This is a genomic window from Streptomyces physcomitrii, from assembly GCF_012273655.1.
GTDB classification, from domain to species: domain Bacteria; phylum Actinomycetota; class Actinomycetes; order Streptomycetales; family Streptomycetaceae; genus Streptomyces; species Streptomyces physcomitrii.
The window spans coordinates 1-57,175 of the sequence record NZ_JAAWWP010000010.1; the positions used below are offsets into that span (position 1 = coordinate 1).

The 57,175-nt window shown below is 73.8% G+C and carries 45 protein-coding genes and 1 pseudogene; 30 read left to right on the top strand and 16 right to left on the bottom strand.

Features of this window, described 5'->3' with window-relative positions:
• The first annotated feature begins 154 nt into the window (after positions 1–154).
• The 3 genes from HFV08_RS17085 to HFV08_RS17095 all read left to right on the top strand — a co-directional run bounded on the left by HFV08_RS17085 (position 155) and on the right by HFV08_RS17095 (position 4,116).
• Positions 155–1,426, top strand: a complete 1,272-nt coding sequence (locus HFV08_RS17085; protein WP_168540444.1) for a sensor histidine kinase — start codon at positions 155–157, stop codon at positions 1,424–1,426.
• Entirely contained in the window at positions 1,411–2,061 is a 651-nt protein-coding gene (locus HFV08_RS17090) for a LuxR C-terminal-related transcriptional regulator (RefSeq protein ID WP_040254197.1), read from the top strand. Before HFV08_RS17085 ends, HFV08_RS17090 begins: the two co-directional genes overlap by 16 nt.
• Before the next feature lie 105 nt (positions 2,062–2,166).
• Positions 2,167–4,116, top strand: coding sequence for a hypothetical protein (locus HFV08_RS17095; RefSeq protein ID WP_168540447.1), 1,950 nt, complete (start codon positions 2,167–2,169; stop codon positions 4,114–4,116).
• A 32-nt stretch (positions 4,117–4,148) separates the two neighbouring features.
• On the opposite strand, the gene HFV08_RS17100 is transcribed toward HFV08_RS17095, so the two are convergent.
• Positions 4,149–5,828: a glycoside hydrolase family 13 protein gene (locus HFV08_RS17100; protein ID WP_168540449.1), complete on the bottom strand. Its 1,680-nt coding sequence runs from the start codon at positions 5,826–5,828 to the stop codon at positions 4,149–4,151.
• Positions 5,829–6,120: 292 nt separating this feature from the next.
• Here HFV08_RS17100 and HFV08_RS17105 point away from each other — a divergent pair.
• Positions 6,121–6,981, top strand: a pseudogene (locus tag HFV08_RS17105) (phosphatase PAP2 family protein); the annotation flags it as partial.
• A 233-nt stretch (positions 6,982–7,214) separates the two neighbouring features.
• On the opposite strand, the gene HFV08_RS17110 reads toward HFV08_RS17105, so the two are convergent.
• Positions 7,215–10,205 (bottom strand): bifunctional [glutamine synthetase] adenylyltransferase/[glutamine synthetase]-adenylyl-L-tyrosine phosphorylase, encoded by a 2,991-nt coding sequence (locus tag HFV08_RS17110; RefSeq protein WP_168540451.1) that lies wholly within the window; start codon positions 10,203–10,205, stop codon positions 7,215–7,217.
• Positions 10,206–10,409: 204 nt separating this feature from the next.
• Here HFV08_RS17110 and HFV08_RS17115 point away from each other — a divergent pair, with 204 nt between their 5' ends.
• From HFV08_RS17115 to HFV08_RS17165, 11 genes are all read left to right on the top strand, one after another.
• Positions 10,410–10,931: a pyridoxamine 5'-phosphate oxidase family protein gene (locus HFV08_RS17115; protein ID WP_168540804.1), complete on the top strand. Its 522-nt coding sequence runs from the start codon at positions 10,410–10,412 to the stop codon at positions 10,929–10,931.
• 622 nt (positions 10,932–11,553) lie between these two features.
• Positions 11,554–12,735, top strand: coding sequence for an acyl-CoA dehydrogenase family protein (locus HFV08_RS17120; protein WP_168540453.1), 1,182 nt, complete (start codon positions 11,554–11,556; stop codon positions 12,733–12,735).
• 28 nt (positions 12,736–12,763) lie between these two features.
• Positions 12,764–13,669: a multinuclear nonheme iron-dependent oxidase gene (locus HFV08_RS17125; protein ID WP_168540455.1), complete on the top strand. Its 906-nt coding sequence runs from the start codon at positions 12,764–12,766 to the stop codon at positions 13,667–13,669.
• Positions 13,669–14,517 (top strand): hypothetical protein, encoded by an 849-nt coding sequence (locus tag HFV08_RS17130; RefSeq protein ID WP_168540457.1) that lies wholly within the window; start codon positions 13,669–13,671, stop codon positions 14,515–14,517. The genes HFV08_RS17125 and HFV08_RS17130 overlap by 1 nt, the downstream gene beginning before the upstream one ends.
• A gap of 98 nt (positions 14,518–14,615) precedes the next feature.
• Positions 14,616–14,777, top strand: coding sequence for a hypothetical protein (locus tag HFV08_RS17135; RefSeq protein ID WP_159393030.1), 162 nt, complete (start codon positions 14,616–14,618; stop codon positions 14,775–14,777).
• Positions 14,778–15,018: 241 nt separating this feature from the next.
• Positions 15,019–15,753, top strand: a complete 735-nt coding sequence (locus HFV08_RS17140) for a nitroreductase family protein (RefSeq protein WP_168540459.1) — start codon at positions 15,019–15,021, stop codon at positions 15,751–15,753.
• Positions 15,754–15,785: 32 nt separating this feature from the next.
• Positions 15,786–17,705: an asparagine synthase (glutamine-hydrolyzing) gene (gene asnB / locus HFV08_RS17145; RefSeq protein WP_210430435.1), complete on the top strand. Its 1,920-nt coding sequence runs from the start codon at positions 15,786–15,788 to the stop codon at positions 17,703–17,705.
• The gene (locus HFV08_RS17150) at positions 17,702–18,715 is read left to right on the top strand and encodes a PrpF domain-containing protein (RefSeq protein ID WP_168540461.1); all 1,014 of its coding nucleotides are present in this window, start codon (positions 17,702–17,704) and stop codon (positions 18,713–18,715) included. Before asnB ends, HFV08_RS17150 begins: the two co-directional genes overlap by 4 nt.
• A 71-nt stretch (positions 18,716–18,786) precedes the next feature.
• Positions 18,787–20,340: a dihydroorotase gene (locus tag HFV08_RS17155; RefSeq protein WP_168540463.1), complete on the top strand. Its 1,554-nt coding sequence runs from the start codon at positions 18,787–18,789 to the stop codon at positions 20,338–20,340.
• Positions 20,341–20,383: 43 nt separating this feature from the next.
• The gene (locus tag HFV08_RS17160) at positions 20,384–21,787 is read left to right on the top strand and encodes an MFS transporter (RefSeq protein WP_168540465.1); all 1,404 of its coding nucleotides are present in this window, start codon (positions 20,384–20,386) and stop codon (positions 21,785–21,787) included.
• 94 nt (positions 21,788–21,881) lie between these two features.
• Positions 21,882–22,235, top strand: a complete 354-nt coding sequence (locus tag HFV08_RS17165; protein WP_168540467.1) for a VOC family protein — start codon at positions 21,882–21,884, stop codon at positions 22,233–22,235.
• A 30-nt stretch (positions 22,236–22,265) separates the two neighbouring features.
• On the opposite strand, the gene glnA2 is transcribed toward HFV08_RS17165, so the two are convergent.
• Positions 22,266–23,627, bottom strand: coding sequence for a gamma-glutamylpolyamine synthetase GlnA2 (glnA2, locus tag HFV08_RS17170; RefSeq protein ID WP_040254181.1), 1,362 nt, complete (start codon positions 23,625–23,627; stop codon positions 22,266–22,268).
• A gap of 362 nt (positions 23,628–23,989) precedes the next feature.
• Here glnA2 and HFV08_RS31690 point away from each other — a divergent pair, with 362 nt between their 5' ends.
• Positions 23,990–24,655, top strand: a complete 666-nt coding sequence (locus tag HFV08_RS31690; RefSeq protein ID WP_168540469.1) for a thioredoxin-like domain-containing protein — start codon at positions 23,990–23,992, stop codon at positions 24,653–24,655.
• Positions 24,652–25,281 (top strand): DUF305 domain-containing protein, encoded by a 630-nt coding sequence (locus HFV08_RS17180; RefSeq protein ID WP_168540471.1) that lies wholly within the window; start codon positions 24,652–24,654, stop codon positions 25,279–25,281. Before HFV08_RS31690 ends, HFV08_RS17180 begins: the two co-directional genes overlap by 4 nt.
• Positions 25,282–25,289: 8 nt before the next feature.
• On the opposite strand, the gene HFV08_RS17185 is transcribed toward HFV08_RS17180, so the two are convergent.
• Positions 25,290–26,252: a hydroxyacid dehydrogenase gene (locus tag HFV08_RS17185; RefSeq protein ID WP_168540806.1), complete on the bottom strand. Its 963-nt coding sequence runs from the start codon at positions 26,250–26,252 to the stop codon at positions 25,290–25,292.
• A 317-nt stretch (positions 26,253–26,569) separates the two neighbouring features.
• On the opposite strand from HFV08_RS17185, the gene HFV08_RS17190 reads away from it, so the two are divergent.
• Positions 26,570–28,324 (top strand): NAD+ synthase, encoded by a 1,755-nt coding sequence (locus HFV08_RS17190; protein ID WP_168540473.1) that lies wholly within the window; start codon positions 26,570–26,572, stop codon positions 28,322–28,324.
• A 132-nt stretch (positions 28,325–28,456) separates the two neighbouring features.
• Here the strand turns inward: HFV08_RS17190 and HFV08_RS17195 are convergent, their stop codons facing one another.
• The 3 genes from HFV08_RS17195 to HFV08_RS17205 form a co-directional block, all read right to left on the bottom strand.
• Positions 28,457–29,680: an MFS transporter gene (locus HFV08_RS17195; RefSeq protein ID WP_168540475.1), complete on the bottom strand. Its 1,224-nt coding sequence runs from the start codon at positions 29,678–29,680 to the stop codon at positions 28,457–28,459.
• Between the two features lie 501 nt (positions 29,681–30,181).
• Complete coding sequence (locus HFV08_RS17200) at positions 30,182–31,396, bottom strand: S8 family peptidase (protein ID WP_168540477.1); 1,215 nt, start codon at positions 31,394–31,396, stop codon at positions 30,182–30,184.
• Between the two features lie 249 nt (positions 31,397–31,645).
• Positions 31,646–32,671, bottom strand: a complete 1,026-nt coding sequence (locus tag HFV08_RS17205) for an endonuclease/exonuclease/phosphatase family protein (RefSeq protein ID WP_168540479.1) — start codon at positions 32,669–32,671, stop codon at positions 31,646–31,648.
• 450 nt (positions 32,672–33,121) lie between these two features.
• Here HFV08_RS17205 and panB point away from each other — a divergent pair, with 450 nt between their 5' ends.
• From panB to HFV08_RS17220, 3 genes are all read left to right on the top strand, one after another.
• Entirely contained in the window at positions 33,122–33,991 is an 870-nt protein-coding gene (gene panB / locus HFV08_RS17210) for a 3-methyl-2-oxobutanoate hydroxymethyltransferase (RefSeq protein ID WP_168540481.1), read from the top strand.
• A gap of 559 nt (positions 33,992–34,550) precedes the next feature.
• Positions 34,551–35,582, top strand: a complete 1,032-nt coding sequence (locus HFV08_RS17215; RefSeq protein WP_168540483.1) for an ATP-binding cassette domain-containing protein — start codon at positions 34,551–34,553, stop codon at positions 35,580–35,582.
• Positions 35,579–36,451, top strand: coding sequence for an ABC transporter permease (locus tag HFV08_RS17220; protein WP_168540485.1), 873 nt, complete (start codon positions 35,579–35,581; stop codon positions 36,449–36,451). The genes HFV08_RS17215 and HFV08_RS17220 overlap by 4 nt, the downstream gene beginning before the upstream one ends.
• A gap of 99 nt (positions 36,452–36,550) precedes the next feature.
• Here the strand turns inward: HFV08_RS17220 and HFV08_RS17225 are convergent, their stop codons facing one another.
• Complete coding sequence (locus HFV08_RS17225) at positions 36,551–39,826, bottom strand: ATP-binding protein (protein WP_312885664.1); 3,276 nt, start codon at positions 39,824–39,826, stop codon at positions 36,551–36,553.
• 322 nt (positions 39,827–40,148) lie between these two features.
• Here HFV08_RS17225 and HFV08_RS17230 point away from each other — a divergent pair, with 322 nt between their 5' ends.
• Positions 40,149–40,949 carry a site-2 protease family protein gene (locus tag HFV08_RS17230; RefSeq protein ID WP_168540489.1) on the top strand — a complete coding sequence of 267 codons (801 nt, stop codon included), beginning with the start codon at positions 40,149–40,151 and terminating at the stop codon, positions 40,947–40,949.
• Between the two features lie 33 nt (positions 40,950–40,982).
• Here HFV08_RS17230 and HFV08_RS17235 read toward each other — a convergent pair whose 3' ends face one another.
• From HFV08_RS17235 to HFV08_RS17245, 3 genes are all read right to left on the bottom strand, one after another.
• On the bottom strand, positions 40,983–41,201 hold the full coding sequence (locus tag HFV08_RS17235; RefSeq protein ID WP_040254157.1) for a hypothetical protein: 219 nt from the start codon (positions 41,199–41,201) through the stop codon (positions 40,983–40,985).
• A gap of 253 nt (positions 41,202–41,454) precedes the next feature.
• A complete protein-coding gene (gene npdG, locus HFV08_RS17240) occupies positions 41,455–42,180 on the bottom strand; it encodes an NADPH-dependent F420 reductase (RefSeq protein WP_168540491.1) in 726 nt (241 codons plus the stop codon).
• 55 nt (positions 42,181–42,235) lie between these two features.
• On the bottom strand, positions 42,236–43,339 hold the full coding sequence (locus HFV08_RS17245; RefSeq protein ID WP_168540493.1) for a sialidase family protein: 1,104 nt from the start codon (positions 43,337–43,339) through the stop codon (positions 42,236–42,238).
• A gap of 326 nt (positions 43,340–43,665) precedes the next feature.
• Between HFV08_RS17245 and HFV08_RS17250 the strand changes: the two genes are divergently transcribed.
• Together HFV08_RS17250 and HFV08_RS17255 are read left to right on the top strand one after the other, a co-directional pair.
• A complete protein-coding gene (locus HFV08_RS17250; RefSeq protein ID WP_168540495.1) occupies positions 43,666–44,274 on the top strand; it encodes a hypothetical protein in 609 nt (202 codons plus the stop codon).
• 66 nt (positions 44,275–44,340) lie between these two features.
• Complete coding sequence (locus HFV08_RS17255; RefSeq protein ID WP_312885665.1) at positions 44,341–45,681, top strand: MFS transporter; 1,341 nt, start codon at positions 44,341–44,343, stop codon at positions 45,679–45,681.
• Between the two features lies 1 nt (position 45,682).
• Here HFV08_RS17255 and HFV08_RS17260 read toward each other — a convergent pair whose 3' ends face one another.
• Positions 45,683–45,910, bottom strand: coding sequence for a hypothetical protein (locus HFV08_RS17260; RefSeq protein ID WP_168540497.1), 228 nt, complete (start codon positions 45,908–45,910; stop codon positions 45,683–45,685).
• A gap of 140 nt (positions 45,911–46,050) precedes the next feature.
• Here HFV08_RS17260 and map point away from each other — a divergent pair, with 140 nt between their 5' ends.
• Positions 46,051–46,908, top strand: a complete 858-nt coding sequence (gene map, locus HFV08_RS17265) for a type I methionyl aminopeptidase (protein ID WP_168540499.1) — start codon at positions 46,051–46,053, stop codon at positions 46,906–46,908.
• Positions 46,909–47,041: 133 nt separating this feature from the next.
• On the opposite strand, the gene HFV08_RS17270 is transcribed toward map, so the two are convergent.
• Positions 47,042–47,518, bottom strand: coding sequence for a VOC family protein (locus HFV08_RS17270; protein ID WP_168540501.1), 477 nt, complete (start codon positions 47,516–47,518; stop codon positions 47,042–47,044).
• 323 nt (positions 47,519–47,841) lie between these two features.
• On the opposite strand from HFV08_RS17270, the gene HFV08_RS17275 reads away from it, so the two are divergent.
• Entirely contained in the window at positions 47,842–48,492 is a 651-nt protein-coding gene (locus HFV08_RS17275; RefSeq protein ID WP_168540503.1) for a biliverdin-producing heme oxygenase, read from the top strand.
• A 30-nt stretch (positions 48,493–48,522) separates the two neighbouring features.
• On the opposite strand, the gene HFV08_RS17280 is transcribed toward HFV08_RS17275, so the two are convergent.
• The 3 genes from HFV08_RS17280 to HFV08_RS17290 form a co-directional block, all read right to left on the bottom strand.
• Positions 48,523–49,236: a PhzF family phenazine biosynthesis protein gene (locus HFV08_RS17280; RefSeq protein WP_168540505.1), complete on the bottom strand. Its 714-nt coding sequence runs from the start codon at positions 49,234–49,236 to the stop codon at positions 48,523–48,525.
• Positions 49,237–49,418: 182 nt separating this feature from the next.
• Complete coding sequence (locus tag HFV08_RS17285; protein ID WP_168540507.1) at positions 49,419–50,921, bottom strand: HtaA domain-containing protein; 1,503 nt, start codon at positions 50,919–50,921, stop codon at positions 49,419–49,421.
• Between the two features lie 104 nt (positions 50,922–51,025).
• The gene (locus HFV08_RS17290) at positions 51,026–52,492 is read right to left on the bottom strand and encodes an HtaA domain-containing protein (protein ID WP_168540509.1); all 1,467 of its coding nucleotides are present in this window, start codon (positions 52,490–52,492) and stop codon (positions 51,026–51,028) included.
• 127 nt (positions 52,493–52,619) lie between these two features.
• On the opposite strand from HFV08_RS17290, the gene HFV08_RS17295 reads away from it, so the two are divergent.
• The 4 genes from HFV08_RS17295 (at position 52,620) to efeO (ending at position 57,056) form a co-directional block, all read left to right on the top strand.
• The gene (locus HFV08_RS17295) at positions 52,620–53,654 is read left to right on the top strand and encodes a heme/hemin ABC transporter substrate-binding protein (protein WP_168540511.1); all 1,035 of its coding nucleotides are present in this window, start codon (positions 52,620–52,622) and stop codon (positions 53,652–53,654) included.
• Between the two features lie 50 nt (positions 53,655–53,704).
• The gene (locus HFV08_RS17300; RefSeq protein ID WP_376770659.1) at positions 53,705–54,850 is read left to right on the top strand and encodes a FecCD family ABC transporter permease; all 1,146 of its coding nucleotides are present in this window, start codon (positions 53,705–53,707) and stop codon (positions 54,848–54,850) included.
• Entirely contained in the window at positions 54,850–55,749 is a 900-nt protein-coding gene (locus tag HFV08_RS17305; protein ID WP_168540513.1) for a heme ABC transporter ATP-binding protein, read from the top strand. The genes HFV08_RS17300 and HFV08_RS17305 overlap by 1 nt, the downstream gene beginning before the upstream one ends.
• Positions 55,750–55,898: 149 nt before the next feature.
• Positions 55,899–57,056, top strand: a complete 1,158-nt coding sequence (efeO, locus tag HFV08_RS17310; RefSeq protein ID WP_168540515.1) for an iron uptake system protein EfeO — start codon at positions 55,899–55,901, stop codon at positions 57,054–57,056.
• The last annotated feature ends 119 nt before the right edge of the window (positions 57,057–57,175 follow it).

Consider the following 57,175-nt stretch of genomic DNA (forward strand, 5'->3'; position numbering starts at 1 on the left):
AGCACCACCCCCGAGGCGGTGGCCACGGCCCGTGCGCACCCGCTCCTGGCCAGCGAGACTGTTCCTGTCCCGGTGACGGGATGCGGCGGGCAGCGGCCCGGCGCGGGTACGGGACGGACCGCCGCGGTGCGGGGCGAGTGGACGGAGCAGCGGGATGAAACTGGCGTACCGGCTGAGGGAGACGGGGGTCGCCGCGCTGCGGGGTCTGGTCCTCTCGGTGGTCTCCCTCGGCGGCTCGATCGTGCTCCTCGTGGCCTGCGTGCTCTCGCTCGCCTTGATCCCGCTGGGGATCGGCGCCTTCACCACGCCCTGGGCGGTACAGGGCCTGCGCCACTTCGCGAACTGGCGGCGGCTGTGGGCCGCCCAGTGGTGCGGGGTGCGCATCCCGCCGGGCCACCGGCCCTTCCCCGAGGATCTGCGGCCGGGCGTGATCGGGCAGCTGGAGCGCTGCCGCCTGGTGCTGCGGGACCCCGCCACCTGGCGTGAACTGTGCTGGCTGCCCTTCGACATGACGGTCGGCTTCCTCACCGCCGTCCTCACGGTGGGCCTCGCCGTCTACCCCCTTGAGGGCTTCGCCCTCGGTGCGGGTCTGTGGCGGGCCTTCACCGACGGCACCCGCACCGGCTACTGGTACGGCTTCGTGCCCATCGACGGGCAGGTAGCGGGGATCGAGGCCGCGCTGCTCGGCCTCGCCCTGCTGACCGCCGCGCTCTTCCTCTCCCCGCGGCTGCTCCTGCTGCACTTCCGGCTGACCGGCGCGGTACTCGCCCCCGGCAAGGGCGAGTTGAGCGAGCGGGTACGGGTGCTCACCGAGACCCGGCGGGACGCGGTGGACACCTCCGCCGCCGAACTGCGCCGTATCGAGCGGGACTTGCACGACGGGGCACAGGCCAGGCTGGTCGCCGTCGGCATGGACCTCGGCACCATCACGGCGCTGATGGACCACGACCCGGCGAAGGCCAAGCAACTCCTCCTGCAGGCCCGGCAGTCCTCCGCCGAGGCCCTCACCGAACTGCGCGACCTGGTACGCGGCATCCACCCCCCGGTGCTCGCCGAACGCGGACTCGGCGACGCGGTCCGCGCCCTGGCGCTGCGCCTCCCGGTGCCGAGCGAGGTGCACGTGCAGCTGCCGGGCCGCGCCCCCGAACCGGTCGAGTCCGCCGCCTACTTCGCGCTCAGCGAGGTCCTCACCAACGCGGTCAAGCACGCCGGGGCCGAGCGGATCTGGGTCGACCTCCACCACGAGGGGGGCGCCCTGCGGATGTCGGTCACCGACAACGGCGGCGGCGGGGCGGTCGTCGGCGCGGGCAGCGGGCTCAGCGGAGTGGAGCGGCGGCTCGGTACATTCGACGGCGTACTCGCCGTCAGCTCCCCCGCGGGCGGTCCGACCATGGTGACGATGGAGATCCCGTGCGCGTTGTCCTAGCCGAAGACCTCTTCCTGCTGCGGGACGGTCTGGTGCGGATGCTGGAGGCCTTCGGCTTCGAGGTGGCGGCGGCCGTCGAGTCCGGACCCGAACTGACGCGGGCGCTCGCCGAGTTGAAGCCGGACGTGGCCGTGGTCGACGTACGGCTGCCGCCCTCGCACACCGACGAGGGCCTGCAGTGCGCCCTCGCCGCCCGCCGCGCCCGGCCCGGGCTGCCGGTGCTCGTCCTGTCCCAGCACGTGGAGCAGCTCTACGCGCGCGAACTGCTCGCGGACGGCAACGGCGGCGTGGGCTACCTGCTCAAGGACCGGGTCTTCGACGCCGAGCAGTTCATCGACGCGGTACGCCGGGTCGCGGACGGCGGCACCGCGATGGACCCGCAGGTCATCTCGCAGCTCCTCTCCCGGAGTTCGGCCCAGCGGCCGCTGGAGGCGCTCACCCCCCGCGAGCGCGAGGTCCTCGAACTCATGGCGGAGGGCCGCTCCAACGCGGCGATCGCACAGAAGCTGGTGGTCACCGAGCGCGCCATCGCCAAGCACACCTCCAACATCTTCCAGAAGCTGGACCTGCCGGTCTCCGACGACGACAACCGCCGGGTGCTCGCCGTCCTCGCCTTCCTGGACCAGGAGCGCTGAGCGGCTCGTCAACTGGCCTGCCCGGCAATGGAGTTGACTTGCTGTCACCTTTCGTGACGGAAAGCGACAAGGTGACCCGCGCGGTATTCGCTCGTTCTGCTGAACGTGCAGTCACAGGATGTCGCCCCCCGCCAGGAAGCAGCCGCGGTCGGCCAGCCGGTCGACGTCGAGCAGGCGCAGGCCGCCCTCGTCGAGCACTATCCGCGGCTGGTGCGGCTGGCCTATCTGGTGCTGCCGCCGGGCCTCGGCCGGGGCCGCCGGGTGCTGCTCGCGCACGGGCTCGCCCAGCGGGCGCTGCCGCGTGGCCGGGGGCGCGAGGGTGCCGCCCGGCAGGACCGGGTGCCGGACCAGCGCGGCCCCAAGGGCGCCGACCCCGGCTACGCCTTCGTCCGGCTCCGGGTGCTGCGCACCGCGCTGCGGGCCGCCGCCCCGCGCCGCCGCCTGGCCCCGCCCCGGCAGCTCAGGACCCTGCCTCTGGTGTGGGGGCTGCGGCTCTTCCCGCGCTCCGGCGGGCCCGAGGAGATCGCCCTCGACCAGCAGCTCGCCCAGCTCTCCGGGCCCGCCCGGGCCGCCTTCGCGCTGCGCGGCCTGGAGGAGCTGAGCGAGGCCGAGGCCGCCGGGCTGCTCGCCGCCGCGGGGGCCGAGGAGCCGGGCCGGGCCCTCGCCGAGGCCGCCCGGGTGACCGTGCCGGGCGTCCGGGGCGCCGCCGCCGTGCTCGGCTCCCCCGGCTTCGACCCCTGCTCGCTCCAGGCCAGGCCCACCGACGTACTGCGGCGCAGGCAGCACCTCAAGGCGGTGCTCGCGGGGGCGGCGGCCCTGCTCGCCTGCGGGGCGCTGCTCGGCCTGCCCGGCGAGGGCTGGGGCCCGGACGGGCCCGCCGCGCCCCCGTACGCGAAGAACCCGGCGGCCGAGGCCGCGCTCGACCCGGCGCGGCTGCTGCGGGCCGCCCCCGGGGCCTGGCGCACCTCCTCCCGCGAGGACTTCTCGGTGTGGCCGGCGCGCGGTGGACTCCGCGCGGACCAGGGGCTGTTGCGCCGGGCGCTGGCCGTCTGGGCGCGGCCCGGCGATTCCGTGCGGGTCTCCGCGACCCCGGGCACGCCCTCGGGGGCGCCGCCCGGACCGCCCCGGCTCCTGTTCGCCGCCGAGGTGGACGGCGCCCGGGTGGTCCTCTTCCACGACGGGCTGCGCATCGTGCGGTACGCGGAACCGGCGGACGGCAGCGGCGGCGCGGCGCTCGACTTCGCGGCCGTGGGCGGGGCCGAGGGCGGGACGGCACTGGCCGTGGTGGCGGGCAGGTCCGACGGCAACGTCCGCTATCTGACGGCGCCTTGGGCGGACCGGGTACGGGTACGCGACCTGCGCACCCCGCAGGCCGCGCCCACCGCCCTGCCCCGCTCGGGCCAGGGAGTCACCGATCCGGTGCCGCAGGGCGCGGCCACCCGCGACTGCGGCTCCTGGAACGCCCTCCAGGTGCGCGACCGGGCGGCCGGTGCGGACCGCCTCCTCACCGACCTCGGCGAACTGACCCCCGCCCGGCTGACCTACGGCCCGCCCGGCGGCCCGGCGACGGCCGACGACGACCCGGAGGCGCTCGACTCCTGGGCGGCCGGGGCCTGTTCCCTCACCGAGGCGCGCTCGCACGGGGTGCGGACGGTCAACTCCTGGCGGTACGCGGCCCAGGAGCTGCCCGAGGCCGGGGGCACCGCGCGCTGGCTGTGCGCCCGGGCCGAGACCTGGCGCGGGACGGGCAGCCGGACCTTCGCGCAGTTCTGGGCGCCGGGCCGGGAGTCGGTGGCGGTGACCGCGAAGGCCGAGGACACGGCGGCCTGCGGTCCGCGCCGGCCGCGGGTGCTCGCCGGGGTGCTCTGGAAGTCCGAGGCGGGCAACTGGTACCTGCTCGCCGCGGGCAGCGCGGACGTCACCTCGGTGCGCGCGGCGGGCGGGGTCACGGGCCGCGGCGCCGGCAACCTCCTCGCGCTGCCCGCGAGCCAGGGGGCGCGTGCGAAGATCACCGGCCGGCTCGCCGACGGCAGCAGCCTCGCTCCCCTCAAGTGAGCTGATTCCGGCGGGAGTTCAGCCGGGAAACCTCAGCGCTGGGTCCACCACACCGTGACGTCGGCGGGGATCTCGGCGAGGCCGTCCGCGACGTCGATCCCGCTGCCGTCACTGGTCAGCAGCACCTCGCCCTCGGCGGGCACCCGTACCGGCGCGCCGGTGGTGTTGGCCGTGCAGACGAAGGCCTCCCGCGGTCCGGCGAGACGGCGGAAGGCCAGCACGCCCGCGGGCGACTCCAGCCACTGCACGGAGTCGCCCGCGCCGAGCGCCGGGTGCTCCTTGCGGATCCTGAGGGCCGTCCGGTACAGCTCCAGGGTCGAGCCGGGCGCGCCGAGCTGCGCCTGGACGCTGAACTTCCCCCAGTCCGAGGGCTGCGGCAGCCAGCCCGCCCCGGCCCCGAATCCGTACGAGGGCCCGTCCACCGTCCAGGGCAGCGGGACCCGGCAGCCGTCGCGGAAGCCCTCCTGCCCGTCCGCCCGGAAGAAGGAGGGGTCCTGGCGGGCCTCGTCGGGCAGGTCCACCACATCGGGAAGCCCCAGCTCCTCGCCCTGGTAGACGTACGCCGAGCCGGGCAGCGCCAGCATCAGGAGCGAGGCGGCGCGGGCCCGCCGGAAACCCAGCTCCACCTCGCCGGCGGTCCTCAACTGCACGCCGAGGCCCGGGGGGTTGGCGTAGCGGGTGGTGTGCCGGGTGACGTCGTGGTTGGAGAGCACCCAGGTGGTGGTGGCCCCGACCGGGCGCATCGAGCCGAGCGAGAGGTCGATGATCTCGCGCAGTTCGGCGGCGTCCCAATAGGTCGTCAGATACTGGAAGTTGAAGGCCTGGTGCATCTCGTCGGGCCGCACGTACAGGGCGGTCCTCTCCAGGGAGGGCGTCCAGGCCTCGGCGACCAGGACGCGGTCCCCCGAGTACTCCTCCAGGATCCGGCGCCAGCCCCGGTAGATCTCGTGCACGCCCTCCTGGTCGAAGAAGGGCATCGGCTTGTTGCCGAGCATCGACACCTGGTCCGTGCTGCCCACGTCGGGCAGTCCGTGCGCCTTGACGAGCCCGTGCGCGACATCGACCCGGAAGCCGTCCACGCCGATGTCCAGCCAGAACCGCAGCACGGTGCGGAACTCGTCGGCCACGGCGGGGTGTTCCCAGTTGAAGTCGGGCTGCTCGGCGGCGAAGAGGTGCAGATACCACTGCCCGTCGGGCACCCGGCTCCAGGCGGAGCCGCCGAAGACGGACTCCCAGTCGTTGGGCGGGAGTTCACCGTCGCGGCCGCGGCCGTCGCGGAACCAGTAGCGCTCCCGCATCGGGGATCCGGGCCCCTCCTCCAGGGCGCGGCGGAACCAGTCGTGCTTGTCGGAGGAGTGGTTGGGCACCAGGTCGACGATGACCCGCAGGCCCAGTTCGTGGGAGCGGCGCACCAGGGCGTCGGCGTCCCGCAGGCTGCCGAACATCGGGTCGACGGTGCGGTAGTCGGCGACGTCGTATCCGGCGTCGGCCTGCGGGGAGGCGTAGAAGGGGCTCAGCCACACGGCGTCCACCCCGAGATCGCGCAGATAGCCGAGGCGGGCGCGGATGCCTTCGAGGTCGCCCATGCCGTCGGCGTTGCTGTCGGCGAAACTGCGCGGATAGATCTGGTAGATCACCGCGTCCCGCCACCAGCCGTGGCGGAGCGTGCTGTTCGTGGCGGACTGCGACCGGTCGGCTGAATGCTTGCTCATGACGTCCTTGAGTACGTAAGGGCGGGCAACAAGGCGATGCGGGCGCCGGGCCGGACTCTTCTCAGCCGCCGCGCCGGGGCGGGGCGGACCGGCTCTCAGGCCCCAGCATGCCGCGCCCGCCACGTCGGCACCACCGGACGCCCGCCCGGCGCCCGGCACCCCGGCGGCGGGCGCGGGGCGCGGCCGTGCCCGGGCGGCGGGATCCGGCTCGTCCCCGGGGTGCAGCGGATGCCCCGCAAACCCGACCAAGGGATGATCGTCCCCTGCTGGGGTTTCTGGCAGACTTTGTCCCGTGGGTGTGAGGAGTGTGGACACACTGGAAGGCCGCCGCGGCGCCTCTGCTTCACCCCCCGCGGAGCCCTCGGGCCGCGCCGGGAGAGGCCGCGCCGAGCTGCCCGGCCTGCTGCGCCGGGCCCGTGCCCCGCGCACCCCCCGGCTCTGGTTCGAGGTCCTGCTGATCGGCGTCAGTTACTGGACGTATTCCTTCATCCGCAACGCGGTACCCGAGCGGCGGGGCCGGGCGCTGGCCAACGCCGACTGGCTGTGGCGCCTGGAACAGGGCCTCGGCACCGGCTTCGAGCACGCCGCGAACCGGGCCGCGGACTCGGTGACCTGGCTGGTCGTGGGCATGAACTACTACTACGCGACCTTGCATTTCGTGGTCACGCTCGGTGTCCTCGTCTGGCTCTACCGGCGCCATCCGGGCCGCTACGCCGCCACCCGCCTGGTCCTGTTCTTCACCACCGCCGTGGCCCTGGTCGGTTACTACGTGTATCCGCTCGCCCCGCCCCGGCTGCTCCCCGGCGAGGGCTTCGTCGACACCGTCCTCGTGCACGACACCTGGGGTTCGATGGCCTCCGGCGATCTGAAGACGGTCTCCAACCAGTACGCGGCGATGCCCTCCATGCACATCGGCTGGTCGCTCTGGTGCGGGCTGACGATCTTCGCGCTGGCCAGGGCGCCGTGGGCGAGGATCCTCGGGCTGCTCTACCCGGTGGCCACCCTGATCGTCATCGTGGCCACCGCCAACCACTTCTGGCTGGACGCGGTCGGCGGCGTCCTCTGCCTCGCCTTCGGCTTCGCCGTGGCCCGCCTCTGGTACGGGTCGCTGCCCTACGCCCTGCCGCGGCAGGTGGAGCGGGGCCGGGCGAGAACGCGGGCCGCACCGGTCCCGGGAGCCGTGGCGGCGTCGGCCTCCACCCCGCAGCAGGGCGCCTCCGCCCGGCACCCCCGGGGAGCCTCCACCCGGCGGACGAGCGGCACGGTGGAGCCCGTCCGGCGCCATGTGCCCGAGGACTGGACCGGGCGCCCGGCACCGCCCGAGGGGCCGGCCCCGCCGCCTGCGCCGGAGCGCTCGGCCGCGCCGCCGCCGACCGGCGGGCCGCCTCAGGCCCCGTAGAACCGCTCCTCCACCACCGCGCGGGCCCGGCGGGTGATCCGGCGGTAGTCCTCCAGGAGGTCGCCGACATGCCCGGGGCCGTAGCCGAAGTAGCGGCCGACCGCGGCCAGCTCCCGGCTGTCGGAGGGGAAGGTGTCGCCGGCCCGGCCGCGGACCAGCATCACGGCGTTGCGCACCCGGGCGGCGAGCACCCAGGCCTCGTCGAGGATCTGCGCCTCCTCGGTCGCGAGGAGCCCGGCGGCGTGCGCGGCGGCCAGCGCCTCGCGGGTACGGGTGGTGCGCAGCCCCGGTTCCTCCCAGGCGTGCTGGAGCTGGAGCAGCTGCACGGTCCACTCGACGTCGGAGAGCCCGCCCCGGCCGAGCTTGGTGTGCAGGGTCGGATCGGAGCCGCGCGGCATCCGCTCGGACTCCATCCGGGCCTTGAGCCGCCGGATCTCGCGTACCGCGTCGTCGCCGAGCCCCTCGACCGGGTACCGCAGCGGGTCGATCAGCTCGACGAACCCGGCGGCCAGCTCCGGGTCGCCCGCGACCGGCTCGGCGCGCAGCAGTGCCTGCGCCTCCCAGACGAGGGACCAGCGCCGGTAGTAGGCCGCGTAGGAGGCGAGGGTGCGCACCAGGGGACCGGAGCGGCCCTCCGGGCGCAGGTCGGCGTCGATCAGGAGCGGCGGGTCGGAGCTGGGCAGCTGGAGCAGCCTGCGCATCTCGGCGACGACCTGGTTCGCGGCCTGCGCGGCCTCGTGATCGTCCACGCCCTCGCGGGGCTCGTGCACGAAGAGCACGTCCGCGTCGGAGCCGTAGCCCAGCTCGTGGCCGCCGAAGCGGCCCATGCCGATGACGGCGAAACGGGTGGGCAGGGTGTCGCCCCAGCCCTCGCGGACCACGGCGCGCAGGGTCCCGGCGAGGGTGGCGGCGGTGATGTCGCTGACCGCGCCGCCGGTCCGGTCCATCAGGGCGCCGGGGTCGAGCTCGGCGGGGCTCTCCTCGGTGCGGTAGGAGGCGACGATGTCGGCGGCGGTGGTGCGGAAGAGTTCGCGGCGGCGCACGGCCCGGGCGGCGGCGACCGCCTGCTCGCCGTTCGCGGCGCGGGAGACGGCGGCGAGGACCTCCTGTTCGAGGGCGCCGTGCTCGCGGGGGTCGAGGGCCTCGGTACCGAGCAGGTTGACCGCCTCGGGGGCGCGCATCAGCAGGTCGGGGGCGAGCCGCCCGGCGGAGAGCACCCGGGCGAGGTTCTCGGCCACGGTGCCCTCGTCGCGCAGCAGCCGCAGGTACCAGGGGGTCTGGCCGAGGGCGTCGGAGACCTTGCGGAAGCCGAGGAGGCCCGCGTCCGGGTCGGCGGAGTCGGCGAACCAGCCGAGCAGCACCGGCAGCAGGGTGCGCTGGATGGCGGCCTTGCGGCTGACGCCGGAGGCGAGCGCCTCCAGGTGGCGCAGGGCGGAGGCGGGGTCGGCGTAGCCGAGGGCGACCAGGCGTTCGCGGGCCGCCTCCGCGCTCAACCGGGCCTCGGTGGGCGCGAGTTGGGCGACGGCGTCGAGCAGCGGCTGGTAGAAGAGCTTCTCGTGCAGTCGGCGCACCACGGAGTTGTGGCGGCGCCAGGCGCGGTTCAGCTCGGTGATCGGCTCCCGGCGCAGGCCGAGGGAGCGCCCGATGCGGCGCAGGTCGGCGTCGTCCTCGGGCAGCAGGTGGGTGCGCCGCAACTTGTAGAGCTGGATGCGGTGTTCGAGGGTGCGCAGGAAGCGGTAGGCGTCGTCGAGCTGGGTGGCGTCGACCCGGCCCACGTACCCCCCGGCGGCGAGTGCCCGCAGCGCGTCGAGGGTGGTGCCGCTGCGCAGCGAGCGGTCCGAGCGGCCGTGCACCAACTGCAGGAGCTGGACGGCGAATTCGACGTCCCGCAGCCCGCCGGGGCCGAGCTTGAGTTCGCGGTCGAGTTCGGCGGCGGGGATGTTGTCGACGACCCGGCGGCGCATCTTCTGCACGTCGGGGACGAAGTTCTCGCGCTCGGCGGCCCCCCAGACCAGCGGGGCGAGGGTCTCGACGTACTCCGCGCCCAGCTCCGCGTCCCCGGCGACCGGGCGGGCCTTCAACAGGGCCTGGAACTCCCAGGTCTTGGCCCAGCGCTGGTAGTAGGCGAGGTGGCTGCTGAGGGTGCGGACCAGGGGGCCGTTGCGGCCCTCGGGGCGCAGGTTGGCGTCGACCGGCCAGATGCTGCCCTCGACGGTGGTCTCGGAGCAGATCCGCATCAGATGCGAGGCGAGCCGGGTGGCGGCCTGCACGGCCTTGCCCTCGTCGGCGCCCTCCCGGGGCTCGCCGACGAAGATGACGTCCACGTCGGAGACGTAGTTCAGTTCGTGGCCGCCGCACTTGCCCATCGCGACGACCGCGAGCCGGCAGAGCCGGTCGTCCTCGGGGGCGGCCTGGCACGCCATCGCGAGGGCCGCGCGCAGGGTGGCGGTGGCCAGGTCGGCGAGTTCGGCGGCGGTCTGGTCGACCTGGGTGGTGCCGCAGACGTCGCGGGCGGCGATGGAGAGCAGGCAGCGCCGGTAGGCGACGCGCAGCGCGACCGGGTCGCGGGCCTCGGCGAGCCCGCGCTCGAACTCCTCCACCCCCGGGTGGAGATCCTGCGGCTCGTAGGTGACCAGGGCCTGCCAGTCGCCCGGGTGGCGGGCGAGGTGGTCGGCGAGCGCCTCGGAGGAGCCGAGCACCCCGAGCAGCCGGTCCCGCAGCGGCTTCGCGGCGATCAGGGTGTCGAGGAGTTCCCGGCGCGCGGTGTCCTCGGGCTGCGCCTCGACGAGGCGGACGAGGCCGAGCAGCGCGAGGTCGGGGTCGGCGGCCTGGCCGAGGGCGTCCAGCATCACCGGGTCGGTGCGTACGGCGTCCATGGCCTCGCCGGCGAGGAGGCGCTCGGCCGCCGAGGGGTCGGTGAACCCGTGCCGGAGCAGTCGCGTGAACAGACTGCTCCGTCGCCCCTGCGGCACCGACATCCCACGGCCTCCTGTCCAGGCGGTTCTTCCTCCGGTGAGCTTAGAGCCTTTCGTCCGGACGGGTCCGGGCGGCGGGAGCGGCCCGGCACCGATGAGTTCCGCCGCCGCGCGCGGTCACCCCTGGAGAGGCAGCATGGCGCCCGGCAGGTCCGCCGCGTCACCCGCGCACGGAAGCGGAAGAGCAGGGAGCACCGTATGTCCGGCATGGAAGCCGAGAGCCCCGAGGGCAGCATCGACCCCCGGTACAGCAGTCCCGGCGCCCGCGCGGCCGACTGGTCCGCGGCGAGGGAGCGGGTGGCGCGGGCGGAGCTGTTCTGGCTGTCCACGGTGCGCCCGGACGGACGCCCGCACGTCACCCCGCTGATCGCCGTCTGGTACGAGGGCGCCCTGCACTTCAGCACCGGCGTGGAGGAGCGCAAGGCGCACAATCTCGCCGCCAACCCCGAGGTGGTGCTGACCACCGGCACCAACACCTGGGCCGAGGGCTACGACGTGGTGATCGAGGGCACCGCGGTACGGGTGCGCGAGCCCGGGCGGCTGCGCGCGCTCGCCCGGGCCTGGGAGGAGAAGTACGGCCCCGTCTGGCACTTCGAGGTCCACGAGGACGGCGGCTTCCAGGCGCTGCACGGCATGGCCGAGGTCTACGCCGTCGCCCCGCGGACCGCGTTCGGCTTCGGCAAGGGCGAGACCTTCAGCCAGACCCGGTGGCGCTTCCCGGCGGGCTGAGGAGCGGGCGGTCCGGCTCTCCCCGGCATCGCCCTGAGCGCCCTCCCGGCGTCCCTCGGGCGGAGCGGGCGCCACTCGGGCTCCCGATCCGCCGATGCGGGCAGCGGGCCGGGCGACCCCGGTACGGGCGGGGCGCGTACCCGATCCGGAAGCCGTCCGTCCACGCAGGTCACAGCAGGCCCGACTCGGGGCCGCGGAAATCGGCGGGGCCGCGCGAAAACCACACCGGGAAGCCCGCATCGAGTAGTAATTAAAAGGCAGACAAAAACCGTGCAATCGGGGAACCGTCACTACGCGTTGTGAGCGAGTGTGGCCCTGGTCACGTTTTAAAGCGGACGCAGACCCTCACCTCTCGCAGCATTACACACGGAATAGTGCGCCATTTCCGTTTTCCGCCCCCGGGGCATGCGGGCACGCACCGTAAGGGGCGGTTGACCGTCCGGAGCGGCGCATTTAGCTTCGGTGCCATACGGAAAACGCAGTGAGAGTGCACGAATAGGCAGGCGGAGAAATTATTCCGCGCCGCCGCCGCGGCCCTTTTGGACGGGCCCGGACAGTGGGTCCCGCCCCGGCCAGTCCGGAAATTCGCCTCCTCCCCCCACCTGCGAAAGGGCTCTACCGCATGCCCGAAACGCATTTCCCCGCAAGCCAGGCCGAATGGGTCCGCACCTGCCTCGACCTGTCCCCCGAGGGGGCGGCCTTCTGGCTGGCCTCCCTGGAGGAGGTCTGCGCGGCGGCGGTGGCCCCGGCCGCGGCCGCGGTGGACGAGGAAGGGGAACCTCCGTTCGCGGCGCTCAAGGCCCTCGCGGAGATCGGCGCCTTCGGGGTGCAGATCCCGCGTGAGCAGGGCGGGCTCGGCTTCGGGAACGCGCTGGCCGCCCTGGTGGTGGAGCGGACCGCGCGGTCCTGCGCCTCGACCGCGGCGATCCTGATGTTCCACTACCAGGTGGTGCACCGGACCCTCGGGCACGCCCCGGCCGAGGTGCGCGAGCGGCAGCTGCCGCCGATGGCCAGCGGGGAACTGCTCGCCGCGAGCGCCTGGACCGAACCGGGCGCGCGGACCAAGACCGATGTACGCACCCGGCTCACCGAGCGGGCCGGCCGGTTCACCGTGACCGGCACCAAGACCTACTGCACCGGTCTCGGCACGGCCGGGGTGATCGACGTCCTCGCCGACGCCCGCACCGAGCAGGGCCAGGGGCCCACCTTCGTACGGGTGCCCGCCGACGCGCCCGGGGTCGCCCGGGACGAGGTCTACCGGATGCTCGGCCTGCGCGGCACCAGCACCGGCACCGTGGTGCTGCGCGAGGCCGAGGTGGCGGAGTCGGCGGTGCTCGGCGGGATCGGCAGCGCCCCGGCGCTGATGCGGGCCAACCACGAGACCCCGCTCAACCCCGGGCTGCTCGCCCTCGGCATCGCCTCGGCCGCGCTCGGCACCGTCACCCGGTCCGCGCTCCCGCCGCGAACGGAACACGAACCGGAGGCCAAGCCGCTCTCCCAGGCCAAGACCCTGCAACTCGCCCGGAGCACCCTCGCCCTGGACGCCGCCTACGCCTACGCCGGGCACCTCCTGAACCGGGCGGCGCGCTTTCCCGAGCAGGCGCATCTGGCGGCCAGCCAGCTGAAGGCCTCGGCGACCGGCACCGCGGAACAGGTCACCCGGGAACTCCTGCATGTCGCGGGTTCCCGCGGATTCCTCGCCGATTTCGCACTGGAACGCCATCTGCGGGACGCGCAGGCCACCGCGCTGATGGGACCGGGAAACGAACTCTGCCTGCAACGCGTCGCCGACGCACTGGCCTGACGAGAGAAGCGGCAGCGGAAGGAAACGCATGACGACAACCAGCGAGCACCCGGCACCCCCGCACCTCAAGCCGCCGACCATCGGCGCGGGCTTCCTCTACCACTGCTCCCCGGAATTCGCCCGGCTGTACCAAGAGCTCGTCGCCTGCGGCGGACGTATCGATTTCGTCGAATACCTCGCCACCCACTTCGGCTCCGATGTGGAGTACGTCGCCGAGGTCAACGCCGGGCTCGGGAACCCGCCCTCCACGCTGCACTGCTACGAGTACATGATCGGCAGCGTCGACCGCCCCGACGCGGCCACCGTCGCCAAGCTCCAGCGGATGGTCGAGGCCGCCAACTGCCAGTACATCGGCGAGCACGTGGGCATGATGGGCACCACCGAGCAGTATTCGGGGACCTTTCTGCAGCCCTTCGGCACCGACGAGCAGACCGAGACCTTCATCCGCAATCTGCGCGAGGTCAAGGAGCAGGCGGGCTGCGCGCTCACCATCGAGAACCAGTCCCAGGTCTACAACCGGATCGGCCCGCGCTCCATCTGCGAGCAGGTGCGCGACATCGCGGTCGGCGCCGATGTCGGCATCCTGCTCAGCCTGTCGAACTTCATCATCGCCGAGCGCTTCGTCCCGATGGACCGCGAGCGCGAGATCGCCGCGATCCCGCTGGAGTACGTCTGGCAGGTGCACCTGCCGCTGGGCAACGCCGCCCAGCTGAACGACCCGGACCTCGGCCTCGACTGGCGCCGCGCCGAGCAGCGCTGGGCCAACGAGACGCTGGTGCAGCTCTTCAAGGAGCCCTCCTTCAAGCCGGTCTCGGTGGTCTTCGAGATCGAGGACGCCGGCACCCCCTCGCACGCCACCCCGGAGGAGCTGCGGGACGCCCTGGAGTGGGCGCGCGAACTCCTCGGCGAGGACACGAAGGTGGAGGTGCGCTAATGGCACTGCGCGATGTGCAGGTCTTCCTCGCCGAGTACGTGCGCGACCGCGGGGTGCGCGAGCGCTGCCGCGAGGAGGGCGGGCTCGACGCGGTCCTCGGCCCCCGCGCCCTCACCGCCGAGGAGCGGCAGCTGATCACCACGATCGACCTGGACGACCTCAGCAAGGTCGCCGAGACGGTGCTGCGGGAGCGCTTCGACCGGCTCAGCTCGGTCTTCGCCCTGCTCTTCGAGCACCTCGCCCCGCACACCGACGTCTCCGCCCTCTACCGCCGCTTCGACGACGAGCACCGGCACGGCTGGTGGCAGCGGCGCCGCGAGATCCGGCGCTTCGAGGCCTATGTCTCGGACTTCATCATCCGCGAGCAACTGCCGCCGTACCTGCTTGACCTGGTCCGCCTCTGCGCCTACATCACCACCGTCGCGGAGTCCCCGAAGGCCGCGGCCCCCGACCACGCCGACCTGCCCGGGGCCGAGGCGGTGCGCGCCAACTACGCGGTGCGCCTGCGCCGCCCGTACGCCGTGCTGAGCATGCGCTACGACGTGCTGCCGCTGCTCGACGAGTCGGACACCGTGCAGCTGGTCACCACGCCCACCCCGCGCCGGGTCCTGGTCCAGCGCAGCTGGCAGGAGCACAAGCGCTGCCAGGTCTTCGACCTCGGTGCGGAGCCGCTGGTCGAGGCGATCGGCGAAGAGCTGCTGACCGTCGGCGAACTCGCGGGCAGGCTCCCCCAGTTCGGCCATGCCGAGCTGTACGAGGAGGTCGCCGCCCTGCACCGGGACGGCATCGTGCACCTCGTCGTCCCCCCAGAACTCGCTGGTGACCTCGCCCTGCGGGGCGCGGGCTGACCAGTGGGAGCGCCTGCCCCGGCCCGGGCCGAGGCGGAGCGCTGCTGTCGAAGAACCGGCGATTCCCGCCGGACCGCCCAAGGAATGAGGAGAACACCATGCAGAAGCGTCGCAGCGCAGGCCCCGGCACCATCGTGGTCAAGTTCACCGGTTCCACCGGGACCGCCGCGGCTCCGGCCGCCGCCGTCACCACCGGCACCGGCCGCCGCACCAGCGGCCCCGGCACCATCGTGGTGAAGTTCACCGGCAACAACGCCTGAACCAAGGCGACTTCGGCCCGGAGCACCACCGGGTGAGACCCTCCCGGCGGTGCCCTGAACGGCCCGAGGAGGCGGGCGGTCCGCGCCTTCAGCTCGCGGACCGCCCGTCCCGGCGGCACCGTATGCCGCCCCCGCCTGCCACCACCAGGCCATAGGGCAACAGGCCTCGTCCCAGGCGGCATCGACACCCCCCGCCCCCCAACTCAGCATGCCCGCAGCCCAGTCAGAGGGAGCCTCAGCCATGCCCGTCCCCGGAGCAGACGGCGGACCCGCACGGTCCAGCGTCCTGGACCTGCTGCGCGAGCGGTCCAGCGTACGGAAGTTCACCTCCGAGCCGGTGGACCCCGAGCTGCTCGACGCGGTGCTCGAAGCGGCGCTGCGGGCGCCGACCTCCTTCAACTTCCAGCCGTACTCCCTGATCGTGGTGACCGAGGAGCGCCGCAGAAAGGAGCTGGCGGACATCCTGCGCAAGGAGTTCGTCGGCGAGTGCGCCGCCTTCGTCCTGGTCTGCGGCGACCTCTCGGCACTGCCCCGCAAGGGCGAGACCTACGGGGTGCCGCTCGACGACCGGCTCGCCGACGCCAGCCTCTCCGCGACCATCGACGCCTCGATGGTCGGCATGTGCCTCTCGCTGGCCGCGAGTTCGGTGGGCCTCGGCTCCGTCATGGTCGGCGCGGTGCGCAACGCCCCGGCGGCGGTGGCCGAGTTGTGCGCCCTGCCCCCGTCGGTGACCCCGCTCTTCGGGATCTGCCTGGGCCGCCCCGCCGAGGTGCCGCCGCCGAGGCCCCGGCTCCGCAGCGACCTGGTGGTGCACCGGGAGCACTACCGCGACGCCGCCCGCGAACGCGCCGCCCTGCCGAGCGCGGCCACCCTGCGCAAGCCCGGCGGCGACCTCTCCGCGGGCGACCTCGCCGAGTGGCGCGGCCAGGTCGTCAAGGGCCTGCGCCTCTCCCGCCGCCGGGACGAGCTGCCCTGAGCGGCAGCGAACTCCCGTACACACAGGGGCCGTTGAGCCCCGGTACACGGCGGCGCGGGCAGCACCAGACCAGCCAGACGGAGACGGAGGTGGACGGACGGATGTGCCGCATCTACGGACACATGGGCGGCGGGGCCTTGCCCGAGGACCTGCGGCTGACCGGCGCCGCGCTGCGCCACGGCGGCCCCGACGGGCACTACCTCGACGAGGGCGGCGGCTGGGCGCTCGGCGCGACCCGGCTCGCCGTGATGGCCCCCGACCAGGGCGCGCAGCCCTACCGTCACGGTCCGGTGCGGGTCGTCTTCAACGGCGAGATCTACAACCACCGTGCGCTGCGGGCCCAGTTGGCCCGGGACGGCTACCACATCGCCGACCGGTGCGACGGCGCCGTGCTCCCCGCGCTCTACCACCGCTACGGTCTCTCCTTCACCGAGCACCTGGACGGCATGTACGCGCTGGCGGTCCTGGACCTGCGCGCGGAGCCGAAGCTGGTGCTCAGCGTCGACGAGAGCGGCGTCAAACCGCTCTACTACCACCGCGACCGGCAGGGCGGCCTCTCCTTCGCCTCCGAACCCGGCGCCCTCGGGATCCTGTGCGGCGCGGGCGCCCGGCTGCGGCCCGAGGCCCTGGACACCTACCTGACCACCAAGACGCCGCTCGGCCCGCGCACCGTCTTCACCGACATCACGGCGATGGAGCCCGCCGAGACCCTGGTCGTCACCCCCGGCCGCCCGCCGCGCCCCTACCGCCGCCGCGCGCCCGCCGTCCCCGCACTGCCCGCGGGGAGTCTGACCGAGGCCGCCGACGGGCTGCGGTCGCTGCTGCGCGCGGAGACCGGCCGGCTCGCGGTGGCCGACGCCCCGGTGGCCGCGGTGCTCAGCGGCGGCCTCGACTCCTCCCTGGTGACCGGGCTGCTCGCCCGGGAGATCCCCGGAGTGCACTGCTTCCACATCCGCTACCGGGGCTCCTGGCCCGCCGACGAGTCCGGCCACGCCCGCACCGCGGCCCGCGCCTTCGGCGCCCGGCTGCACGAGGTCGTCCTCGACCCCGCCCGGATACCCGAGGAACTCCCGCGCACCGTACGGGCCTTGGGGCAGCCCAACGCCGATCCGATCACCGTGAGCACGCTCGCCCTGTTCCGCGCGGTGCGCGAGGCCGGCTTCACCGTCGCGCTGACCGGAGACGCCGCGGACGAACTCTTCGGCGGCTACGACCGCACCCGCGCCGCCGTCACCGCCGAGGGCGACTGGGCGGGCGATTACGTGCGCGCCCTCGCCGCGGTGCCGCCCGCGCTGCGCGCCGCGCTCTACCACCCGGAGTACCGGGCACTGCTGCGCGGCACCACCACGGCCGAGCAGGAGCTGCTGCGGCGGCTGCGCGGCCGGGACGGCGACCGCCTCGCCGCGCTCACCGAGATCGAGACCGGCCTGCGGATGCCCGCCTACCACCTGCGCCGGGTGGACCATCTGAGCATGGCCGGTGCCGTCGAGGTGCGGCCGCCGTTCTGCCAGCGCTCGGTCACCGGCGCCGCCCGGCAGCTGCCCGATCATCTGAAGGTGCACGGCGGGGTCGGCAAGCGGGTGCTCCAGGAGGCCGCCCGCGGACTGGTCCCGGAGTCCGTGCGCACCCGCGTCAAACAGCCCTTCACGCTCCCCGTCGCGGCGATGCTGACCCCCGGCACCCCGCTGTTCGACTATGCCCGCGAGGTGCTGGCGCCCTCCGAACTCCGCTTGTCAGCACCGGAGTTGGACCCCGCCGCCGTCGCCAGGCTGCTCGACCGGCAGGCCGCGGCGCCGGACGCGACCTCGGCGCTCGCCGTCTGGTCGCTCCTCGTCTTCGAACTCTGGCGGCGCGAGGCGGGCCGGCCCCTGCCCGGCCGGGCACCCGCCCGCCACGGCACGGCAATCCGCTACGGCACGTCCGGCGCCGTACGGGCGGAGCGTGCGGCATGACCCGCGGCTGGATCGCCTACGCCGCCGGCAGCCCCTGCCCCACCCTGGTCCTGCTGCGCGAGGACGGCTGGCCCACCCGGCGGAGCGCGCTGAGCGGACTGCTCCACGGGGTGTACGAGACCCTGTGCGCGCGGGGCGCGGGCCACGTACTGAAGATCGCCCTGGTCTCCCCGTCCACCGCCTCCGCCGTGGGCCTCGACTACCGCTTCGTGCAGGTGGTCCCGGGCGAGCCCAACCGCCTTGAGTTCGGCGGCAGTTGCGGCCACTCCATCCTCAGCGCGGTGCTCAGCGCGAGCCGCGCCGGGACGCCGGCGCCGCTGCGGGCGGGCGACCGGGTCCGGGTGCGGGTCCTCAACAACGAGGACATCGTCGTCTGCGAGGCCTTGGAGGTCGGCCCCGCGGGCGGCCACGCCACCTTCACCGTGCGCTTCCGCCGCACCTCGCCCACCCGGCTCGGCAGCACCCTGCTGCTCGGCGAACCGGTCAGCACCCTGCCGGACGGCGGCCCGCCCTTCTCCCTGGTCTCGCTCGGCAATCCGTATGTCTTCGCGGACGCCCGGGCCTTCGGCGTGCACACCGAGGCGGAGCTGTTCGGCGCCGGGGAGCCGCTGTTCCGCCGCCTGTCGGGGCTGCGCGAGGCGGTCGCCCGGCGCCTCGGCTGGACCTCGCCCTGCTTCCCCAAGATCGCCGCACTGCTGCCCGGCGCCCAGGGCGCGCTGAGCGCCCGGGCGATCTCGGTGCCCTCCTGGCACCCCTCGCTGGCACTGACCGGCGCCACCTGCCTGGCCGCCGCGAGCGCGGTGCCCGGCACGGTACCGGCCCGCCTCGGCGCGCTGCCCGGGGAGCGGCTGACGATCCGCACCCCCGGCGGGGACTCGGTGGTCCGGGTCACCGCGAGCGCCGACCGCCTCCTGGAGGTGAGCGTCTCGCCGAAGACGGTGCGCATGGTCGCGGTGCTCGACCTCCCGGACCTGGCGCCCGCCCCCGAGCCCACCCTCTCGGCACCCTGAACAGCCCTCCCCCGCAGGCGAGTTCACCCCGCCCCAGGGCTCTCCCCCCACAACCCCGAACGGAGTGGACCGTGCACACCTCCCCCGGCCACGGCGGCCCGGCCGCCCCCGCCCCGTACGACCTCCTGGTCCGCGGCGGCACCGTCGTCACCCCGCGCGGCAGCGAGCGCGCGGACATCGCCGTCCGCGCGGGCCGGATCGCCGCGCTGCTGCCGCCGTCCGGGAACGGCAGCGGCGCGGGCCCGGCGGCGCGGGCCGCGCGGGTGCTGGACGCCTCCGGGCTGCATGTACTGCCGGGGCTGATCGACTCCCATGTGCACTTCCGCACACCCGGGCTGACCCACAAGGAGGAGTGGAGCACCGGCTCCCGGGCGGCGGTCGCGGGCGGCGTCACCACCGTCATCGACATGCCCAACACGGTGCCGCCCCTGGTCGAACCCGCCGAACTGGACCGCCGCCGCGCCCTGATCGAGGGCCGCAGCCTGGTGGACTACCGCTTCCACGCGGGCATCGACACCACCCGTATCGAGGCGATGCGGGAGTGGCCGCGGGGCGCCGGGAGTTCCTTCAAGGTCTTCCTCAGCGGCCACCACACCGCGCCGACCGTGGTCCGCGAGGAGGCCGATCTGCGGCGGATCTTCGCCCTCGCCGCCGAGGGCGGCGCCACCCTGCTCTTCCACTCCGAGGACGACACCGTCTTCGCCCTCCTCGACCGCTGGCAGCCCGCCCCCACCCGGTACGCGGACTACGCGCGGCACCGGCCGCGCACCGGGGCGCTGGTCGCCACCGCGAAGCTGGTGCGGCTCGCGGCGGAGTACCGGGTGGCCACCCATGTGGTGCACGTCGCCACCCGCGAGGAGGCCGACCTGCTCGCCGCCGCCGCGGCCGACGGCATCCCGGTCACCTTCGAGGTGACGGGTCATCACCTCACCTTCGTGGACGCGGACATCAGCAGGCTCGGCCCCCGGATCAGGCTCCGCCCCGCGATCCGCGACGACCCCGACCGGCGGCGGCTCTGGGAGGCGGTCCACGAGGGCGAGGCCGCCACCATCGGCAGCGACCACTCGCCGCACACCGTCGAGGAGAAGGCCCGCCCGGTGCCCGACGTGCCGCCGGGACTGCCCGGCGTCCAGGAGCTGTTCGGCACCGTCTGGCACGGGCTGCGCAGCCGCAGGCCCGAGGAGTCTCCGGACACCCTGCTGCCGCTGCTCGCCGCCCGACTCGCCCTGCGCCCGGCCCAGTTGTTCGGCCTGGCCTCCCGCAAGGGCAGCATCGAGGCGGGCAAGGACGCCGACCTCGTCCTGGTGGACGCGGCGGCGCCCTGGACGATGACCCCCGACCGGGTGCACGCCAAGTGCGGCTGGTCCGCGTACGAGGGGGCGCCGCTGCTCGGGGTGGTGCACACCACGGTGCGGCGGGGCCAGGTCGTCTACCAGGAGACGGGCGGGCGGGGCGAGTTCGGGGTCCCGGACGGGCAGTGGCTGGCCGCGCCGGAGATCCCGGCGGGGACGCCCGCGTACGGGGACACGGCGGCGGCGGACGGACGGACGGCGGGCAACGGGCACCCGGGGAAGCCGGGGCGCGGACACGCGGCGGAGCCGGGAGACGCGTGCAGCCTGCACTAAGGTCGTCCTTCCGTGCCCGCACACCCGGGGAGGTCGCCGCACGGTGACGCGTTCAGCCGGTTCACCCGTCCTCGCCTCGCGGGATGTCGCCCTGCTCTGGGGGACGACGATCTGCGACTCCGGGGCCACCTGGATCATCCGTATCGTCATCTTCGTCCAGGTCCTGGAACACCACTCGACCTCGGCACTCGCGGTGGTCGAACTCGTCGGCGTACTGCCCTCGTTGCTCTTCATGCCGCTGGCCGGGACGATCGCCGACCGTTACAGCGCCCGGGTCCTCTCGCTCATCGCGATGACCGCCCAGACCCTGTGCACCGGCGCCCTCTTCCTCGCCTTCGACCACGGCCCGGCCGCCATCGCCCCGGTCTACGCCCTGCTGACCCTCGCCAACTCCCTCTGGCCGCCCGCCCGGCAGACCTGGCTCTACCTGATGGTGGCCCCGCACCAGCGCACCGCCGCCAACGGCGCGATCGGCTCGGTGCAGGGCCTGATGACCGTGGTCGGCGGCGCCGCGGGCGGCGTGCTCACCGCCTGGCAGCCCGGCGGAACCATCCTGGTGGCACTGGGAGTTCAGACCGTCGCCGTACTCGCCGTCTCCTTCGTACGGACCCCGGGACGGACATCCGCGCACCGCACCGGCACCGACGGGCACCCGCGCCCGGAGACGGGCCGGCAGACGGCAGCCGCCCAGGCGACTCCGCAGCCGGAGTCAACTCCCGTCACCGGCAAGCAACATGACGGCCCCTCAACCAGGCTCCCCCGCCCACCGATCGACACGGAGGAAGCCGCCCGCCCCTCCCTGCGCCGGGAGGTGCGCGAGGGCGTCACGGTCGTGGGCCGCTACCCGCTCGCCCGCTCCCTGATCTGGGTGGGCCTCGCCTGGGGCTTCATCAGCGGCGGCTTCAACGTCCTGGTCGCGGGCCTCGCCCTGAACGTCCTGCACGGCGACAGCTCGGTACTGAGCCTGTTCTACGTGGTGGACGGCACCGCCGTGCTGGTCGGCAGCCTCCTCGCGGCCCGCATCCGCCGCACCCGGCATCTGCGCTACTACGCGCTCGCCTACGTCGGCCAAGGCGTCTTCTGGGCACTGATGTTCACCTCCGGGCACATCTGGCTCGGGGCCGCCCTCTTCGGCGCCATGCGCCTGGTCAGCGGCGTGATCATCGCCCTGGACACCACGATCCTGCTCGACACCGTCCCGGAGGCCTTCCGGGGCCGGGTCACCAGCCTGCACATGACCAGCTACAACGCCGTCTCGCAGCTCTCCCTCGCGGTGATCAGCGGACTGCTCGCCGTGGTCGGCATCGAGCCGGTCGGCATCGCCACCGGCGTCCTGTCCGCCCTCGTCGGCCTCCTGTGGTGGACGACCACCGCCCGCCACAACCACGCGGCGTACCTGGGCGCGGCATCCCCGCAACCGACGGCGACGGCCTCGCTGCCGCGCTGAACGACGGGCCCGCCGCTCCGCAGGAGGGACTGCCGAGTGGCCCGCTCGCCTACAGTGACGCGGGCCGACCGCCGCCCCCGCGAAGGAGAAGCCGATGCGCGTCACCGGAATCATCGCCGACCTGAAGGTGGACGACCTCGACTCGGCCCGGGACTTCTACGCGAACTATCTCGGCCTGAGCGACGAGGAGTTCAACCTCGGCTGGGTGGCCCGCCACACCTCCCCGGAGACCGGCGCCCACCTGCAACTGCTCACCCGCGACGCCACCGCGCCGGAGGATCCGGTCGTCTCGGTCAAGGTCGACGACGTCGAGGCGGCCTTCACCGAGGCCGAGGAGCGCGGCTACGAGATCGTGCACCCGCTCACCACCGAGCCCTGGGGCGTACGCCGCTTCTGCGTCCGCGCCCCGGACGGAAACGTCCTCAACGTGGTGCAGGACCGGACCTGAACTCCGGCCCCGCCCCCGCCGTACCCGCCCCTACAACACCGGCAGCGACTTCCGCAGCTCGAAGGCCGTGACCTCGCTGCGGTACTCCTCCCACTCCTGCTTCTTGTTGCGGAGGAAGAAGTCGAAGACGTGCTCGCCGAGGGTTTCGGCGACGAGTTCGCTGCGTTCCATCAGGGCGATGGCCTCTCCGAGGTTCTGCGGGAGGGGTTCGATGCCCATGGCGCGGCGTTCGGCGTCGGAGAGGGCCCAGACGTCGTCGTCGGCGCCGGGGCCGAGTTCGTAGCCCTCCTCGATGCCCTTGAGGCCCGCGGCGAGCAGGACCGCGTAGGAGAGGTAGGGGTTGGCGCCCGAGTCCAGGGAGCGGACCTCGACGCGGGCCGAGCCGGTCTTGCCGGGCTTGTACATCGGGACGCGGATCAGGGCGGAGCGGTTGTTGTGGCCCCAGCAGATGTACGAGGGGGCCTCGCCGCCCGCGCCCGCGGTGCGCTCGGAGCCGCCCCAGATCCGCTTGTAGGAGTTGACCCACTGGTTGGTGACCGCGGAGGTCTCGGCCGCGTGGCGAAGCAGGCCGGCGATGAAGGAGCGGCCGACCTTGGAGAGCTGGTACTCGGAGCCGGACTCGTAGAAGGCGTTGCGGTCGCCCTCGAAGAGGGAGAGGTGGGTGTGCATGCCGGAGCCGGGGTGCTCGGAGAAGGGCTTGGGCATGAAGGTGGCCTGGACGCCCTGTTCGAGGGCGACCTGCTTCATGACCAGGCGGAAGGTCATGATGTTGTCGGCGGTGGAGAGGGCGTCGGCGTAGCGGAGGTCGATCTCCTGCTGGCCGGGGCCGCCCTCGTGGTGGGAGAACTCCACCGAGATGCCCATCGACTCCAGCATGGTGATCGCCTGGCGGCGGAAGTCCATGCCGATGTTCTGCGGGGTGTGGTCGAAGTAGCCGGAGTTGTCGGCGGGGGTGGGGCGGCTGCCGTCGAGGGGGCGGTCCTTGAGCAGGAAGAACTCGATCTCGGGGTGGGTGTAGAAGGTGAAGCCGAGGTCGGAGGTCCGCGCGAGGGCGCGCTTGAGCACATAGCGCGGGTCGGCGAAGGACGGGGAGCCGTCCGGCATCAGGATGTCGCAGAACATCCGGGCGGTGCCGGGGGCCTCGGCCCGCCAGGGCAGCACCTGGAAGGTGGCCGGGTCGGGCTTGGCGATCATGTCGGACTCGTAGACCCGGGCGAAGCCCTCGATGGCCGAGCCGTCGAAGCCGATGCCCTCGTCGAAGGCCTGCTCCAGCTCGGCCGGGGCCACCGCGACGGACTTGAGGAAGCCCAGCACGTCCGTGAACCACAGGCGTACGAACCGGATGTCGCGCTCCTCCAGGGTGCGGAGCACGAATTCCTGCTGCTTGTCCATTGTCGACTTCCACCCATCCTTGCTGGTCAGGCCGCCGCTCCGGGGCCACGGGGGCGCCTGGAGGGCACTGAAGCATCCCATCACAGAGTTTCGGCCGCGTTGCGGGCCGCCGCCCGTGCGGGCCTGGGCCCGCCGGTGCACGTCCACCGCCCATAGTGCCTGCTGATACGCCTCGCGGTGAGGCCAGGCCGCCGTCCGCTGCCGCGGGCGTCGCGGCGGGGGCGCCCTTGCCCCCGCGGGCCGCTCCTCATTGTGGGTCCCGGAGCCTGTTCCCGGCGAATTTCCCGCTCGCCTGGCCGTGGGCCGCCCCCTTCGCATTACGATCAGTAGACCCGCCCGTCCCGTTTCCCGAAGGACTCACCATGGGTTCCGCCCGCAACAGCAACAACACGCGCAAGGCACGGATAGAGGAGATGCGCCGCGCCGAGCAGGCGCGTGAGCGCCGCAACCGCGCCCTCACCATCACCGGTGTCGCGGTGATCGTCGCCGCGCTGGTCGGCGGCGGATTCCTGCTGGTCGCGAAGTCCGGCGACGACGACTCCGGCAAGGACGACGCGAAGGCGGAGAAGATCCCCTTCACCGTGGGCAAGGACGGCGTGACCTCCTGGGACGCGAAGAAACTCAAGCGCGACCACGTCGGCGAGAAGGTCAGCTACCCGATGAACCCACCGGTGGGCGGCAAGCACAACCCGGTCTGGCTGAACTGCAACGGCGACGTGTACGGCAAGGAGGTCCCGAAGGAGAACGCGGTGCACGCCCTGGAGCACGGGGCCGTCTGGGTGACGTACACCAGCAAGGCGCCGAAGGCCGACCTGGCGAAGCTGGAGGCCAAGGTCAAGAAGACCCCGTACTCGCTGATGAGCCCGATCGAGGACCAGAAGGACCCGATCATGCTGAGCGCCTGGGGCAAGCAGCGCACCGTGCAGGGCGCCGACGACCCGAACGTGAACAAGTTCTTCTCCGAGTTCGTGCAGGGCAAGCAGACACCGGAGCCGGGTGCGGCGTGCACCGGGGGCGTCTCGAAGTGAGGCGTGCGTCGTGGATCGCCGCGGGGAGCGCCGCCGTGCTGCTCGCCGCGGCGGGCGGTTTCGGCGTCGCGCTCGCCAGTGACGCCGGGGACGAGGGCTCCGGGACGCCGGGCGCCGAGTCGGCGGACGCGGGCTTCGCGCGCGACATGGCGGTCCACCACCAGCAGGCCGTCGAGATGTCGTACCTGGTACGGGAGGGCACCGACGACCCGGAGGTGCGCCGCCTCGCGTACGACATCGCGCAGACCCAGGCCAACCAGCGCGGCATGATGCTGGGCTGGCTCGACCTGTGGCAGCTGCCGAAGGTGTCCGCCGAGCCGCCGATGAGCTGGATGGACATGGGGGGCATGGCCTCCGGCAAGGACGGCGCGCTGATGCCGGGCATGGCCACCAACACGCAGATGGCCGCGCTGGACAAGGCCGAGGGCAAGCAGGCCGAGGTCCTCTATCTGCGGCTGATGACCGAGCACCACAAGGGCGGCGTGCACATGGCCGAGGGCTGCGTGGACCGGTGCGAGGTGGACGTGGAGAAGCGGCTCGCCCAGGGCATGGTCGAGTCGCAACAGTCGGAGATCCAGCTGATGGCGGAGATGCTGCGGAAGCGGGGGGCGAAGGCCGAGGGCTGAGGGCGCCCTCAGGCCAGCCGCGCGAGCTCCTCGCGCCGTACCGCGCCGCTCAGCGGCTCCCCCGCGAGGAAGCGCTCCACCTCGGCCGCCGCGAAGGCGCCGAGCCGCCGGGCCTCGCTGCCCTGGGCGCCCGCGATGTGCGGGGTGACCTGGACGTTGGGCAGCGCGAGCAGGGGGTGGCCGGGCGGCAGCGGCTCCGGCTCGGTGACGTCGAGGTAGGCGTCCAGGCGGCCCTTGGCGCACTCCCGGGTCAGCGCCTCGGTGTCGACGAGGCTGCCGCGGGCGGTGTTGACCAGGACCCCGCCGTCCGGGATCAGGGCGAGCATCCCGGCGTCGAGCAGCCCGCGGGTCTCCGGCAGCTCGGGGGCGTGCACGCTCACCACGGAGCTGCGGCGGCACAGCTCGGGCAGCGTGACGAGTTCGGCGCCGAGCGAGGCCGCCTCCGCCAGGGAGACGTACGGGTCGGCGAGCAGCAGGCGGTACCCGGCGGCGGAGCCGCGCAGCGCGCGCAGCACCCGGCGGCCGATGCGGGAGGCGCCGATGACGCCGATGGTGCGAGCGTCGGTGCCGGTGCGGGCGGCGAAGGCGGGCGGGCCCTCGGGGTAGCGGGCGGCGGTGCGCAGGGCGCCCTTGGCGGCGAAGGTCACCGCGGCGAGGGTGAAGTCGACGACCGGGCCCGCGTTGGCCTCGGCGGCCGAGGAGACCAGGATGCCGCGCTCCCACAGGGCGTCGCCGACCAGGGCCTTCACCGAGCCCGCCGCGTGCACCACGGCGGCGAGCCGGGGCGCCGCGGCGAGCACCTCGCCGGTCAGCGGCGGGCAGCCCCAGCTGGTGAGCAGGATCTCGGTCTCGGCGAGCACCCCCGGTGCGGGGAGGCTCCCGTCGCCGGAGGGCGGTACGAGGGTCACGCTGCGTGCGAGCCGGCGGCGCAGGTCACCGGGGAGCACCTGCTCGGCCACCTCCGCGTCCATCACCATCGCGGCGCACGGCCGGTACGTCACTTACGCCCCTCTCACCTGGCGTGCACGGGCCCGGACGGGTCGCGCGCGGACGCGGGCCGTGAAATCCGGGCGCCCATGGTAAACGGTTTCTCCGGCGGAGAAACCGTTTACTACGGGGTTCACCGGGTGCGCGGAGGGGTTCGGGGGGCGCCCGGTCCGGGCCGTGCGTACCGTCGGCGCACGCCCGCGCTCACCGCGCTCGGCGCGCGGGCGCGAGGCCCGGCGTGAAGACGGCCACAGCGCCCCGCTCGCGACATCGCGTCGCTCTGACGATTACACTGGGCCGCGTGCCTCAACTACGCCTCGCCCTGAATCAGATCGACACCTCGGTCGGCGACCTCGCCCACAACGCCGAGGCGATCGTCCGCTGGACCCGGCACTGCGCCGAACAGGGAGCGCACCTCGTCGCCTTCCCCGAGATGGCGCTGACCGGGTACCCCGTGGAGGACCTCGCGCTGCGCTCCTCCTTCGTCGAGGCCTCGCGCACCGCCCTGGTGGAGCTGGCCGCCCGCCTCGCCGAGGAGGGCTTCGGGCAGCTGCCGGTCCTGGTCGGCTACCTCGACCGCTCGGAGGCGGCCCAGCCCCGGTACGGGCAGCCCGCGGGCTCCCCGCAGAACGCGGCGGCGGTCCTGCACGGCGGCCGGGTGGTCCTCACCTTCGCCAAGCACCACCTGCCGAACTACGGCGTCTTCGACGAGTTCCGCTACTTCGTGCCCGGCGACACCATGCCCGTACTGCGGGTGCACGGGGTGGACGTGGCGCTCGCGATCTGCGAGGACCTGTGGCAGGACGGCGGCCGGGTGCCCGCGGCCCGCAGCGCCGGGGCCGGGCTGCTGCTCTCGATCAACGCCTCGCCGTACGAGCGCGACAAGGACGACACCCGCCTGGAGCTGGTGCGCAAGCGCGCCCAGGAGGCCGGCTGCACCACCGCCTACCTCGCCATGATCGGCGGGCAGGACGAGCTGGTCTTCGACGGCGACTCGATCGTGGTCGCCGCGGACGGCGAGGTCGTCGCGCGCGCCCCGCAGTTCTCCGAGGGCTGCGTGGTCCTCGACCTCGACCTGCCCGCCGCGAGCCCCGAGCCCCGTACCGGGATCGTCGACGACGGGCTGCGCATCGACCGGCTGGTGCTGTCCGAGGACCCGCTGCCCGCCTACGAGGCCGAGCTGACCGGCGGCTACGCGGACCGGCTCGACGACGACGAGGAGGTCTACTCGGCGCTGGTGGTCGGGCTGCGCGCCTACGCCGCGAAGAACGGCTTCCGCTCGGTGCTCATCGGGCTCTCCGGCGGCATCGACTCGGCGCTGACCGCCGCGCTCGCCTGCGACGCCCTCGGCGCCCAGAACGTCTACGGCGTCGCCATGCCCTCGAAGTACTCCTCCGAGCACTCCAAGGGCGACGCGGCCGAGCTGGCCCGGCGCACCGGACTCGACTTCCGCACGATCCCGATCGAGCCGATGTTCGACACCTATATGGAGTCGCTCGGCCTGACCGGGCTCGCCGAGGAGAACCTGCAGTCCCGGCTGCGCGGCACGCTGCTGATGGCGCTGTCCAACCAGGAGGGGCACATCGTGCTCGCCCCGGGCAACAAGTCCGAGCTGGCGGTGGGCTATTCGACGCTCTACGGCGACTCGGTGGGCGCGTACGGCCCCATCAAGGACCTCTACAAGACGGGCGTCTTCCGGCTCGCCGAGTGGCGCAACCGGGCGGCCGCCGAGCGCGGCCAGACCCCGCCGATCCCGGAGAACTCGATCACCAAGCCGCCGAGCGCCGAGCTGCGCCCGGACCAGGTGGACACCGACTCGCTGCCCGACTACCCGGTCCTGGACGCGATCCTGGACCGCTACGTCGACCACGACCAGGGCGCCGACGAGATCGTGGCCGCCGGTTTCGACCCGGAGCTCGTGACGAAGACGCTGCGGATGGTGGACGGCGCGGAGTACAAGCGGCGCCAGTACCCGCCGGGCACCAAGATCTCCGCGAAGGGCTTCGGCAAGGACCGCAGGCTGCCGATCACCAACCGGTGGCGGGAGTCGGGCTGACCGCCCGGCCGCCGAGCCGCACGGCCACCGGCCGCTGAGGGGCATCCTTCAGCGGCCGGTGGCCTTTCAGTTCGGCGGTCCGGCGGTCCGGCGGGATCCGGGCCGATCGGCCGCTGCGCGCGGCCGGCCGGTTCAGCGTTCCGCCCGCTCCCGCCGCTTCGGGGCGTACGAGGCGACCAGGCGCCCGCCGAGCACCGGGCCCGCGGCGCCCCGGCGGCGGTCGACCGCGTAGGCCGCGGCCGCCACGCCGAGTCCGGCCACCGCGAGGACCGCGCCCACCACGGCGGGCGAGGTGGTGCCGAGACCCGCGGCGAGGGCGAGGCCGCCGATCCAGGCGCCGCCCGCGTTGGCCAGGTTGAAGGCGGCCTGGTTGGCGGAGGAGGCGAGGGAGGGCGCCGCGTGGGCCTTCTCCATCACCATCAGCTGGAGCGGGGAGGAGGTGGTGAAGGCGACCGCGCCGAGCAGGGTGACGCCGAGGGCCGCGCTCCACTCGCTGCGCATCAGCAGCGGGAAGGCCGCGAGGACCGCGGCGAGGGCGAGCAGCCCGCCGAAGAGGGTGCGGCGCATGGCCCGGTCGGCGAGCCTGCCGCCGAGCAGATTGCCGATGGTGGCGCCGACCCCGAAGAGCGCGAGCAGCAGGGTCACGGTCGAGTCGGCGAAGCCCGCGGAGTCGGTGAGCATCGGCGTGATGTAGCTGTACGCGGCGAACAGCGCGGCGAAACCGGCGACCGTGGTGCCGAGGGCCAGCCAGACCGGCAGCGAGCCGAGGGCGGCGAGTTCGCTGCGCAGCCCCGAGGACTCGCCGTGGGTGTGGTCGTGCGGGATGAGCAGCAGCAGCGCGGCGATGGCGGCGACGCCGATCCCGCTGACCGCGAGGAAGGTGGCGCGCCAGCCGAGGTGCTGGCCCATCAGGGTCGCGAGGGGGACGCCGATCACATTGGCCACCGTCAGGCCGAGGAACATCAGCGAGACGGACTGCGCCTTGCGTTCGGCCGGGACGAGTCCGGTCGCCACCACCGCGCCGACGCCGAAGAAGGCACCGTGCGGCAGCCCGCTGAGGAAGCGGGCGGCGAGCAGCCACTCGCTGCCGGGGGCGAGGGCGGACAGCGCGTTGCCCGCGACGAAGAGCGCCATCAGGCCGATCAGCACCTGCCGCCGGGAGAAGCGGGCGGTGACGGCGGCGAGCAGCGGGGCGCCGATGACGACCCCGAGCGCGTACGCGGAGACGAGGTGCCCGGCGGAGGGGATCGAGATGCCCAGGTCGTCCGCGACCTCGGGCAGCAGCCCCATCATCACGAACTCGGTGGTACCGATGCCGAAGGCGCCCACGGCGAGGGCGAGCAGGGCCAAGGGCATGAAGCTGAACCTTTCGGGGTGGGATAAACGGGGCGGACGGGCGGCGGCGCTGCCGGGTGGTGGGGCGGAGCGGTGTGCGGGACGGAGCGGTGCACGGGTTCAGGAACCGGGTTCCGTTTTCCCTGTCCGACTGGCAGTGCGGCGGGAGCACGGCCCGGGCGGGACAGTGGTGTCATCGTTGACAAGGAGTGAACAACCGCGCCCCGTACGGGTATTCCGCTTTTTCCGGGAGGGACGGAGATTTTCCGGGGCGTGACATTCCGGGAGGAGCGAGAAGCCGGGAGGTTCGGAAGGCCCGGGAGGACCGGAAGGACGGTCACCCGGCGGCGCTCCGGCGACCGTACGTCTTCGTCACGGCCGAGACTCCCATGCTCCCCCGCCACCCGGGCCGGTGGCAAACGTGGGGGCCGGGCCAGGAGCGCGTACGAGGTCGCGTACGAGATGAAACGCTCCCAGCCCGGCCCTGGTTCGGGTTCGACCCCGTTCCGGTGGGCCCGCCGCCTACCGCTCTTCCACGCGCAGCAGCCGGTTCGGGGTGCCCTCCCCCGGGTCGCCGATCCTGTCCGGGGTGGCGCCCTCGGTCAGGGCGGCCGCGACCTCGGCCGGGGTGGCGTCCGGGTGGGCGGCGAGATGGAGGGCGGCGGCGCCGACGACGTGCGGGGTCGCCATGGACGTACCGGAGAGGGTGGCGCTCGCCCCGTCGTCGGTGTTCCAGTCGGAGACGATCTCCTCGCCGGGGGCGAACAGGTCCACCGAGGGGCCGTGATTGGAGGAGGGGCGGCGCCGGTCCGCCTTGGTGGAGGAGGCCACGGTGAGGGCCTCGGCGACCCGGGCCGGGGAGTTGGCCCCCGCGTCGGTGTCCTCGTTGCCCGCGGCGACGCCGAAGGTGATCCCGGCGGCGATCGAGGCGCGCACCGCGGCGTCCAGGGCCTCGTCGGCGCCCCCGCCGAGGCTCATATTGGCGACCGAGGGGCCCTGGTGGTGGGCGGTGATCCAGTCGATGCCCGCGATGACCTGCTCGGTGCTGCCCGCGCCGTTGTCGTCGAGGACGCGCACCGCGACCAGCTCCGCCTTCTTCGCGACCCCGTGCAGGGCCCCCGCGAGCGTCCCGGCGACATGGGTGCCGTGGCCGTTGCCGTCGTCCGCGCTCGTGTCGCCGTCGACGGCGTCGTAGCCGTAGGAGGCGCGGCCCTCGAAGTCGCGGTGGCTGATACGGATTCCGGTGTCGAGCACATAGGCGGTGACGCCCTCGCCCGCCGTGTCCGGGTAGCGGTACGCGCCGTCCGGTGCCGTCTCGCTCTGGTCGATGCGGTCCAGGCCCCAGGAGGGCGGGTCCTGCTGGGTGGCGGTGGCGTGCATCCGCTGGTTGTGGACGACCTTGTCGACGGCCGGGTCGGCGGCCAGGCGGCGGGCCTCGGATCCGCTGAGGCCGCCCGCGGAGAAGCCGTTGACCGCGGAGTCGAAGCCGCGCCGGAAGGTGCCGCCGTACCGCTCGGCGAGCGTCCTGCCCCGGTCGGCGGCCCGGATCCGTTCGTCCCCCTTGAGCAGGACCAGGTAGCTGTCCCGGAGGGCGCCCGCGGCCGGTGTCCCGTGGACCCGCCCCTCGGCCGGTGGGGAAGCACTGGCGGGCAGGGCGAGCAGCGAGCCGGTGACGGCGGCCGCGGCGAGGGCCGCGAGCAGGGTGCGGCGCCCGGCCGGGCGGGGGTGAGCGGACATGTGCGGAGTCCTCCGGGGTGGGGACGGAGGAGCACGGGGAACCGGTCGACTCGCCCCGCCGGGCGCCCTGTTGGGGCTCCGGCGGCCGGTTCGGGCTCCAGTGCTACGGAACCCTGGACGAAGGGGCGGATCCGCGCAAGGGGGCCCGGTGTGCACGCCGGTACGTGCGGGGGCGGACCGGCGCCGGGCCGGAAAGCCCGCCCGCGAGCACTCCAACTGCTCGCGTCGGGGCCGCCGCCGGCGCCACTCCTACTCGCCGAGCTTGATGCCCGCCGCGACCGGGAGGTGGTCGCTGCCGGTGTCGGGCAGGGTCCAGGAGGTGGTGGGCTCCACGCCCTTGACCATGATCTGGTCGATACGCGCCATCGGGAAGGAGGCGGGCCAGCTGAAGCCGAAGCCCGCGCCCGCCGCGCCCTGGGTGGAGCGCATCTGGGAGGTGACGGCGTGCAGGGCGCGGTCGTTCATGGTGCCGTTGAGGTCGCCGAGCAGGACGACGCGGCGCTCGGGCTCGTCGCTGATCGCCTCGCCGAGCGCGTTGGCGCTCTGGTCGCGCCGGCTCGCGGTGAAGCCGCTGTCCACCTTCACGCGCACCGAGGGCAGATGGGCGGCGTAGACGGCGACCGCGCCCTCGGGGGCGGTGACCACGGTCCGCATCGCCCGGGTCCAGCCGAGCTTGATGTCCACCGACCTGGTGCCGGAGAGCGGGTACTTGCTCCACACGCCCACGGTGCCCTCGACGGCGTGGTACTTGTACGTGCCGCCCAGCGCCTTCGCGTACACCGGCCGGGCCGACTCGGTGAGTTCCTCCAGGGCGATCACGTCCGCGCCGGAGGCGGCGACGTCGCGGGCGGTGTCCGCCGGGTCGGGGTTCTCGGCGTTGACGTTGTGGGTGACCAGGGTGAGGTCGGCGCCGCCGCCGGTCTTGTCCGTGATCAGCCCGCCGAAGAGGTCGCACCAGACCGCCACCGGCAGGATCAGGGCGATCAGCGCGGTGGCCGAGCGGCGCAGCAGGCCGAGCAGGAGCAGCAGCAGGACGGGGATGCCCAGCCAGGGCAGGAAGGTCTCGGTCAGACTCCCCAGGTTGCCGACGCTGTTGGGGATCTGTGCGTGCACCAGCATGATCAGAGCCAGCACCACGGCACACCCGGCGAGGACGAGGCCGCGGCGCCAGATCCCGGGCCTGCTCCAGTCCCCCACCAGGCGGCGGAAGCGGCCGTGGTCCTGCTCGGAACCCGAGCCGGCGTTGTCCGTTTCCGTCATATATGCCTGCGCCATCTGCTCGCCTCACCGCCTGCCGTGCACACCGTCCCCGCCTGCCCGAAACACTAGGCGATATCCGGTGCTGCTCCTGCCGTCCGACAACGGCCTTACGAGGCGGAGGACGAGCGGGCCTCCCGGCCGAGTTCCTGCCCGGCGGCGGGTGCCCGGGGCTGTGACACAAGCGACCGGAGGCTGTGACACAACCGGCACACCGGACGCCCGGGAGAGCGTCGGCGGTGGAGCCGGGCCCGGGTCCCGAGCGGCACCCCGTGCCCATCGCCGCAGGCGGCGCCGTCCGCCGTGCGGAGGGCCGGCCCCGCTGCCGCGGAGGGTCGGCCCCGCTCCGGGAGCGTGACGCGTACCGCTCCCCGAGGGGTCTGGCCCCGACCGGCATCCGGTGCCACCATGGAACCGGTCCGGGGACGCCGTCAGGGCGCCTCGAGATGACATGAAGGAGCCGTTGCGATGACGCAGCTTTCGGCTGCCCCCAAGCCCGGTGAGAAATCCGGCGCCCCCGCGCTGTACGGAGGCAAGGGCACACGACGTATCACGGTCCGCGACATCGGCCTCGCCAAGGAGCGCGGCGAGAAGTGGCCGATGCTCACCGCCTATGACGCGATGACCGCCTCCGTGCTCGACGAGGCTGGCATACCGGTCCTGCTCGTCGGCGACTCGGCGGGCAACGTCCACCTCGGGTACGAGACCACGGTCCCGGTCACCCTCGACGAGATCGCCGTACTGTCCGCCGCCGTCGTCCGGGGCAGCAAGCGCGCCCTGGTCGTCGCCGACCTGCCCTTCGGCACCTACCAGGAGGGCCCGGTGCAGGCGCTGCGCTCGGCGACCCGCCTGGTCAAGGAGGCCGGGGTCGGCGCGGTGAAGCTGGAGGGCGGCAAGCGCTCGCTGCCGCAGATCGAGCTGCTGGTGGAGTCCGGCATCCCGGTCATGGCCCACCTGGGCCTGACCCCGCAGTCGGTGAACACCATGGGCTACCGGGTCCAGGGCCGCGGCGAGGAGGCGGCCCACCGGCTGCTCCAGGACGCCAAGGCCGCCCAGGACGCGGGCGCCTTCGCGGTGGTCCTCGAACTGGTCCCGGCCGAGCTGGCCGCCGAGGTCACCCGGAGCCTGCACATCCCGACCGTCGGCATCGGCGCGGGCGCGGAGTGCGACGCCCAGGTCCTGGTGACCACGGACATGCTGGGCCTGACCGGCGGCCGGATGCCGCGCTTCGTCAAGCAGTACGCCGACCTGCGCGCCTCCGTCGGCGAGGCGGCGAAGGCCTACGCCGAGGACGTGGTCGGCGGCTCCTTCCCGGCCGCGGAGCACTCGGTGCACTGACACCGGCCGCCTGAGGCTGCCTTCCGCGCGGAGGCCCGGAGGCCGCAGGGCCACCGCCCCGCGGCCCCGCGCCCCACCACGCGGAAGGCACGTCCTCGTGCGCGTACGGGCGCGACCACGCGTACGCGCGCCCCTGGTCCACGCCCGCGCGAGCCCGGGACTTCCGCGCCCGCGTGCGCGCATCCTCCGCACCCCCGCGCACGCGCCCTCCGCAGACCGCGGACCTTCGCGTACGCGCCCCTGAACCACTGCGGCACCACGACAGCCCGCCGTCCTTCCCCCGTCGGCGGGCTGTCGCCGTTCCCGGTTCCGGGTGCGGTAAGCACCTCCGGGGCGAGAAGTGGCGCATGTCACAGAATGAGGACTCCGGCGCCTCCTCCGGGAAGGTAGGCGGCTCTCAACTCTCCGCCGTATCGGGCGATTTCCCCTCCATTCCGGCAAGCGCCGACTCCCCGCGGACACCTCCCCGACCCCTCGCCGACCAGGCACCGATACTCCGGGCGCCCGCTGTAGGCGGCTTGTCGGAGGATTGTCGGTGGCGGCTGGCACCTTGGTGGCCATGACGCGAATCGACAAGAACTCCCGAGCGACGGCGAGCGGCTCCCCGCACGCCGTCTCCGTGCGGGGGCTGGTCAAGCACTACGGCGAGACCAAAGCACTGGACGGCGTCGACCTCGACGTGCGCGAGGGCACCGTCCTCGGCGTGCTCGGGCCGAACGGCGCCGGCAAGACCACTCTCGTACGCTGCCTCTCCACCCTGATCACCCCGGACTCCGGTTCCGCCGTGGTCGCCGGGTACGACGTACTGCGCCAGCCCCGGCAGCTGCGCCGGGTCATCGGGCTCACCGGGCAGTACGCCTCGGTGGACGAGAAGCTCTCCGGGCGCGAGAACCTCTACCTCATCGGGCGGCTGCTCGACCTCTCCCGTGCCGAGGCGCGGTCGCGGGCCGAGGGCCTCCTGGAGCGGTTCTCGCTCACCGAGGCGGCCAAGCGCCCCGCGAACACCTACTCCGGCGGCATGCGGCGGCGGCTCGACCTCGCCGCCTCGATGATCGGCAGCCCCGAGGTCCTCTACCTGGACGAGCCGACCACCGGCCTCGACCCCCGCACCCGCAACGAGGTCTGGGCCGAGGTCAAGCGGATGGTCACCGACGGTGTGACCGTGCTGCTCACCACCCAGTACATGGAGGAGGCCGAGCAGCTGGCGAGCGAGCTGACGGTCATCGACCGCGGCAAGGTCATCGCGGGCGGCCGCATCGACGAGCTGAAGGCGAAGGTCGGCGGACGCACCCTGCGCATCCGCCCCGCCGACCCGGCCGAGCTGACCGCCACCGCCGCGGCCCTGGACGAGGCCGGTCTGACCGGTCCCGGCAACGCCCTCGTGGACGCCGAGACCGCGACCGTGCTGGTGCCGATCCTCTCCGACGAGCAGCTCACCGCGGTCGTCGGCGCGGTCTCGGCCCGCGGTATCCCGCTGGCCGCGATCACCACCGAACTGCCCAGCCTGGACGAGGTGTTCCTCTCCCTCACCGGCCACAAGGCCAGTGCCCCGCAGGACCCCGCTCCCGCCCTCGAGGAGGCCGCCGCATGAGCGCCCAGTCGACCACCGCCGCTCCCCCCGAGGAGCCGGTGCGCACCGCCGGGCCCGGGCCCGACCCGTCCCCGGCGGCCGATCGCGGCGACGCGCGCATCGGGCTCCGGGCGCATCTGCGGCACACCGGCGCGCTGGTGCGGCGGAATCTGCTGTGGATCCGGCAGGACCCGGAGTCCATGATGGACGCCGTCCTGATGCCGATCATCTTCACCGTCCTGTTCGTCTTCGTCTTCGGCGGAGCCATCTCCGGCAAGGGCAACCAGGACGCCTACGTCAACTACGTGGTCCCCGGGCTGATGGCGATGATGGGCATGAACATCGCCATGGGTGTCGGCACCGGCTTCAACCAGGACTTCCAGACCGGTGTCATGGACCGCTTCCGCTCGCTGCCCATCGCGCGCTCCTCGGTCCTGGTGGCCAAGATCGTGGTCGAGATCGGGCGGATGATGGTCGCCACCGCGATCCTGCTCGCGGTCGGCTTCCTGCTCGGCCTCTCGATCTCGAACGTCCCCGGGATGTTCGCGGCCATCGCGCTCGCCATGGTCTTCGGCTCCGCGATCATGTGGATCTTCCTCACCATGGGTGTGGTGATGAAGAGCGCCCAGGCCATCCAGGGAATGGGGTTCCTCGTGCTGATGCCCCTGCAGTTCGGTTCCTCCATCTTCGCCCCGACGAAGGACATGCCGGACTGGCTGCAGACCTTCACCGACTACAACCCGCTGTCCTCGCTGGCCGACGCCGCGCGCGGACTGTTCAACGACGCGGGCCCGGTCGCGCACGACGTCTGGGTCACGCTCATCTGGTCCGTGGTCATCACCGCGGTGATGGCACCGGTCGCGATCCACAAGTTCCGTACGAAGACCTGATCCGTACGAAGAGCTGATCCCGGCCCCGGTGGGCGGATGCGGTATGCGCCCGCCCACCGCCGGTTCGCGTCGGACCGGTTCCTGTCGGACCCGTTCGCGTCAGACCAGGGCGACGGCCTCATCGAGAGAGAGGCCGTCGCCCTCGGCACGGGCGGCGGCGTACCGCGCCTCGCCGAGTGCCGCCCGCCCCTCGCGCTCGACCCGCTCGGCGGTCTCGCGCTCCACGGCCGTGCGCACATGCCCGCTCGGCAGATGGCGCTCGGCCGCGCCGTGGAGGCGGACGCCCTCGTAGGCCCGGCCGCCCTGCTCGTCGCGGACCAGGGCGAGGGCCGCGGTGGTCAGATGCACGGAGACCATCTGCGGCATGATCGCCAGCGAGAGGGCGTCGCGGGAGTGCGCCAGCGCGCTCCGTACCAGGGCGAGCGCGCTCTCGTGCCTCCCGTCCAGAACCTCCAGCCAGGCCTCGGTGCCGAGCAGGAAGCCCTCGAAGGCGACGAAGCCCAGCACGTTCACCTCCTCGCGCAGCAGCCGCAGTTGCTCGCGCGCCTCCGCCCCGCGGCCGGTGCGGCCGAGCCCGATCGCCAGGAAGAGCCGGGCGACGGTCAGCGCCTCCCCGATGCGGTGGGCGCCCCGGTCCACCACCTCCCGGAGCATCCGCTCGCCGCGGTCGAAGTCGCCCGACTCCAGGTGGATATGGGCCAGCCGGGTCGTCAGCACCGCGACCTGCGTCTGGGCGCCGAGTTCCTCCGCGTGGGCCAGGGCCTGGCCGAAGTCCTCGGCGGCGCGGGCGAGTTCACCCCGGCGCTCATGGGCCTCGCCGCGCGCGGACAGCGCCTCGGCGGCTCCCCACGGATCGCCGATCCGGCGGAAGTGGGCCAGCGACTCCTCGGCGTCCCGGCTCGCGTCGCCCGCCCAGTCGGACCGGTTGGCCAGCATATTGGCGCGCAGCAGGAGGGCGGCGGCCAGCTCCCAGTCGTAGCCGAGGCGGCGGCAGGCCGCCACCGTCTCGTCGACGACGGCCCGCATCCGCTCCACGTCCCCGGTGAGCAGGATCGCGTAGATCCACATGCTGCCCGGGGCGCGGCAGGTCTGCGGCAGCCCGGGCCGGTAGACGCGGGCGACGGCCCGCAGCCGCTCCTGGGTCTCGGGGACGTTCCACCCCTCGATGTCCTGGCCCACGGAGGCCAGATGGACCAGGTGGACGCCGCGCCAGGCCTCGGCGAGGATCTCGGGGCGCATCGGCGGCGGCGCGTCGGTACAGCGCTCGGTGAGCGGTTCGGCCTCAGGCGAGCCGGGGCCGAAGGGGTCCGGGCCGAGGGCCATGACCTCCCCCGACCAGTTGCGGGCGTCCAGCCGCAGGTCCCGGATCTGCCAGTACCAGCTCAGCGAGAGCACCAGGCTGAGCGCCTCCTGCTCCTCGCGGGCGGCCACCGCGTGCCGCAGCGCGGTCCGCAGGTTCTCGTACTCCACCTGGAGCCGGGCGACCGCCGCGCCCTGCCCGGGCCCGCGCAGCGCGGGATCGGTGGTACGGGCCAGCTCGCGGTAGTACGTGAGGTGGGCGCGCTCCGCGGCGGCCCGCTCGCCCGCCTCGTCGAGCCGCTCGGCGGCGTACTCGCCGACGGTCTCCAGGAGCCGGTAGCGCATCGGGCCCTCGGGCCCCGGCGCCGCGACGACCAGCGACTTGTCGACGAGCGAGCCGAGGTGCTCCAGGGCGGCCGGTCCCGAGACCGCCTCGACGGCGGCCAGTTCGCAGCCGCCCGCGAAGACCGACAGCCGCCGCAGGACGGTGCGTTCGGCCTCGTCGAGCAGTTCCCAGGACCAGTCGACCACCGCGCGCAGGGTCTGCTGGCGCGGCAGCACGGTCCGGCTGCCGCCGGTCAGCAGCCGGAACCTGTCGTCCAGCCGGTCGGCGATCTGGCGGGGAGTGAGCATCCGCAGCCGGGCGGCGGCGAGTTCGATGGCGAGCGGCAGACCGTCGAGGCGCCGGCAGATCTCGGCGGCCGCCTCCTCCTCGATCCGCAGTCCCGGCCGGGCGCTCGCCCCGCGCTCGGCGAGCAGCCGCAGCGCCACCGGCTCCGGCAGCGGCTCCACCGGCCGCAGCAACTCCCCCGGTACGCCGAGGGGTTCACGGCTGGTCGCCAGCACGGTGAGCCGCGGGCAGTGCTCCAGGAGGCCCTGGGCGAGGCCGGCGGCGCCGCCGATCACGTGCTCGCAGTTGTCCAGGAGCAACACCATCCGGCGCGGGGCGCAGAACTCCACCAGGCGGGAGAAGGCCTCGTCCCCGTGCCGCTCGGCGAGGGCCCGCAGCTCCTGGGCGCCCGCGCCGGCGAGCACCGTCTCGCGGGCGCCGAGCGCGGTGAGCACGGCGCCCGGTACGGCCGCCGGGTCCTCCACGGGGGCGAGTTCGGCGAGCCAGATCCCGTCGGGCACCGAGTCCGCCACCGCCTCCGCCGCCTCCTGGGAGAGCCGGGTCTTGCCCGCGCCCCCGGGCCCGAGCAGCGTGACCAGGCGGGCCCGCCCGAGATCGGCGCGGATGGCCTCGATATCGGCCTCCCGGCCGACGAAGGAGGTGAGGCGGGCACGGAGGTTGCCGGGGCGGGGGTTTCCCGAGCGGAGGGTGGCGGGGGCCGGGTCCGGGGGCGGGGTGGGGGCCGCCTCGGAGAGCAACTCCGCGTGCAGTGCGCGCAGTTCGGGTCCGGGGTCGGTACCGAGCCGGTCGGCGAGTGCGCGGCGGGTGTGCTCGTAGGCGGCGAGCGCCTCGGCGGGGCGTCCGGCCTCGCGCAGGGCGCGCAGCCGCAGTGCCTGGAGCGGTTCGTCCAGGGGGTGGGCCCCGGCCAGCTCCGAGAGTTCGGGCAGGACGGACTCGGCCCGGCCGAGGGCGAGGGCGGCGGTGAGGCGGGCCCGTACGGCGTCGAGTCTCCGGCTCGCCCAGCGCGCCGACTCGGCGGCGGCGTCCGGCAGGTCCGTCAGCGCCTCCCCGCCCTGCCACAGGGCGAGCGCCTCCCCGAGGACCTCGGCGGCGCGCGCGTAGTCCTCCTCGGCCAGCGCGCGCTGCCCCTCGGCGGTCAGCCGGTCGAAGCGGTGCAGATCCACGTCCTCGGGCCCGGCGCCGAGCCGGTACCCCCCGTCGACGGAACGCACCTGCTCGGCGCCGAGCACCCGCCGCAGCCGTCCGACCAGGGCCTGCAGCGCGCCCGGCGCGTCGGCGGGCGGCTCCCCCGCCCAGACCTCGTCGACCAGGACCCGCACCGGCACCGTCCGCCCGGCCCGCAGCGCGAGCACCGCCAGCAGGGCGCGCAGCCGCGGGCCGCCGACCGCGAGGGTGCTGCCGTCGGGGCGCAGGGCCTGGGTGGTGCCGAGGATGCGGTAGCGCACGGGGACATTGTCCCTGGTGGACGGGGAGCGGGGGCGCGCGGGCCGCGGCTTCCCCGGAGCGGCGCTCCCTGGCAGGATCCCCGGCGACCCGCCGACCCGGCGACCCGACAGCCCGGTCAACCGGGATCCCGGCCGCTGCCCGATTGAGTGAAGGCAGAGCGGGCAGGAACCCGGGTCCGGAGCTGTCCGTTTGCCTGTTCGAGAGGATCGGCCCGCCGGACGGGCCGACCTGCTCACCGCCTTGTCCGCCCCACCTGTCCCCTCCGCCTTCGCGCCTTGCCCGCTTTCACGCCTTGCCCGCCCCAGCACAGGGAGTTGCCCCATGACCCTCGCCGGAATCCGTCGCAGCGACCGGAGGATCAGTCCGGTCTTCCTCGGCATCGTCGCCGTGACGGCCGTCGCCGGGTGGGCGGTGTGGGCGGGCTTCGGCGGCAGCACCGGCTTCGCCGTCTTCCTGTTCGTGACGGGCGCCTGGGTCGTCTCCCTCTGCCTGCACGAGTACGCGCACGCGCGCACCGCCCTGCACAGCGGGGACATCTCGATCGGCGCGAAGGGCTATCTGACGCTCAACCCGCTGAAGTACACCCACGCCCTGCTCTCGATCGTGCTGCCGCTGCTCTTCGTGATCATGGGCGGCATCGGCCTGCCCGGCGGGGCCGTCTTCATCGAGCGCGGCCGGATCAGGGGCCGCTGGCGGCACAGCCTGATCTCCGCCGCCGGACCGCTCACCAACCTGCTCTTCGCCCTGGTCTGCACGGCGCCCTTCTGGCTCGACGCCCTCGACGGCGTCCCCGACCCCTTCCGGTACGCCCTGGGCTTCCTCGCCCTGCTCCAGGTCACGGCGGCGCTGCTCAACTCCCTGCCGGTGCCGGGCCTCGACGGGTACGGGGTCATCGAGCCCTGGCTCTCCCGCGAGATACGGCGGCAGCTGGAGCCCTTCGCGCAGTTCGGCCTGATCGCCGTCTTCGGCCTGCTCTGGGTGCCGGAGATCAACGACGCCTTCTTCGACCTGGTGGACACGATCCTGCGCGCCCTCGGGGTCGAGGAGTGGGACTCGTACTGGGGCCGTGAGCTGTACCGCTTCTGGCAGGGCGAGCCCGACATCCCGCAGTTGGCCGGGTAGCCCCCGGTCCGCGGGCGGGAGCGGCGCGGCGGCTCAGGCGGTCGGCGTCCGCCCGGCGTCCGCGCTCGTCGCCTCCGCCGCCGCGGCCTTAGCGGCCTTCGCGCGGCGGATGTAGTACAGCGCCATGTTCGAGGTGAGCCCGGCGAGCAGCACCCATACGACGCCGAGCCAGCTGCCGCGGGCGAAGGAGACCACCGCCGCGGCGACGGCGAGGGCACAGACGACAAGGGCGTACAGCGCGAGGCGGGGCATGGGGGAAGGGCTCCTGTCGGACACGGGCGGGTGCTGCCTGCACCAGTGTCCCCCATCCCCTGCCCGTCGTCTCCGGGCGTCCCCGGGGCGCCGCCGGGGACGCCCGGCGCGGGCGTACGGTGCGGGCGTACGGACCCCGGTCTCCCGGTGGCCGTACGCCCGCGCCGCCCAGCTGTACCGCAACGCGCCTGTACCGCAGGACGCCCGTACCGCAGCGCGCCCGTACCGCGACGCGCCCGTATCGCAGCGCGCCTCAGATGTCGGTGACCCGCAGTCCCGCGTGGGCCTTGTAGCGGCGGTTGACCGAGATCAGGTTCGCCACCAGGGACTCGACCTGGTGGGCGTTGCGCAGGCGGCCCGCGAAGACGCCCCGCATGCCGGGGATGCGGGCGGCGAGCGCCTGGACGAGGTCGGTGTCGGCGCGGTTCTCGCCGAGGACCATCACATCGGTGTCGATCTCCTCGATGGACTCGTCCTGGAGCAGTACCGCCGAGAGGTGGTGGAAGGCCGCGGCGACCCGGGAGTCGGGCAGCAGGGCGGCGGCCTGCTCGGCGGCGCTGCCCTCCTCGGGCTTGAGCGCGAAGGCGCCCTTCTTGTCGAAGCCGAGCGGGTTGACGCAGTCGACGACGAGCTTGCCCGCCAGTTCCGCGCGCAGCGATTCGAGGGTCTTGGCGTGGCCGTCCCAGGGCACCGCGACGATCACCACATCGCTGCGGCGCGCGCACTCCGCGTTCTCCGCGCCATCGATCCCGAGACCGAGTTCCCGGGCGGCGCCCTCGGCGCGCTCGGCCGCCCGGGAGCCGATGATCACCTTCTGACCGGCCCGGGCGAGCCGGTAGGCGAGGCCCCGGCCCTGGTCGCCGGTGCCGCCGAGGACGCCGACCACCAGGCCGGACACATCCGGCAGCTCCCAGGGGTCCTTGGCCGGTGCCTTCTTCGTCTCGGACGTCGGGTGCGCGGGCTCAGCAGGAGTAGTCATGGGGCCGATTTTGTCACTGCCGGCCCCTCCGTGGTCACTGCCTGCCCCCGTGCGGTCATCCGGCCGCATCGAGCAGCGCGGCGAGCGGGATCCGGCGGAAGGCGAGGGTCTCGTACGCGCTGGAGCGGCCCGTCTCGTAGAGCAGTCCGACGGTGCCGGCGTCGAGGAGGACGAGATCGCAGTAGGCGGCCGGATCCTCGCCGAGGGTGAGGGCGGTGCGCCAGCTCGCGCCGGAGTCGGTGCTGGTCCGTACGCTCATCCGGGCCCGCCGCTCGGGGTGCGCGGGACCGGCGTACAGCAGCGGGCCCGGCGCCGGGAGCTGGAGCAGGCTGCCCTGGACGACCGGCCCGGCGAGGGCGGGCTGCGGCCGGTAGGGGGCGGTGAGTCCGGTGCCGTCGGCCGAGTAGGCGTCGGCGCGGCTGCCGGGGGCCGCGGAGTCGTTGCGGGTGTTGAAGTAGACGCGCCCGTCGGGGAGTTCGGCGGCGGTGGTCTCGTTGGCGTTGATCCGGTCGGGGCGCCCGGCGAGCCCGTCCGGGTTGTTGTGGACGTAGCCGATCCGCCAGCTCTCGCCCTCGTCGTCGCTGAGCAGGCAGTGCCCGCCGTTGTACGCGCCCTCGGTGCCGTCGCCGCCGCCCACCGGGGCGAGCGAGTGGTTGGCGGGCACCAGCACCCGGCCGCTGCTCAGCTGGAGGGCGTGGCCCGGGGTGGTCGCGTACCAGCGCCAGGCGGGGTCCTTGGCCTCGGCGGTGATCTCGCGGGCCGCGGACCAGGTGACCCCGTCGTCGTCGCTGTGCTGCACCCACACCCGCCGGGCCTGCTCCGCCGGGACCTCACCGCGCCGGATGCCCGCCTCCGAGGCCCCGGCGGCGTTGCGGACATGGACGAGCAGCAGGCGCCCGGAGGCGAGGACCACCGGGGCCGGGTTCCCGGCGAGGTCCGCGCCGTTCTCGGCGACCCGCTCAAGGGGCGCCCAGCTGCGGCCCCCGTCGTGCGAGCGCTTGAGCACCAGGTCGATGTCCCCGTGGTCGGCGCCGGAGCCGACACGCCCCTCGCAGAAGGCGAGCACGGTGTCCTCCCCGGTCGCCACCACGGCGGGGATGCGGAAGCTCGCGTACCCCTCGGTCCCGGCGCGGAAGGGCACCGACTGCTCGCTGGTCATGGCTGCTCCGTCACGGGTGCGGCGCCCACCGGACGGCGTCCCGGCCGGGGCGGCACCGCTCGGCGGCACGCTCCGGCCCGGGGCACCACCGGACATGGGATGTCACGCGACCCTAGAAAGCCGCCGCGAACGAGGTCAAGGAGGCCGGGCTCCGAGCCGGGGCCGCGGCTGCCGGTGGGCCTGGAGCCTTACCGACCCGCCGGGTGACGTACCGGCCGGGAACGGGCCCGCCCGCGTGCGCGAAGCCGTGCCCCGCGGTTCCCTTTCGGGTGAAGCGGACCGAACAGCCCTCCACCGCGGGCCGGCCGGGGGCAGGGTCCCAGCCCATGGACGCCGTACGTGTCGCGCTGCTGCGCGAGGTGCTCGCCGGGACCGAGTGGCTCGGGGCCACCCGCCGCTTCGCCGGGACCCTGCGCTCCTCGGTGGTCCCGCACGGCGGCGGACTCCTCCTGGTCGGCACCCGGGAGTACGAGCCCTGGCACCTCGCGGCCCATCTGGTCGACGAGGCCGCCTGGTCCGGCACCCCCGAGCTGAGCCCCACCCTGGTCCGGCACCGGGTGCGCGACGGCGCCCCGGCCCATCTGGCGGTCGGCCTGGGCCGGCTTGAGGCCGCCCGGCGCGGCGAGACCCTCCTCGTGGTCGCCCCGGACGCCCCGGGCGCCCCGCTGCTCGAACGCGTCCAGGACGCCCGCCGCTCCGGCGCCACCGTGCTCGCCCTGGACTCCGGCGACCGGGAGCTGCACGCCCTCGCTCATGAGGCGCTCGCGGTGCCGCCGACCCCCGAACTCGACCTGGACACCGTGCAGCACCTGGTCAGCGCGGCCACCGGCGAGAACTCCCTGCCGGCACCGGTACCCCGCGGCCGGCGCCACTTCCGGGACCGCCTCTCCCGCCTCGCCGACCAGCTGACGTCGCCCCCGCCGGAGCGGTGGTGAGGCCGTAGGGACCCGGCGGGAAAACCGTTTGCCCGGCCCGGCGGACCTCGCCGACTATGATCCCTCGTGACCTCGCAACCCCCGCCGCCCTCCCGGCTGCGCGCCCTGCTGCCCGACCTCGCGCCCTGGCGGGCCTCGGCGGACTTCCGCCGCCTGTGGGTGGCCGGGCTCATCACCAACTTCGGCAGCTTCCTCACCTTCGTGGCGCTGCCGGTGCAGCTGAAGGAGCTGACCGGTTCGGCGGCCGCGGTGGGCGCGATCGGCGCCGCGGAGCTGATCCCGCTGATCGTCTTCGGGCTCTACGGCGGCGCGATGGCCGACGCCATGGACAAGCGGAAGCTGATCCTGTGGACCGAGACCGGCCAGGGCGTGCTCTGCGCGGTGCTCCTGGTCAACTCGCTGCTCGCCGAGCCGCTGGTGTGGCCGCTGTACCTGGTCGCCGCGGCCTCGGCCGCGCTGGTCGCGGTGCAGCGCCCGGCACTCGACTCGCTCACCCCGCGCATCGTCGCCCACGCGCACCTGCCCGCGGCCGCCGCGCTCAACTCGCTGCGCTGGCAGGTCGGCGGGGTCGCCGGGCCCGCGCTCGCCGGGGTGGTCGTCGCCTACGCCGGTCTCGGCTGGGCCTACGCCGCGGACCTGGCCACCTTCGCGGCCTCGGCCGGCCTCGCGCTCGGGCTCGCCGCCTCCCCGGCCGCGCACGAGGCGGCGCGGCCCTCGCTGCGCTCCATCGCCGAGGGCGCCCGCTACGCCTGGAGCCGCAAGGAGCTCCTCGGCACCTACGCCGTCGACCTGGTGGCCATGCTGTTCGCCTTCCCGCTCGCCGTACTGCCCTTCCTCGCCGACGAGTTGGACGCCCGGTGGTCGCTCGGCCTGATGTACGCGGCGCTGCCCGCGGGCTCCCTCCTGGTGAGCCTGACCAGCGGCTGGACCTCCCGGATCCACCGGCACGGGCTGATGGTGGTGCTGGCCGCCGGGTGCTGGGGGCTGAGCGTGGCGCTGGCGGGGGTGATGGACGAGGTCTGGCTGGTGCTGCTCTTCCTCACCCTCGGCGGCTGCTGCGACATGGTCAGCGGCATCTTCCGCTCCGCGATGTGGAACCAGACCATCCCGGACGCCCTGCGCGGCCGCCTCGCGGGAATCGAACTGCTCTCCTACTCGGCGGGCCCGCAGCTGGGCCAGGTCCGCTCCGGCGGGGTGGCCGCGCTGGCCGGGGTGCGCGCCTCGGTCTGGTCCGGCGGTCTCGCCTGCCTGGGCGCGGTGGCCCTGCTCGCCACCTGCCTGCCCCGGCTGATGAGCTACGACGTACGGACCGATCCGCACGCGGTGCGGCTCAGGGAGAGCCGGACGGCGGACGGCCCCGGCGAGAAGGCCGGGGCCGCCGGGAGCGCGGAGACCGCGCCGTCCTGACTCAGCCGCTCTCGCCGCCGCGGCCGCCGTCCTGCCAGCGCGGGTCGTTGTCCCACTCGGCGTTGCGCTCGGCGGAGATGTCCATGGCGTGCTGGGCGGCCTCGGGGCTCGGGTAGGGGCCCATGCGGTCCTGCGCCGGACACTCCGGGCCCTCCTCGACCTTGCCGTGCTGGAGGCAGTAGTACCACTCGCCGGGCTTGCCGGTGGTGCGCTTCTTGAACAGGGCCATCGCGGTCCCCTCACTTCACTCGCGTCCTCGGCCCGGGCGGCGGCTCGCCCCCGGACCGCGGGGCCGGCCGGTCCGCCTGCCGGCGCCCGCCCCCGTACAGCGGCCATGGTGCCCCATCGCCGGTAGTTACACTCGTCGACATGTCTGGCCAGTCACTGCTCGTACCAGGGGAGCTCTCCCCCACCCGCTCCGTCCCGGGCGCCATCGCCCGTCCCGAGTACGTGGGCAAGCCCGCGCCCACGCCCTACACCGGGCCCGAGGTCCAGGACGCCGAGACGATCGAGCGGATGCGGATCGCCGGGGGCATCGCCGCCCGGGCGATGGCCGAGGCCGCGAAGCTGATCGCGCCCGGGGTGACCACCGACGAGCTGGACCGGGTCGCGCACACTTATATGTGCGACCACGGCGCCTACCCGTCCACCCTCGGCTACCGCGGCTTCCCGAAGTCCCTGTGCACCTCGGTCAACGAGGTCATCTGCCACGGCATCCCGGACTCCACGGTGCTGCACGACGGCGACATCGTGAACCTCGACGTCACCGCCTACATCGGCGGGGTGCACGGCGACAACAACGCCACCTACCTGGTCGGCGAGGTCGACGAGGAGAGCAGGCTGCTGGTCGAGCGCACCGAGGAGTCCCTGGCCCGGGCCATCAAGGCGGTCAAGCCGGGCCGCCAGATCAACGTCATCGGCCGGGTCATCGAGTCGTACGCGAAACGGTTCGGCTACGGAGTGGTGCGCGACTTCACCGGGCACGGCATCAACACCTCCTTCCACTCCGGCCTGATCGTGCCGCACTACGACAGCCCGCACGCCACCACGCTGATCCAGCCCGGCATGACCTTCACCATCGAGCCGATGCTGACCCTCGGCACCCACGAGTACGACATGTGGGACGACGGATGGACCGTGGTCACCAAGGACCGCAGGCGGACAGCCCAGTTCGAGCACACGCTGGTGGTCACCGAGAGCGGCGCGGAGATCCTCACGCTGCCGTGACCCGGCACGCGGCACCCTGGGCACCGCGCCCGGCGGCGGCAGGAGCCGCAGCGACGGAGGACACGGGAGCCCCCGACCGGCGGACAGCCGGGCCGGGGGCTCCGCCGCGCGCGGGCCGGGCCCGGGGCAGCGGCTACTCCCCGTCGGCCGCGGCCCTGATCGCCGCGATGTCGAGCTTGACCTGCCCGAGCATGGCCGTCATCGCGCGCTGGGCGCGGCCCCGGTCCGGGTCGGCGATCAGCTTTCCCAGCTCCTCGGGGACGACCTGCCAGGACACCCCGAAGCGGTCCTTGAGCCAGCCGCACTGGCCGGGCTCGCCGCCGCCCGCCATCAGCGCCTCCCAGTAGTAGTCGACCTCCTCCTGGTCCTTGCAGTCGATGGTGAAGGAGACGGCCTCGTCGAAGGTGAACTCCGGGCCGCCGTTGAGGACCATGTAGGGCTGGCCGTCGAGTTCGAAGTCGACGGTGAGCACGGTGCCGGACCGCCGCGGGCCCGCCTCTCCGTAGTAGCTGACGTCGACGATCTTCGAGTTCGGGAAGACCGAGACCCAGAAGTCGGCGGCCTCCTTGCCTTGGGTGTCGAACCAGAGGGTGGGGGTGATCCTGGGCATGGTCTGCTCCTGCTCTCGCCGGGTGCGGTTCCCCTGCCGTCGCGCCGTCGTCGGCGGGTGGGCGGGGCTCCTGCTCGTTCGGCAGTCTTCTGCCTCTTGTGCAGTAGGGACCGGGGCGCGCGCGGAAAGTCATCGGTACGGGCGCGGGTCCCCGGGGCGGGCGGGCGCGGAAAGGCCGGGCGGAGGCCGTCGGCGGGACGTTTTCCGGCGTGGGCGATCGGGGTAGCGTGGTTCCCGACAGACCGTCGGCAAAGCTGTTGACTTAGGCAAGCCTAACCTTAGATGATGGGGCTGTTCCCGTCCCCGGGCCCTGGAGGAACTCCGTGAGCACGTCGTTCTCGACGCTCATCCGCACCGCCTCGCACGAGCAGCACACGCAGGCCGAGACCTCGTCCTTCATGAGCCACCTGCTCGGCGGAGAGCTCGGCGTGGAGGCCTACCGGCGCTACACCGAGCAGCTCTGGTTCGTCTACGAGGCCCTGGAGTCCGCGGTCCCCCGCCTCGCCGAGGACCCGGTGGCCGGCCCCTTCCTCCGCCCCGAGCTGCTGCGCAGGGCCGAGCTGGAGCGCGACCTGGAGCACCTGCACGGGCCGGAGTGGCGCACCGCCGTCACCGCCCTGCCCGCGACCGCGCGGTACGCGGACCGGGTCGCCGCCTGCGCGGCCGACTGGCCCGGCGGCTATGTCGCCCACCACTACACCCGCTACCTGGGCGACCTCTCCGGCGGCCAGATCATCCGGGACAAGGCCGAGCGCACCTGGGGCTTCACGCGCAAGGGCGACGGCGTGCGCTTCTACGTCTTCGAGCAGATCGGCAACCCGGCGGCCTTCAAGCGGGAGTACCGCGAGCTGCTCGACGCGCTCCCGGCGGACGACCTGGAGAAGCAGCGCATCGTCGACGAGTGCAAGCGCGCCTTCGAGCTGAACACCGCGGTCTTCCGCGAGCTGGGCGAGGAGTTCCCGCTCAGCGCCTGAGCGGGAGCCGGGCCCGGGCCGCTCGGCCGCTCACCGCTCCAGCCTCACCCGGCCGCCGATCTCGACGAGGCCGCCCGGCTGCGGGGCGGTGAGCAGCTGGGAGCCGCGGCCCTGGGTGATGTTGAGTGCCCGGCCGAGCTGCGCGGTCAGGAGCAGGGCCGCCGCCCCGGTGGCCTCGTCCTCCTCGATGCCGTCGCCCCGGCCGGGGAAGGCGCGCGCCCGCACCCGGCCCGCGGGCTCGTCCTCCCAGGCCCAGGCGTAGATCCACTCCCCCGCGGGCGGTACCTCGAGGGCCGCCACCTCGGCCGGCGTCCCGTACTGGCGCAGGGTGCGCGGCGGCGCCCAGCCGGGCTCGGCCTCGATCCAGCTGAACTCCCCGTCGAGCCGGGTGCCCACGGCGCCCGCCTCGGTGAGGAGTTCGGGTACGTCGAGCAGCCAGGCGGCGCCGACACAGGGATGCCCGGCGAAGGGCAGCCGGTCGCCGGGGGTGTAGATATCCAGGGCGCCGCGCTCGGGGTCGTCGACGAACACCGTCTCGCTGTAGCCCAGCCGCCCGGCGAGCTGCTGCCGCGCGGCCACCGAGGGGACCTGGCTGCCTTCGCGCACCACACCGAGCCGGTTGCCGTGACCGCCGTCGGGGGCGCAGAAGACGCGCAGCACATCGACCAGGACGGGGCGGCGGCCCGGGGCGAGCCCGGAGGAGTGGCACTGGGCGAGCAGGGAGGTGCCTTCGGGTGCGGTCATCCGGGCATTGAAGCATCGCGCGGACGGGGCCGGTGCCGGGGGTCCCCCGGTACGGCCCCGTCCACTTTTCGTCAACGGCCTTGACCAGTACGGCCGTTGACGCCCCGTACCGCCGCCGTGAGGCCCTGTTCGCGGGGAGGTGAGCAGGAGCCGCGGGCGGCGGCCGAGGGGTCGGGCAGGGTTCAGGCCCGGCCGGCGCCCGGGCGGCGGCGGGCCAGGAAGACGGCGCCCGCACCGGCCGCCGCGAGCGCCCCCGCACCGGCGACCAGGGCCCCGGCGGGCACCGAGGAGCCGGTGGTGGCGAGCGCGCCGCCCCCGCCGACCGAACCGCCGCCCACCGAACCGCCGGCGGCCGCCGCACCGCCGCCGGTGCCGCCGCCGTCGGAACCGCCGCTGCCGCCCGGCAGTTGGGCATCGTCGGAGACCGCGAGGGCGACCGTCAGGGGGTCGAGGACGGTGCCCGCGGGGTAGGGCGAACCGGTGGTCTCGTTCTCGAACTGCTCGGCGCCCGCGGCGGTGAGCTTGGCGGGGATCCTGTCGAGCAGGACCACGTCGTCCTCGGGGCTCCAGTCGACCTTGCCGAGGTCGAGGGTGGCGAACTCCACGTCCTTGTCGGTGCCCTGGGGGGTCGTCACATCGGCGACCAGGGTGCCCTTGTCGCCCTCGGCCTCGATGGCGAGGCCGCCGAAGCTCATGTCGATGCCGTGGCCCGGGTACAGGAACCGCACGCTGCCCTCGAAGGAGGCGCTCAACTTCTTCGCGTCGGAGTCGAGTTCGGCCTTGGCGTAGGGGAAGTCCCAGCCGTTGCCGTTGTCCTCGGCGCCGCCCGCCGCCTTGATCTCGCCGCCGGTGAGGATGTACCTGCGGAAGGACTCCTTCAGACCCCAGGAGAGGGTGGCGTCAAAGACCTCGCCGGCCGGGGCCGGGGTGCTGGTGGAGGGCGTGGCGGTCGGGGTGCCGGAGGGCTCGGCGGTGGGGGTGCCGCTCGGGGTGGTGGTGGGCTTCCCGGTGGGCTCGGCGGTCGGTTCGCCGGTGGGCGCGGCGGCGGGGGTCACCGTCAGCGTCGCCGGGTCGAGGGCGGTGCCCTCCTGGTAGAAGCCCTGGAAGGCGGCGGCGCCCTCCTTGGTCAGCTCGGCCGGGATGTCCTCGAAGACCATCGCGCCGCCCTCGCCCTGCCCCGGCCGGACCTCGCTCAGGTCGAGTCCGGCGAGCGGGACGTCCTGGTCGGTGGCGGGCTTCTCGCCCTCCTTGCCGGTGGTGACATCGGCGGTGATCGATCCCGCGGTGCCGGTGGTGGCGAGCTTCAGGTCGGAGAGGGTGATGTCGAGGGTGCCGTTGTGGCCCCAGAAGTGGACGCTGCCCCGGAAGTCGGTGTCCACGGCGTGGGTGCCGGTGTCGTAGCTGCCGGTGCCGCCGGTGAAGGTGAACGGGCCGTTGTCCGGGGCCTGTTCGGCGCCGTCGGCCACCTCGATACGGCCCTGGGCTATCGGCGAGAGCAGGTACTTGCGGAAGGACTCCTTGAAGCCCCAGTCCAGCGTCCCGTCCTTGAGCTCGATCGCCTTCGCGGCCGGGGCACCCTCGCCGGGCGCGGCCACCGCGGGCAGGGCGACGAAACTGGCGGCACCGAGGGTGAGCGCGGCGGCGACCGAGGCCGCGAAGGCGGTACGGCGGCGGATGACTGCCATGATCGTGGTTCTCCTTGGGGTCGGGGTACGTAGGGGGACGGCGCGCGGGCGGCGCCGCCGGAACTACCGGGCGGGGACGGAGGGCGCCGGGCGCGCGGGACGCTTCAGTCCCGGGAGGTGTCGGGGGCCTCGGCCGGGTCCGCGCTCCCGCCATCGGCCGAACTCGCCGCCGCCGTACGGCGTTTGCGTACGAGGAAGAGGGCGAGGGCGGCGAGCAGCAGCGCGGTGGCGGCGAGGCCGACGGGCAGCGCGGGGAAGGCGTGGGAGGAGGACGAGGCCTTCCCGGTGGAGCCGGTGTCCCCGGCCGCGGTCTTCGGGGAGGCGCTGGGCGAGAGGGTGGCCCGGTCGGAGCCGAGGTCGGGCAGGGCCGGGAGCCGGGCGTTCTTGTCGAGGGCGACGGCGAGCGAGAGCGGGTCCATGGCGGTGCCCGCGCGGTAGACGCCGCCGAAGGCCTTCGCGCCCTCGGCGGTGAGCTTCGTGGGCACCTCGGTGAGGGTGGCGAGCCCGTCCTTCGCGGCGAGTTCCCCGGCGGCGAAGGTGACCAGCGGCTGCTGCTTCTCCGCCTTGCCGGCGTCCTCGGTGTCCGCGTAGAGGGTGCCCTTGCCGTCCTCGACGCGCACCGCGAGATGACGGAGCGTCAGGTCGAGTCCGTGGCGGCCGGTGAAGCGCAGGGATCCCTCGAAGTCGGCGTCCAGGTACGGGCCTTGGGCCTTTCCGCTCTCGGCGCGGTACGTGCCCTTTCCGGAGGGGAAGCGGAAGAGGGCGCCGCCGTCCTGGGCACCGCCGGAGAGGGTCCACCTGCCCTTGGTCACCTCGCCGGTGACGTACTCCCGGAAGGTGCGGCGCACCCCCCAGTCCACGGCGGCGTCCGCGATGCGCCCCTCGCTCTTCTTCTTGCCGCCCGCGGTGGGCTTCGGCTCCGCGCTCGGCTTCCGGGAGGCGGCGGGGCCCGCGACGTCGACCGAGAGGCTGACCGGGTCGAGGGCGGTGCCCGCGGTGTAGTACCCGGCGAAGGCCTTGGCGCCCTGGGCGGTCAGCGTGGCGGGGACGCGCCGGAGGGCGATGGGGCTGGTGCCGCCCCTCATGTCGATGCCGGAGAGGTCGAGCGAGGCGAAGGGGACCTGGCGGGTGGTGGTGACCTTCCCGCTGCCGCGCTCCTTGCTGACCAGGTCCACCGAGAGGGTGCCGCTGCCGCCCGAAATCCGCACGCTGGGGCGGGAGACGGTGAGGTCCAGCTGGTACGAGCCGCCGCTCTCCCGGTGCCCGGTGAAGTGCACGCCGCCCGAGAAGGCGGAGCGGAAGGCGCCGCTTCGGGGGTCGTAGCCGCCGGTGGCGGAGTGGAAGCGGAAGTCGCTGCCGCCGACCGTGGCCGCCCCCTGGACCAGGGACCAGCTGCCCTGGGCGATGGGCCCGGTGACATAGCTCTGGAAGGAGGCCTTGATGCCCCAGTCCAGCCTGCCGCCGCCGACCGGGCGCTCCTCGGCGCGGGCGGTGGCCACCGGCAGCAGGGCGGCGAGCAGCGCGCTGAAGACCGCGACCACGACCGCTCGCAGCGTGTTTCTCGGCAGCATGAATCCCCCTCCGGGCCGGATCGGACCCACTGGCAAGTAAAGTTAGCCTAACCTAAGCTCACCGGGGAGTAGGGCGGTACCCCGATCGCTCGATCCGCGGACCGCTCACGCCCAACTCACGTACGGGATGGTGGATTTGCTGCGCATACCGCGACTGGCCGGGGCCTTGGCCGCCGTCCTCGCCCTCACCCTGACCGGCTGCGGCGGCTCCTCCGGGGACGGCGGTGGCGGCTCGCCCGCGGCCTCGTCCACGGCACGGGGGCAGCGCGCGGCGGACCGGGTGGAGCCGCTCGCCCGGACCCCGGAGCCGAAGCTGCCGGTCACCGTCGACTCGGCCGACGGCCGCGAGGTGAAGGTGACCGACACCCGCCGGATCGTCCCGCTCTCCGGCAGCCTCAGCGAGATCGTCTTCACCCTCGGCCTCGGCGAGCGGGTCGTCGCCCGCGACATCACCGCCACCTTCGAGCAGGCGGAGAAGCTGCCGGTGGTCACCCGCGCGCACGATGTCTCGGCGGAGAGCGTGCTCTCGCTGAAGCCGAGCCTCGTCCTCGCCGACTCCACCACCGGCCCGGCCGAGTCCCTGGACCAGATCCGCGACGCCGGGGTCCCGCTGGTCGTCCTCGACCCGCCGAAGGGACTCGACGACGTCGGCCCGCGTATCGAGGCGGTCGCGAGGATCCTCGGAGTCCCGGACGCGGGACGGGAGTTGACCACCCGCACCGAGCGGCGGCTGGACAAGGTGCGGGCGGGCATCCCCGGCCATGCCGACCACCCCAAGGTCGCCTTCCTCTATCTGCGCGGACAGGCCTCGGTCTATCTGCTCGGCGGCGCCGATTCCGGCGCGGGCTCCCTGCTCAAGGCGGCGGGCGCGGTGGACGCGGGCACCGCCTCGGGGCTGCGGAAGGACTTCACCGCGCTCACCAGCGAGGCGCTGGTGAAGGCCGCACCGGACGCGATTCTCGTGATGACCAAGGGACTTGAGTCGGTGGGCGGCGTGGACGGCCTGGTCGAGATCCCCGGTGTGGCCGAGACCCCGGCGGGCATGGACCGCCGGATCGTCTCCGTCGACGACGGCGTCCTGCTCAACTACGGCCCGCGCACCGACCGCGTACTCGCCTCCCTGGTCGCGCAGTTGTACCGGGACAAGGGCGAGCGGTCGTGAGCGTCCGGCCCCGCGGCACCCCGCCCGCGCCGGAGGCCGAAGGGACCCCGGTGGCCAAAGGCGGCCCGATCGCCGAAGACGGCCCGGTGGCGACCGGCGCCCCGCTCAACGAGCCCGCGCCGGACGGGACTTGGGCCTCCGCGAAGGAAGCTGACGCCGCCGGAGCCCGCCGCGGCATCGTCCCCCTGCTCACCCTCGGGCTCACCGCGGCCCTGCTGCTCGCGGCGCTCACCTCCGCGGCGACGGGCGCGTACGAGATCCCCTTCGGTGACGTACTCGGCTCCGTGCAGCACCGGTTGGGGCTCGGCGGGCGGCCGCTCGACCGGGTCGCGGAGAGCGTGCTGTGGAATGTGCGGCTGCCGCGGGTGGTGCTCGGGCTGCTCGTCGGCGCCTCGCTCGGCTGCGCCGGGGCGCTGATGCAGGGCGTATTCGGCAATCCGCTGGCGGAGCCCGGGGTGATCGGCGTCTCCTCGGGGGCGGCGGTGGGCGCGGTCGCCGCGATCACCTTCGGGCTCGACTTCCTCGGCACCTGGACGCTGCCCGCCGCCGCCTTCGTGCTCGGCCTGGGGACGGTCCTGCTCGTCTACAGCCTCTCCCGGGAGGGCGGGCGGACCGAGGTGGTCACGCTCATCCTGACCGGTATCGCGGTGACCGCCTTCGCCGGGGCGCTGATCGGCCTGTTCCTCTTCTTCGCCGACAACGCGCAGCTCTCCCAGATCACCTTCTGGCAGCTCGGCTCGCTCTCCGCGGCGACCTGGTCCAAGGTCCTCGCGGTGCTCCCCTGCGCCGCCGTCGGTCTCCTCGTCGCGCCTTTGTGCGCACGGCAGTTGGACCTCCTAGCGCTCGGCGAACGCCCCGCCCGGCACCTGGGGGTGGACGTGGAGCGGCTGCGGCTCACCCTGATCCTGGTGATCGCCCTGCTGACCTCGGCGGCGGTCTCGGTCTCCGGGGTGATCTCCTTCGTGGGGCTGCTCGTCCCCCATCTGCTGCGGATGGCGGCGGGTCCGGGGCACCGCTTCCTGGTGCCGGGCAGCGCTCTCGCCGGGGCCCTGGTCCTGGTGGTCGCCGACCTCGCGGCCCGTACCGTCGCCGAGCCCGCGGAGCTGCCGCTCGGGGTGCTCACGGCGCTGATCGGCAGCCCCTTCTTCTTCTGGCTGCTGCGCAGGACCCGTCGCAGGCAAGGAGGCTGGGCCTGATGAGACGTGCACGCTTCGCGCTGCGGGAGCGGGCGCTGCCCCCGCCGCACGCGCCGGGTGAGGTGCTCGCCGAGGCGCGGGGGCTGTCCGTCGGCCTCGGCGGGCGGCGCGTCCTCGCTTCGGTGGACCTGCTCGCGCGCGCCGGTGAGGTGCTCGCCCTGGTCGGCCCGAACGGCGCCGGGAAGTCGACCCTGCTCTCCGCGCTCGCCGCCGACCTGACGCCCGACGAGGGGACCGTACTGCTCTCCGGACGCCCCGCCGCTGCCTGGCCGAGCCGTGAACTCGCCCTGCGCCGCGCGGTGTTGCCGCAGTCGGCCGCCCTCTCCTTCCCCTTCCCGGTGACCGAGGTGGTCCGGATGGGCCGCGCGCCCTGGGCCGGCACCCCGCGCGAGGACGAGGACGAGCCGGCGGTACGGGAGGCCATGGCCGCCACCGAGGTGACCGCGCTCGGCGCCCGGAGCTTCCCCTCGCTGAGCGGCGGCGAGCGGGCCCGGGTGGCTCTCGCCCGGGTCCTGGCGCAGCGCACCGGGCTGCTGCTGCTCGACGAGCCGACCGCCGCGCTCGACCTGCGCCACCAGGAGCTGGTGCTGCGGATCGCCCGGGAGCGCGCTGCGGCGGGGGACGCGGTGGTCGTCGTCCTGCACGACCTCAACCTCGCGGCGGCCCACGCGGACCGGGTCGCGGTACTGCACCGCGGACGGCTCGCCGCCGAGGGCTCCCCGGGGAAGGTCCTGCGGGCGCCGCTGCTCTCACAGGTGTACCGGCAGCCGGTGGAGGTCGTCCCCCACCCGGGCACCGGCACCCCGCTCGTCCTGCCGCTGCGCGGGAGCCGAGCGCCGGCCGGGCCGCCAACCGCGCCCCGGCGGCCCGGTTTTGACCACCCCTTGACCGATTCATGAGCAAACCAAGGCACAGCACCGGGGGTTCACCACGAAAGAGAGGTGAATCACCGACCCGGCCTGTGTCACTGAGGTAAGCCTCAGATAAGTTGTCCCGCCACAGCCTCCCACTCTCCGGCTGACCTCGACCGAACCCTCCTGGAGTCCGCATGCGTCCCGTCCGCCTCTCCGTCGTCACCGCCGCCGCCACCGCGGCGGCTCTGGCCGCCGTCACGGGCTGCACCGAGAAGAGCGATGCCAAGGGCGGCGAGCACACCGTCGAGGTGGCCGCGAGCGACTCCGCCTGCGAGCTGTCGAAGAAGGAGTTCCCGGCCGGACACGTCGAACTCGACGTGGAGAACAAGGGCTCCAAGGTCACCGAGGTCTACCTGCTCTTCCCCGACGACCGGATCGTGACCGAGCGCGAGAACATCGGCCCCGGCACCCGGCAGAAGGTCACCGCCGAGGTGAAGGCCGGTTCGTACACCATCGCCTGCAAGCCGGGCATGAAGGGCGAGGGCATCCGGCAGAAGGTCACCGCCACCGGCGAGGGCGCCGCCAAGCGCGACCCGCGCCTGGACAAGGCGGTCGCCGCCTACCGCACCTACGCGCAGGAGCAGGCCGACCAGACCCTGCCGAAGGTGAAGGTCTTCACCGACGCGGTGCGCGCGGGCGACCTGGACGCCGCGAAGAAGGCGTACGCCGCCTCCCGTATCGGCTGGGAGCGCACCGAGCCGGTGGCCGAGTCCTTCGGCGACATCGACCCCAAGGTGGACGTCCGCGAAGACGGTCTGGAGAAGGGCCAGGACCCGGAGAAGGACTGGACCGGCTGGCACCGCCTGGAGCGCGCGCTGTGGCAGGACAAGAAGATCGGCGCCCGCGAGAAGCAGCTCGCCACCCAGCTGGACAAGGACCTCGCCGACTGGCAGCAGCGCGTCGGCAAGGCCGTGATCACGCCCTCCTCGATGGCCAACGGCGCCAAGGAACTCCTCGACGAGGTCGCCACCGGCAAGGTCACCGGCGAGGAGGAGCGCTACTCGCACACCGACCTGGTCGACTTCAAGGCCAACGTCGAGGGCGCGGAGACCTCGTACGTGCTGCTCAAGCCGGTCGCCTCGGAGAACGACCCGAAGCTGACGAAGGAGCTGGACAAGCAGTTCGCCGCCCTGGACACACTGCTCGACAAGTACCGCTCGGAGCAGGGCGGTTACGCGTTCACCGCCTACGACAAGGTGGGCAAGGCCGACCGCAAGGAGCTCTCGGACGCGGTCAACGCGCTCGCCGAGCCGCTCTCCAAGCTGGCCGCGGCCGTCGTCACCAAGAAGTAGCAGTCCGCACAAGCAGCAGTCCGCACAAGGCAGTAGTGGGCGCCGCCACCCCCGCAGCGGGCGGCGGCGCCCGGGAGGCAGAGGGGCGGCCGCGTCCTTCGCAGGGAGCAGGAAGAGAG

Bases quoted from the DNA above. Each gene is read 5' to 3' on its own strand.
- HFV08_RS17085 (WP_168540444.1), top strand. From the start codon at position 155: ATGAAACTGGCGTACCGGCTGAGGGAGACGGGGGTCGCCGCGCTGCGG.
- HFV08_RS17100 (WP_168540449.1), bottom strand. From the start codon at position 5,828: ATGAGCAAGCATTCAGCCGACCGGTCGCAGTCCGCCACGAACAGCACG.
- HFV08_RS17110 (WP_168540451.1), bottom strand. From the start codon at position 10,205: ATGTCGGTGCCGCAGGGGCGACGGAGCAGTCTGTTCACGCGACTGCTC.
- HFV08_RS17115 (WP_168540804.1), top strand. From the start codon at position 10,410: ATGGAAGCCGAGAGCCCCGAGGGCAGCATCGACCCCCGGTACAGCAGT.
- HFV08_RS17120 (WP_168540453.1), top strand. From the start codon at position 11,554: ATGCCCGAAACGCATTTCCCCGCAAGCCAGGCCGAATGGGTCCGCACC.
- HFV08_RS17125 (WP_168540455.1), top strand. From the start codon at position 12,764: ATGACGACAACCAGCGAGCACCCGGCACCCCCGCACCTCAAGCCGCCG.
- HFV08_RS17130 (WP_168540457.1), top strand. From the start codon at position 13,669: ATGGCACTGCGCGATGTGCAGGTCTTCCTCGCCGAGTACGTGCGCGAC.
- HFV08_RS17135 (WP_159393030.1), top strand. From the start codon at position 14,616: ATGCAGAAGCGTCGCAGCGCAGGCCCCGGCACCATCGTGGTCAAGTTC.
- HFV08_RS17140 (WP_168540459.1), top strand. From the start codon at position 15,019: ATGCCCGTCCCCGGAGCAGACGGCGGACCCGCACGGTCCAGCGTCCTG.
- HFV08_RS17150 (WP_168540461.1), top strand. From the start codon at position 17,702: ATGACCCGCGGCTGGATCGCCTACGCCGCCGGCAGCCCCTGCCCCACC.
- HFV08_RS17165 (WP_168540467.1), top strand. From the start codon at position 21,882: ATGCGCGTCACCGGAATCATCGCCGACCTGAAGGTGGACGACCTCGAC.
- glnA2 (WP_040254181.1), bottom strand. From the start codon at position 23,627: ATGGACAAGCAGCAGGAATTCGTGCTCCGCACCCTGGAGGAGCGCGAC.
- HFV08_RS31690 (WP_168540469.1), top strand. From the start codon at position 23,990: ATGGGTTCCGCCCGCAACAGCAACAACACGCGCAAGGCACGGATAGAG.
- HFV08_RS17185 (WP_168540806.1), bottom strand. From the start codon at position 26,252: ATGGACGCGGAGGTGGCCGAGCAGGTGCTCCCCGGTGACCTGCGCCGC.
- HFV08_RS17195 (WP_168540475.1), bottom strand. From the start codon at position 29,680: ATGCCCTTGGCCCTGCTCGCCCTCGCCGTGGGCGCCTTCGGCATCGGT.
- HFV08_RS17200 (WP_168540477.1), bottom strand. From the start codon at position 31,396: ATGTCCGCTCACCCCCGCCCGGCCGGGCGCCGCACCCTGCTCGCGGCC.
- HFV08_RS17205 (WP_168540479.1), bottom strand. From the start codon at position 32,671: ATGGCGCAGGCATATATGACGGAAACGGACAACGCCGGCTCGGGTTCC.
- panB (WP_168540481.1), top strand. From the start codon at position 33,122: ATGACGCAGCTTTCGGCTGCCCCCAAGCCCGGTGAGAAATCCGGCGCC.
- HFV08_RS17215 (WP_168540483.1), top strand. From the start codon at position 34,551: ATGACGCGAATCGACAAGAACTCCCGAGCGACGGCGAGCGGCTCCCCG.
- HFV08_RS17220 (WP_168540485.1), top strand. From the start codon at position 35,579: ATGAGCGCCCAGTCGACCACCGCCGCTCCCCCCGAGGAGCCGGTGCGC.
- HFV08_RS17230 (WP_168540489.1), top strand. From the start codon at position 40,149: ATGACCCTCGCCGGAATCCGTCGCAGCGACCGGAGGATCAGTCCGGTC.
- HFV08_RS17235 (WP_040254157.1), bottom strand. From the start codon at position 41,201: ATGCCCCGCCTCGCGCTGTACGCCCTTGTCGTCTGTGCCCTCGCCGTC.
- npdG (WP_168540491.1), bottom strand. From the start codon at position 42,180: ATGACTACTCCTGCTGAGCCCGCGCACCCGACGTCCGAGACGAAGAAG.
- HFV08_RS17245 (WP_168540493.1), bottom strand. From the start codon at position 43,339: ATGACCAGCGAGCAGTCGGTGCCCTTCCGCGCCGGGACCGAGGGGTAC.
- HFV08_RS17250 (WP_168540495.1), top strand. From the start codon at position 43,666: ATGGACGCCGTACGTGTCGCGCTGCTGCGCGAGGTGCTCGCCGGGACC.
- HFV08_RS17260 (WP_168540497.1), bottom strand. From the start codon at position 45,910: ATGGCCCTGTTCAAGAAGCGCACCACCGGCAAGCCCGGCGAGTGGTAC.
- map (WP_168540499.1), top strand. From the start codon at position 46,051: ATGTCTGGCCAGTCACTGCTCGTACCAGGGGAGCTCTCCCCCACCCGC.
- HFV08_RS17270 (WP_168540501.1), bottom strand. From the start codon at position 47,518: ATGCCCAGGATCACCCCCACCCTCTGGTTCGACACCCAAGGCAAGGAG.
- HFV08_RS17280 (WP_168540505.1), bottom strand. From the start codon at position 49,236: ATGACCGCACCCGAAGGCACCTCCCTGCTCGCCCAGTGCCACTCCTCC.
- HFV08_RS17285 (WP_168540507.1), bottom strand. From the start codon at position 50,921: ATGGCAGTCATCCGCCGCCGTACCGCCTTCGCGGCCTCGGTCGCCGCC.
- HFV08_RS17290 (WP_168540509.1), bottom strand. From the start codon at position 52,492: ATGCTGCCGAGAAACACGCTGCGAGCGGTCGTGGTCGCGGTCTTCAGC.
- HFV08_RS17295 (WP_168540511.1), top strand. From the start codon at position 52,620: ATGGTGGATTTGCTGCGCATACCGCGACTGGCCGGGGCCTTGGCCGCC.
- HFV08_RS17305 (WP_168540513.1), top strand. From the start codon at position 54,850: ATGAGACGTGCACGCTTCGCGCTGCGGGAGCGGGCGCTGCCCCCGCCG.
- efeO (WP_168540515.1), top strand. From the start codon at position 55,899: ATGCGTCCCGTCCGCCTCTCCGTCGTCACCGCCGCCGCCACCGCGGCG.